Source organism: Rahnella sp. CJA17(1/100), assembly GCF_963881615.1.
Lineage (GTDB): Bacteria > Pseudomonadota > Gammaproteobacteria > Enterobacterales > Enterobacteriaceae > Rahnella > Rahnella aceris.
In genome coordinates this window covers 459663-503010 of record NZ_CAWOJA010000022.1, presented here as the reverse complement: position 1 = coordinate 503010, position 43348 = coordinate 459663, and the positions used below count along the sequence as shown (strand labels likewise).

General features: G+C 52.6%; 34 protein-coding genes (1 of these 34 running past the window's edge). 23 read left to right on the top strand and 11 right to left on the bottom strand.

All coding sequences use genetic code 11. The annotated features are described in order from the left end of the window. The first annotated feature begins 365 nt into the window (after positions 1 to 365). A complete protein-coding gene (locus AACU55_RS13685) occupies positions 366 to 1835 on the top strand; it encodes a mannitol dehydrogenase family protein (protein ID WP_134705621.1) in 1470 nt (489 codons plus the stop codon). Between the two features lie 60 nt (positions 1836 to 1895). Here AACU55_RS13685 and AACU55_RS13680 read toward each other — a convergent pair whose 3' ends face one another. Beyond that, positions 1896 to 2627 (bottom strand): FCD domain-containing protein, encoded by a 732-nt coding sequence (locus AACU55_RS13680; protein WP_013574656.1) that lies wholly within the window; start codon positions 2625 to 2627, stop codon positions 1896 to 1898. Positions 2628 to 2876: 249 nt separating this feature from the next. Next, positions 2877 to 3188 carry a hypothetical protein gene (locus tag AACU55_RS13675; RefSeq protein WP_134705620.1) on the bottom strand — a complete coding sequence of 104 codons (312 nt, stop codon included), beginning with the start codon at positions 3186 to 3188 and terminating at the stop codon, positions 2877 to 2879. Between the two features lie 214 nt (positions 3189 to 3402). Here AACU55_RS13675 and AACU55_RS13670 point away from each other — a divergent pair, with 214 nt between their 5' ends. The 8 genes from AACU55_RS13670 to yejF all read left to right on the top strand — a co-directional run bounded on the left by AACU55_RS13670 (position 3403) and on the right by yejF (position 13675). Continuing rightward, positions 3403 to 4377, top strand: a complete 975-nt coding sequence (locus AACU55_RS13670; protein WP_037036145.1) for a CobW family GTP-binding protein — start codon at positions 3403 to 3405, stop codon at positions 4375 to 4377. Positions 4378 to 4437: 60 nt separating this feature from the next. Next, positions 4438 to 5151 carry a phosphatase PAP2 family protein gene (locus AACU55_RS13665; protein WP_013574653.1) on the top strand — a complete coding sequence of 238 codons (714 nt, stop codon included), beginning with the start codon at positions 4438 to 4440 and terminating at the stop codon, positions 5149 to 5151. A 427-nt stretch (positions 5152 to 5578) separates the two neighbouring features. Beyond that, entirely contained in the window at positions 5579 to 6154 is a 576-nt protein-coding gene (mepS, locus tag AACU55_RS13660; RefSeq protein ID WP_013574652.1) for a bifunctional murein DD-endopeptidase/murein LD-carboxypeptidase, read from the top strand. 165 nt (positions 6155 to 6319) lie between these two features. Next, the gene (locus tag AACU55_RS13655; protein ID WP_240785634.1) at positions 6320 to 7903 is read left to right on the top strand and encodes a cyclic di-GMP phosphodiesterase; all 1584 of its coding nucleotides are present in this window, start codon (positions 6320 to 6322) and stop codon (positions 7901 to 7903) included. Between the two features lie 194 nt (positions 7904 to 8097). Then, positions 8098 to 9903 carry an extracellular solute-binding protein gene (locus AACU55_RS13650; protein ID WP_037036150.1) on the top strand — a complete coding sequence of 602 codons (1806 nt, stop codon included), beginning with the start codon at positions 8098 to 8100 and terminating at the stop codon, positions 9901 to 9903. Positions 9904 to 9913: 10 nt separating this feature from the next. Beyond that, positions 9914 to 11008, top strand: a complete 1095-nt coding sequence (yejB, locus tag AACU55_RS13645) for a microcin C ABC transporter permease YejB (protein WP_013574649.1) — start codon at positions 9914 to 9916, stop codon at positions 11006 to 11008. Next, positions 11008 to 12051 (top strand): ABC transporter permease, encoded by a 1044-nt coding sequence (locus tag AACU55_RS13640; RefSeq protein ID WP_134705618.1) that lies wholly within the window; start codon positions 11008 to 11010, stop codon positions 12049 to 12051. The genes yejB and AACU55_RS13640 overlap by 1 nt, the downstream gene beginning before the upstream one ends. A gap of 1 nt (position 12052) precedes the next feature. Next, complete coding sequence (gene yejF / locus AACU55_RS13635) at positions 12053 to 13675, top strand: microcin C ABC transporter ATP-binding protein YejF (RefSeq protein ID WP_037036151.1); 1623 nt, start codon at positions 12053 to 12055, stop codon at positions 13673 to 13675. 43 nt (positions 13676 to 13718) lie between these two features. Here the strand turns inward: yejF and AACU55_RS13630 are convergent, their stop codons facing one another. Then, a complete protein-coding gene (locus AACU55_RS13630; protein WP_015689537.1) occupies positions 13719 to 14063 on the bottom strand; it encodes a YejG family protein in 345 nt (114 codons plus the stop codon). 676 nt (positions 14064 to 14739) lie between these two features. Here AACU55_RS13630 and AACU55_RS13625 point away from each other — a divergent pair. Genes AACU55_RS13625 through AACU55_RS13615 form a run of 3 tightly spaced genes read left to right on the top strand, consistent with a single transcriptional unit; the run spans position 14740 to position 18412 of the window. Continuing rightward, positions 14740 to 15357 carry a sorbitol dehydrogenase family protein gene (locus AACU55_RS13625; RefSeq protein WP_134705617.1) on the top strand — a complete coding sequence of 206 codons (618 nt, stop codon included), beginning with the start codon at positions 14740 to 14742 and terminating at the stop codon, positions 15355 to 15357. Then, positions 15357 to 17012, top strand: a complete 1656-nt coding sequence (locus tag AACU55_RS13620) for a GMC family oxidoreductase (protein ID WP_112151188.1) — start codon at positions 15357 to 15359, stop codon at positions 17010 to 17012. Before AACU55_RS13625 ends, AACU55_RS13620 begins: the two co-directional genes overlap by 1 nt. After that, on the top strand, positions 17009 to 18412 hold the full coding sequence (locus AACU55_RS13615; protein ID WP_134705616.1) for a cytochrome c: 1404 nt from the start codon (positions 17009 to 17011) through the stop codon (positions 18410 to 18412). The genes AACU55_RS13620 and AACU55_RS13615 overlap by 4 nt, the downstream gene beginning before the upstream one ends. Positions 18413 to 18473: 61 nt before the next feature. Here AACU55_RS13615 and AACU55_RS13610 read toward each other — a convergent pair whose 3' ends face one another. Further along, the gene (locus tag AACU55_RS13610) at positions 18474 to 19217 is read right to left on the bottom strand and encodes an SDR family oxidoreductase (protein WP_134705615.1); all 744 of its coding nucleotides are present in this window, start codon (positions 19215 to 19217) and stop codon (positions 18474 to 18476) included. An 8-nt stretch (positions 19218 to 19225) separates the two neighbouring features. Next, complete coding sequence (idnO, locus tag AACU55_RS13605) at positions 19226 to 19990, bottom strand: gluconate 5-dehydrogenase (protein ID WP_134705614.1); 765 nt, start codon at positions 19988 to 19990, stop codon at positions 19226 to 19228. 205 nt (positions 19991 to 20195) lie between these two features. Here idnO and AACU55_RS13600 point away from each other — a divergent pair, with 205 nt between their 5' ends. Together AACU55_RS13600 and AACU55_RS13595 are read left to right on the top strand one after the other, a co-directional pair. Continuing rightward, positions 20196 to 21179 (top strand): LacI family DNA-binding transcriptional regulator, encoded by a 984-nt coding sequence (locus tag AACU55_RS13600; protein WP_013574640.1) that lies wholly within the window; start codon positions 20196 to 20198, stop codon positions 21177 to 21179. A gap of 175 nt (positions 21180 to 21354) precedes the next feature. Further along, complete coding sequence (locus AACU55_RS13595; protein ID WP_037036162.1) at positions 21355 to 22707, top strand: MFS transporter; 1353 nt, start codon at positions 21355 to 21357, stop codon at positions 22705 to 22707. A gap of 243 nt (positions 22708 to 22950) precedes the next feature. Here the strand turns inward: AACU55_RS13595 and AACU55_RS13590 are convergent, their stop codons facing one another. Both AACU55_RS13590 and rsuA read right to left on the bottom strand, forming a co-directional pair. Beyond that, positions 22951 to 24156 (bottom strand): Bcr/CflA family multidrug efflux MFS transporter, encoded by a 1206-nt coding sequence (locus AACU55_RS13590; protein ID WP_013574638.1) that lies wholly within the window; start codon positions 24154 to 24156, stop codon positions 22951 to 22953. Positions 24157 to 24183: 27 nt separating this feature from the next. Next, positions 24184 to 24891, bottom strand: a complete 708-nt coding sequence (rsuA, locus tag AACU55_RS13585) for a 16S rRNA pseudouridine(516) synthase RsuA (RefSeq protein ID WP_013574637.1) — start codon at positions 24889 to 24891, stop codon at positions 24184 to 24186. Positions 24892 to 25223: 332 nt separating this feature from the next. Between rsuA and AACU55_RS13580 the strand changes: the two genes are divergently transcribed. Together AACU55_RS13580 and rplY are read left to right on the top strand one after the other, a co-directional pair. Continuing rightward, positions 25224 to 26987, top strand: a complete 1764-nt coding sequence (locus tag AACU55_RS13580) for a DEAD/DEAH box helicase (RefSeq protein ID WP_134705613.1) — start codon at positions 25224 to 25226, stop codon at positions 26985 to 26987. 160 nt (positions 26988 to 27147) lie between these two features. After that, the gene (rplY, locus tag AACU55_RS13575; RefSeq protein WP_013574635.1) at positions 27148 to 27438 is read left to right on the top strand and encodes a 50S ribosomal protein L25; all 291 of its coding nucleotides are present in this window, start codon (positions 27148 to 27150) and stop codon (positions 27436 to 27438) included. Between the two features lie 227 nt (positions 27439 to 27665). Here the strand turns inward: rplY and yejK are convergent, their stop codons facing one another. Further along, a complete protein-coding gene (yejK, locus tag AACU55_RS13570) occupies positions 27666 to 28670 on the bottom strand; it encodes a nucleoid-associated protein YejK (RefSeq protein WP_013574634.1) in 1005 nt (334 codons plus the stop codon). 322 nt (positions 28671 to 28992) lie between these two features. Between yejK and AACU55_RS13565 the strand changes: the two genes are divergently transcribed. The 6 genes from AACU55_RS13565 (at position 28993) to AACU55_RS13540 (ending at position 35411) form a co-directional block, all read left to right on the top strand. Next, positions 28993 to 29220 carry a YejL family protein gene (locus tag AACU55_RS13565; protein WP_015696497.1) on the top strand — a complete coding sequence of 76 codons (228 nt, stop codon included), beginning with the start codon at positions 28993 to 28995 and terminating at the stop codon, positions 29218 to 29220. Positions 29221 to 29244: 24 nt separating this feature from the next. After that, a complete protein-coding gene (gene yejM / locus AACU55_RS13560) occupies positions 29245 to 31026 on the top strand; it encodes an LPS biosynthesis-modulating metalloenzyme YejM (RefSeq protein ID WP_013574632.1) in 1782 nt (593 codons plus the stop codon). Positions 31027 to 31220: 194 nt separating this feature from the next. Then, on the top strand, positions 31221 to 32186 hold the full coding sequence (locus AACU55_RS13555) for a glutathione S-transferase family protein (protein ID WP_134705612.1): 966 nt from the start codon (positions 31221 to 31223) through the stop codon (positions 32184 to 32186). A gap of 74 nt (positions 32187 to 32260) precedes the next feature. Continuing rightward, entirely contained in the window at positions 32261 to 32503 is a 243-nt protein-coding gene (locus AACU55_RS13550; RefSeq protein WP_013574630.1) for a DinI family protein, read from the top strand. Between the two features lie 219 nt (positions 32504 to 32722). Further along, a complete protein-coding gene (locus AACU55_RS13545) occupies positions 32723 to 34495 on the top strand; it encodes a penicillin-binding transpeptidase domain-containing protein (RefSeq protein WP_013574629.1) in 1773 nt (590 codons plus the stop codon). A 529-nt stretch (positions 34496 to 35024) separates the two neighbouring features. Then, a complete protein-coding gene (locus AACU55_RS13540) occupies positions 35025 to 35411 on the top strand; it encodes a helix-turn-helix domain-containing protein (RefSeq protein WP_013574628.1) in 387 nt (128 codons plus the stop codon). Between the two features lie 101 nt (positions 35412 to 35512). Here AACU55_RS13540 and ompC read toward each other — a convergent pair whose 3' ends face one another. After that, a complete protein-coding gene (gene ompC, locus AACU55_RS13535; RefSeq protein ID WP_013574627.1) occupies positions 35513 to 36640 on the bottom strand; it encodes a porin OmpC in 1128 nt (375 codons plus the stop codon). A 775-nt stretch (positions 36641 to 37415) separates the two neighbouring features. On the opposite strand from ompC, the gene AACU55_RS13530 reads away from it, so the two are divergent. Continuing rightward, positions 37416 to 39404, top strand: a complete 1989-nt coding sequence (locus AACU55_RS13530; protein WP_134705611.1) for a DUF4034 domain-containing protein — start codon at positions 37416 to 37418, stop codon at positions 39402 to 39404. Positions 39405 to 40042: 638 nt separating this feature from the next. On the opposite strand, the gene AACU55_RS13525 is transcribed toward AACU55_RS13530, so the two are convergent. Together AACU55_RS13525 and AACU55_RS13520 are read right to left on the bottom strand one after the other, a co-directional pair. After that, positions 40043 to 41212 carry an HlyD family efflux transporter periplasmic adaptor subunit gene (locus AACU55_RS13525; protein ID WP_013574625.1) on the bottom strand — a complete coding sequence of 390 codons (1170 nt, stop codon included), beginning with the start codon at positions 41210 to 41212 and terminating at the stop codon, positions 40043 to 40045. Positions 41213 to 41229: 17 nt separating this feature from the next. Then, positions 41230 to 43348, bottom strand: partial view of a type I secretion system permease/ATPase gene (locus tag AACU55_RS13520; protein WP_134705610.1) — the 3' portion only. 59 nt of this gene lie beyond the right edge of the window; only the last 2119 of its 2178 coding nucleotides appear in the window; its start codon lies off the right edge, out of view; the stop codon is at positions 41230 to 41232.

The following is a 43348-nucleotide window of genomic DNA, read 5'->3' as shown; positions in this document are numbered from 1 at the left end:
GCAGTAAGATTGATAATACCGAGAGCTTGTGAAAGTTCCATTTAAAAAGGGTCCATGATGAGCATGAACCCTTTTTACACGAGCCACAGGATCGGTCAACTGATCCTTAAACGATCGGCATTACGCTGCGGCGTTCCTTTTTTATTGTCTGCATTTTGCGATTAATCCTTCAGACAGTGGATCTGCATCACAAAATGAGTGGCTATCTGGACTTACCAATTCCCCTTTCTATCATATGACTTTACACTCTAAGCCCTGATTTCGGCTTAAATCGTCGCTTTATCCAGCATAAAATTCAACTGACGGGTAAATAGCCCCAATTTGGCCTGACCAATTATTTATTTCTGACTTGCCTGGAGTATTGCATGAAAACTATTGCCACAGCGTCCCTGCCTGCAGCAGTGTCATTGCCTGCTTATGATCGCGATGCGTTAAAAAGCCGTATTGTTCATCTCGGATTTGGTGCCTTCCATCGCGCTCACCAGGCGCTACTGACCAACCGCGTGCTGAACCTCCAGGGGGGCGACTGGGGCATTTGCGAAATTAGCCTGTTCGGCAATGAAACGCTGATCCAGAGTTTGCGTCAGCAAAATCATCTGTTTACCGTGCTGGAAAAAGGCGCGGACGGCAATCAGGCGATTATCATCGGCTCTGCACATGAATCTGTGCACGGCGGGATTGACGGACTGGAAGCAGTACTTGAAAAACTCACTGAGCCACAGATCGCGATTGTTTCCCTGACCATCACTGAAAAAGGTTATTGCATTGAGCCGGGCACCGGCGAACTGGATCTGCAAAATCCAAAAATTCAGCAGGATCTGGCGGGCGGTCAGGCGCCGGGTACCGCTCCGGGCGTTTTAGTCGAAGCCCTGCGTTTACGTCATGAGCGCGGCTTACCTGGCTTCACCGTTTTATGCTGCGATAACATTCCTGAAAACGGTCTGGTGGTAAAAAATGCCGTACTGGGCATGGCGAAAGCACGTTCAGCAGAACTGGCGGAATGGATCGCCGGAAACGTCTCTTTCCCAAGCACCATGGTTGACCGTATTGTTCCTGCCGCGACGGAAAATACGCTGGAAGAAATCACCGAAGCCCTCGGAGGTGTGACCGATCCTTGCGGTATCGCCTGTGAACCCTTCATTCAGTGGGTCGTGGAAGACCATTTCGTGGCGGGCCGTCCGGACTGGGAAAAAGCTGGCGCACAGATGGTTGCCGACGTTTTACCTTTCGAACAGATGAAGCTGCGCATGCTGAACGGCAGCCACTCTTTCCTCGCCTATCTCGGCTATCTGGCCGGTTATCAGCACATCAACGATTGTATGGAAGATGCCAACTATAAGGCCGCTGCCCATCATCTGATGCTGCATGAACAAGCTCCGACGCTGAGCGTCGAGGGTGTCGATCTCGGTGCGTATGCTGACAGCCTGATTGCACGTTACAGCAACCCGGCGCTGAAACACCGAACCTGGCAAATCGCGATGGACGGCACCCAGAAACTGCCACAACGTATGCTCGATTCCATCCGCTGGCATGTTAAAAATGGTGGTTCCTATGAATTACTGGCGCTGGGCGTGGCAGGCTGGATGCGTTATGTCGGTGGTACTGATGATGCCGGGCAGCCCATTGAGATTAAAGATCCGATGGCTGAAACCGTCGCTAAAATTGTGGCATCAACCGAAGATGGCGAACCGCGGGTGAAAGCCCTGCTGGCCCTGACGGGCGTATTCGGTGAGCAATTGCCTCATGAAGAGAAAGTCGTAGCGGCCATAGTGAGCGCGTATGCCGATCTGCAAAGAATTGGCGCGAAGAAAACCGTGGCAAAATACGTAGGTTAAGCCCGGCAACTGAAGCTAAGAACGGCTGCTGCGGCAGCCGTTCTTATTTGTGCGGCGGTATCAGTCGTTCAGTTCTGAGGGGACTGAGGAAAAAAGGAATCCGTCAAAAGACGGATCATCGGCATCCGAAACCTGTAACAGCATATCTTTGACATTTTCCAGATGCTGCCACATCGCCTGCTTGGCGGCTTTCGGATCCCTGCGAAGTACTGCCTGCAAGATTGTCTGATGGTCCTGCAACCAAATCTGACTGTAGTTTTTATCGCCGACATGCTGATGGATCCCCTGCCACATGGAGCTGCGCTGGCGGATCAGCCACAGATCATCCACCAGTTTAACCAGCACACTGTTCTGGGAAGCCTGCGCCAGCAAGGCATGAAACCGCTGATCTTCAGCATCATCGGAGACACCACGTGCAATGCATTCTCGCTGTGCATCAATGGCATCGCGCATTTGCAGAATATCTGTCTTAGTGGCCTGCATCGCCGCAAAAGCTGCGACTTCGCTTTCCAGCAATTGCCGCGCCTGTAATAACTCGAACGGGCCATATCCGCTGTCAGCGCTTTCCGGCTGGCTATCTTCCGGTTGATGCAATACATAGACGCCGGAACCTTTACGCACTTCGACCACTTTTTCCAGCTCCAGCATGATCAGCGCTTCACGCACTACACTTCGGCTGACGGAATAAGACTCCGCAATGTCACGCTCCGGAGGGAGGCGATCGCCAGGGGCATATTTTCCGGCATGGATATCGCGACGTAAATGACCGCCTATCTCCTGATAAAGTCGCATGTTTTTGCCCCTTTCACTGACACAAGCTCAATTGGTCTGACATCTGATTAATCGTTCTGATGCCTGAAATAAGAGAGAAAATTATAACATGTCAGCAAAAAGGGAAAGGACAGGAATAGAAAACTGACGGCCCGATCAAGATTGGGCCAGCCAGTTCATAAAGTTGTCCGGCCACATAACGATACATTGCATTATCGCGCTCAATGACCGAAGCGAAACATATTAACGATACTAACTATTTACGGCTGCTTAGTTATAACTCACCGTCATCACCGCAAGGCGAGGATCATTATTAATATGCCGCGTGGTGACCTGCCCGAGAGACAAAGGCAAGGCGAAAGAAGAAGGATTTTGCGCATTCAGCGTATGAACTTGCCTCACCTGTTTTCCGCCACGATCACAGTCGCTGATCACCGCATTACGTGCGGCACTGAAGTGACATCCTCCGTCAACAATTGACCCGGTAATATGAATAATTCCGCCTGTTGCAGCGGCACTGGCAAACTGAATCGTCCCTGAGGCCATGACTCCCAAAAACAGTACACAGGTAATTCTGTTCATGGTGACACCTCATCATAACTATTAATTTTAAAGTTCCCGTAACCACAATTTAACATTAATATATCTAATTGAATTTACACGTCTGGAGGAAAAATAAATCTTGCTTGCCTGCCGGCAAAAATAAGCAATCCATGTCTTACATCGGCGCAACGCTGGATTTTCTTAAGGCGTCGCTGCACATTGGCGGGGAATTTTTCAAAAAGGATGTGCAACCATGACCAAAACCAACCTGATCACCGGCTTTCTGGGAAGCGGAAAAACCACCACGCTGCGCCACCTTCTGGCTCAGAAGCCTGAAGGTGAAAAATGGGCCGTGCTGGTGAATGAATTCGGCGAAGTCGGCATTGATGGTGCATTACTGGCTGACAGTGGTGCGGTTCTGAAGGAAATCCCCGGTGGTTGCATGTGCTGTGTGAACGGATTGCCAATGCAGGTCGGCCTGAATATGTTATTGCAGCAGGCTAAACCTGACCGCTTGCTGATAGAACCCACCGGGCTGGGGCATCCGAAACAGATTCTTTCTTTACTGACGTCTGACGTTTACAGCAACTGGCTGACACTCAATGCCACGCTTTGCCTGCTGGATCCGCGTCAGTTAAGCGATCAGCGGGTGACTGATAATGAAAACTTTCGCGATCAGTTAGCCGCAGCAGACATTATCGTGGCAAATAAGTCTGATGTGACGCAGGCGCAGGACACGCAGAAGCTGGACGAATGGTATCAGCAGAATGGTCACGAGCGACTTCTGGTGACGGCTTCGCAAGGTGAGATCGACCTGACATTACTTGATTTTCCGCGCCAGAATCTGGTTGAGTTACCGCAAGGTAAACATCATCACGCTCACGCCGCTAAACAAGGACTGGCTGCACTGAGCCTGCCGGGAAAACAGCGCTGGCGTCGCGCGCTGAATCAGGCTGACGGTTATACCAGTTGCGGGTGGATATTTGATGGCGAAACGCAGTTTGAGACCGCGGGCATTCTCGACTGGGCGCGCGCGGTGCCGGTTGATCGCGTCAAAGGGGTTATACGCATTAAAGAAGGCACATTACTGATTAACCGTCAGGGCAATGACTTACACATTGAAACGAAACCGGTGGCGCCGTTAGACAGCAGAATTGAGCTTATTACGCAAAATGAAGTGCAGTGGAATGCAATACAATCCTCCTTGTTGAAGATTCGTTTAAGTTGATCAGATTAAGTTAACGCTAACTAAGTTATTCCTTACTTTGCTAAGAATAGGTCTTCCTTTATGTGGCGCCGCAATATTCCCGCAATCCTGATACTCAATGTATTAGGTGTTGCCTTATTTTTATCTTTCTATTTGCCAGCAAACCATGGTTTCTGGTTCCCGATTGATAAATCGATTTTCTTCTTTTTTAATCAACATCTGGCCACTGATGCGTGGTTTCTGCACCTGGTCGCCGTGACCAATAATCGTGCCTTTGATCTGATTTCATTGCTGGCGATGGGAATCCTGTATCTGAGCTATTTCCTGAAGCAGGATAGCGACGGGCGTCGCCGGTACATCATTATTGGTGTCGTGATGTTGCTGACTGCCGTTGTGCTCAACCAGCTCGGACATTTATTGCCTGTCAGCCATAAAAGCCCGTCACTCAGCTTCCCGGGCGTAAACCGCGTGAGCGAACTGACCGGCATTCCCACCAAAGATGCTTCCAGCGACAGCTTCCCCGGCGACCATGGCATGATGCTGATTATTTTTTCATGTTTTATGCTGCGCTACCTGAGTAAGTCAGCATTCGCTGTCGCCTTGATCATCACCCTCATCTTCTCACTCCCACGCGTGATGATTGGTGCGCACTGGTTTACTGATATCGCGGTCGGCTCAATGTCCGTCGTGCTGGTCGGTGCCAGCTGGTGGCTGATGACACCAGCCAGCGATACGCTGATTAACTGGCTTGATCAAAAATTACCCGGTAAAAAAAATCCTAAGACACACGCATAATTTTGGATGCATACATAATATTTATGGCCCGGCAGATCTTTATGATTTGCCGGGCCTTTTTAAAGGATGTTTCTCAACGCCTCTGCGCTGTATTATGTCCCCTGAACGCGCTATTGATGCGGTTTTAACCCAAATTCGCGTAAAGATCACACAGCATTTTTAACATGTTTACTTACATCACCTTACATCACAATTTCTTATAAAAAATCTCATAATACCTCTCGCAATCACCTGTTCATTACGGTAATCTCCAATTCGCCTGTATAGAATTGTGTTAAAAACACCCCGGTTCAGGAAAAAAACGTGCTCCGACGCACATTTCCTCCCCCTGGTATTTGTCCCACAGATATATGGCAGGTAATCTCGCTTCGTTTGGCAATTTTAATAACGATTTCATCGTTAAGGACAGCAAGGGATAACAACAATAATGGTCAAGTCTCAACCGTTTCTGAGATATATCACGCGGATAATTCCCGCGATTGGTGCAGCAATTATTCTTTCTGCATGTAGTGGTACACATTCTTCGAACACAGAAAACGCGCAAACTGATATGCGTGCAGTAAATGGCAATGATGGCCTTCTACTGCAAGCCTCTCAGGATGAATTCGAAGCAATGGTTCGCAACGTCAACGTTAAATCCAAAATTATGGATCAGTACGCTGGCTGGAAAGGCGTTCGTTATCGGTTGGGCGGTGACAGCAAGCGTGGTATCGATTGCTCAGCGTTCGTTCAGGTAACATTCCGCGAACAATTTGGTATGGATTTACCTCGTTCAACCTATGAACAGGAAGAGAAAGGCAAGAAAATCCAGCGCACGAAACTGCGTCCGGGTGATCTGGTTCTGTTCCGTGCGGGTTCAACAGGCCGTCACGTCGGCATTTATTTAGGTAACGATCAGTTTGTACATGCGTCCACCAGCAACGGTGTGATGATTTCAAATCTGAAAGAGTCCTACTGGAATGCACGTTATCGTGAAGCAAGACGAGTTTTAGCTAACGGCTGATCCCGTTACCTTATGATTTAGTTCTTGTTGTCCTATGCCAAGCGAATAAAAAAACGTCATCTTTGGATGGCGTTTTTTTATGCCTGTAATAAAGTGTATGAAGTGTCTGTTGATTTTTTGACGACGTTATTCTTTTATTTCCTCTGCGCGAAAAGGGCAAAACATATGGGTTTAAAAACGGCGTTAACACACACCGTATTGCCCAAACATCTGTATTTAAAGAGAAGCCTGCTTTTTTCAGCCCTGTTTTTCATTTTATTTATCGCAGTTACCCTCACCGTTATTAAAACCAACAATCTCCGCGAACAAAATGAAATCGCGCAACGAACGGCACAATTTACTGCTGATTATCTGCGCCAGTTAACCGACACGATGCACAGAATCGGACTGCTCACGACAGAACCCTGCCATTCCATTGCCGGGGAATTAAACCGTGACGTCGCATTCAGCATTGGTGTTCGTGATTTTCAGCTGGTGCGTAATGGCATCGTTTTTTGTTCCTCGGCTTCCGGTAATCAGCACATTCCTGTAAACAGTACCCTGCATGACCTCGAATTTGATAACAACATGAGTATCGGCCTGCAGATGGGCACCCCTGCCGTCCCGAACCGCGCGGTGATCCTAATATGGCAGCGTAACCCCGGTGCAACGGACGATGGCGTGATAGCAACGCTGGAACTGACGTTGTCGCCGTATATGCTTTTTGCGCAGCCAGGTTCCGGCTACCGGGGTTTTGCACTGCTGGTGGGAGAGAGCGCACTGATTTCTTCTCAGGCCGGTCTGATCAAGGTCAGTGATTTGCCCCGCAGCCATTTTACTCAAGTCAAAATAGATAATTATCCTTTCAGCATTCGTCTCTACTCTCCTTCCCTGACCCGCGATAACATACTCTTTACGTTCTCAGGCGGCCTGCTGCTTAGCATGCTGGTTTGCGCGCTGATTTACCACAGCCTGCTGAACCGCCATAACGTTGAGCGTGAGGTTCTGCGCGGGCTGAAAAATAAAGAATTCTTTGTTGAATATCAGCCGGTTATCGACTCAAAAAGCCTGAAGGTAACTGGCGTTGAAGCCCTGCTGCGCTGGCAGCACCCCATTGAGGGGCCCATTCCGCCCGATGTTTTTATCAGCTATGCTGAAAATCAGGGGCTTATCGTCGACCTGACTCAACATATGATGGCTCTGGTGGCGGCGGACGCCCATACCTTGCAGCACGCTTTTCCCGGTCCGGGCAAACTCAGTATCAACATTTCCCCTCACCATATGAACAAAATCAGCTTTCATGACGATGTGATGAATTTTATTGAAGCGTTACCTGAGAATGCTTTCCAGGTGGTATTCGAAATTACAGAACGTGGAATGATTGATACACAAGGCGCATTACGGGAATTTAACTGGCTGCGCCGCCATAAGATTGAAATAGCCATTGACGATTTTGGCACCGGCCATAGCGCGCTGATCTATCTTGAGAAGTTCACGCTGGATTATCTGAAAATTGACCGCGGCTTTGTCATGTCGATTGATCAGAACACCCTGATCGCCCCGGTGCTGGATACCGTCCTTAAACTCACGGAAGAACTGAAGATCAAAACCGTAGCCGAAGGCGTCGAAACCCAGATGCAGGCGGAGTATCTGCGCAATCACGGCGTGACCTATTTACAGGGATATCTGTACAGCAAATCGCTCGGTGTTCCTGAGCTGCTGGACTTTATACGTGATTTCAATGAGAAAGAAGCCACCTGGCAGATTTGACCTGCATCAGTCCCGCATCTTTTGTTCCGTTTTTCTTTTAGGCGTCTGCATCCGGTTGTGATAAAAAGGCCAAAATCAGGGACAAAACCGAAGAGTCGTGCGTGACAAAATCTTTGCTTTCAATTGATTAATATCGAAATAGCCCGCGGCAATGCCGCATTATGCTGTCGTCATCACAGGAGTGCAGATTCAGGATGTTTTCTCGCGTTTTTGCCGGTGTGCTGTGCCTGCTGAGTCTCAGCGCACAAGCTGAAGTCATACAGGACAGTTACGCGTTCGCCATATTAGGCGAGCCCAAGTATGTCTCAAACTTCACCAGTTTTGACTACGTCAATCCTGCCGCCCCGAAAGGCGGTCAGATCACACTGGCGGCCATTGGTACTTACGACAACTTCAACCGCTTCGCGTCTCGCGGCAATCCGGCTGCGCGCAGCGGCTCGCTTTACGACAGCCTGTTTACCACCTCCAGCGATGAGACTGGCAGTTATTATCCGCTGATCGCCGACTCTGCCCGTTATGACAGCCAGTACCGTTGGGTCGAAGTGGATATCAATCCGCGCGCCCGTTTCAACGACAATACCCCGATTACCGCCAGTGATGTGGCCTTCAGCTTCCGAAAATTCATGACCGAAGGCGTACCGCAATTTCGCGTGGTGTATAAAGGTGTGGAAGTAAAAGCCATTTCGCGCCTGACAGTACGCATGGTGTTGCCGAAAGCGGATAAAGACATGATGCTCGGCCTGCTCGGTTTGCCGATTTTGCCGCAGACATTCTGGGAAAAGCATAAATTCAATGAACCGCTGAGTACACCGCCGCCGGGCAGCGGGCCTTACCGCATCAGCGATTACAAACTCGGTCAGTACATCACCTATTCCCGCGTGCCGGATTACTGGGCGGCCAATTTGCCCGTCAACCGGGGCCGCTATAATTTTGACACCATCCGCTACGACTATTACCTCGACGACAATGTGGCGCTGGAGGCGTTTAAGTCCGGCGCGTTTGATTTCCGCATGGAAACCTCGCCGAAACATTGGGCGACGCAATATCAGGGCGGTAATTTCAGCAAAAACTTTATCGTTAAAGCTGATGTGGAAAATCAGGCAGCGCAGGATACCCGCTGGCTGGCATTCAATATCCATCGCCCGCAATTCGCCGACCGCAAGGTACGCGAAGCCATCACTTTGGCTTTTGATTTTGACTGGATGAACAAGGCGCTGTATTTCGGGGCGTATCAGCGGGTGAACAGTTACTTCCAGAATACCGACTACGCGGCAAAAGATTATCCGAACTCCGCAGAACTGGCGTGGCTGGGGCCGCTGAAAGGCCAAGTGCCGCCTGAAGTCTTTAGCGCACTGTATCAGCCACCCGGCTCTGACGGCACCGGTAATGACCGCGCAAATCTGCTGAAAGCCACCGCATTACTGAAAGAAGCGGGCTGGGAAGTGAAAAATCAGGTGCTGGTGAATGGCAAAACCGGTAAGCCGTTTACCTTCGAGCTGCTGTTACCTGGCGGCGGGAATTCACAGTACGTCTTGCCGTTCCAGCATAATTTACAGCGACTGGGCATTAAGATGTCGATCCGTGAAGTGGATAATTCGCAGTTCGTGCGCCGTATGCGCCAGCGAGATTACGATATGCTGCCGACGGTTTATCCCGCCACGTCGTATCCGAGCAGCGATTTGCAGATTTACTGGAACAGTAAATATCTCGATTCCACCTATAACAAATCAGGTGTCAGCGATCCGGCCATTGACAAGCTGACCGACGAAATCGCCGCCAATCAGGGCAAACCTGATGCCCTGTTGTCGCTGGGGCATGCGCTCGACCGTGTGCTGACCTGGAATATGCTGATGATCCCAATGTGGTACACCCATCACGAGCGCTACGCTTACTGGGATAAATTCTCGATGCCAGCCGTCACCCCATCCAACGGAATGGAACTGGACACATGGTGGTACGACGTTAACCGCGCAGCCCGTTTACCTGCGCAACGCCGCTGAGGAGCATACTGTGGCCGCCTATCTTTTAAGACGACTGCTTCTGGTGATCCCCACGTTGTGGGCGATCATCACCATTAACTTTTTTATTGTGCAGATTGCTCCCGGCGGTCCTGTTGATCAGGCGATTGCCGCTATTGAAATGGGGCAGTCAGGCGGTTTACCGGGTGCCAGCGCGGGCAGCGGAAATGGCAAAGCGTCGCCGGGTTTAGCGCAGTTTGGTGAAGGTCAGTATCGCGGCGCACGGGGCCTGGATCCGGAAGTCATTGCCGAAATCACCCACCGCTTCGGCTTCGACAAACCGCTGCATGTGCGTTATTTCGAGATGTTATCCAACTATGTTCGCTTTAATTTTGGCGACAGTCTGTTCCGCGGCTCATCCGTTATGGGACTGGTGAAAAGCGCGCTGCCGGTTTCCGTTACCATTGGCCTGTGGAGCACGCTGATTATCTATCTGGTGTCGATCCCGCTCGGGATCCGCAAAGCGGTGCGCAACGGCACGAAATTCGATACCTGGAGCAGCTCCGTCATCATTGTCGGTTATGCCGTTCCCTCTTTCCTGTTTGCCATCTTATTGATTGTGCTATTCACCGGCGGCAGTTATCTCGACTGGTTCCCGCTGCGCGGCCTGACGTCGCCGAATTTCGATACCCTGCCGTGGTACGGCAAAGTAACTGATTACCTCTGGCATATTACGTTGCCGGTGCTGGCGACGGTGATTGGCGGGTTTGCGACCCTGACGATGCTGACCAAAAACTCGTTCATGGATGAAGTCGGTAAACAATATGTGGTGACTGCGCGCGCGAAAGGGCTGAACGAAAAACAAATTTTGTACCGGCACGTTTTTCGCAACGCGATGCTGCTGGTGATCGCCGGTTTCCCGGCCACTTTTATCAGCATGTTTTTCACCGGCTCGTTGCTGATTGAAGTGATGTTCTCCTTACAGGGGCTGGGATTGCTGGGCTACGACGCTATCGTACAGCGCGATTTCCCGGTGATTTTCGGCACGCTGTATGTTTTCACGCTGATTGGATTGCTGCTCAATATCGTCAGCGACATCACTTACACGCTGGTTGACCCGCGTATTGATTTTGAGGGCCGCCAGTAATGAGCCTTTTTAAACTGAACTCCGTCAGTCAGGCGCGCTGGGCGCGTTTTTGCCAGAACCGGCGCGGCTTCTGGTCACTGTGGATTTTCATGGTGATGCTGATCCTGGTGCTGTTATCCAACGTCCTCGCCAACGACAAACCGCTGCTGGCACGCTATCAGGGGCATCTCTACGTGCCGTTTCTGGTCAATTACAGCGAAACGACGTTTGGTGGTGAGCTGGAAACACCGGCCGATTATCAGGATCCGTTTGTCCTGCGCCAGATTGAAGATCACGGCTGGGCGATTTGGGCACCGATCCGCAGCAGTTATAACTCCATTAACTTTTCTACCGCGCAGCCCTTCCCTTCACCGCCTTCTTCTCAAAACTGGCTGGGCACCGACAGTAACGGGCATGATGTGCTGGCGCAAATCCTTTACGGGTTGCGGATTTCGCTGTTCTTCGGCGTTCTGCTGACGGCGATGACCTCCGTGATTGGCATGATTGTCGGTGCCACGCAGGGCTATTACGGCGGATTAATCGATTTGCTCGGGCAGCGCTTTATCGAAGTGTGGTCGAGCATTCCGACGCTGTTCCTGATTATTATTCTGGCCAGCGTGGTGCAACCCAACTTCTGGTGGCTGCTGTTGATCACCGTGCTTTCCGGCTGGATGATGCTGGTCAGTGTGGTGCGTGCGGAATTCCTGCGCACCCGCAACTTTGATTACATCCGTGCCGCACAGGCGATGGGCGTCAGCGACCGCGCTATCATGTGGCGTCATATGCTGCCCAATGCGATGGTCGCCACGCTGACCTATCTGCCGTTTATTCTTTGCGGCTCGATCACCACACTGACGTCACTGGATTTTCTCGGTTTCGGCCTGCCGCTGGGCTCGCCATCGCTGGGTACACTGCTGATGGAAGGGAAGAATAATTTGCAGGCGCCGTGGCTTGGGATCAGCGCTTTCGTGGTGCTGGCCGCGCTGCTGTCATTATTGATTTTCATTGGTGAAGCCGTTCGCGATGCCTTCAATCCGTCCGCACACCATAATGAGGTGCTCTGAAATGACAGACGCTGCGTTATCCGCCCCGTTACTGCAAATCAAAAATCTCAGCGTCGCATTCCGTCAGGGAAAACAGCAACGTGAAGTGGTCAGCAATGTGTCGCTCGATATCCGTGCCGGTGAAACGCTGGCGCTGGTGGGTGAATCCGGCTCCGGCAAAAGCGTCACGGCGCTGTCAGTGTTGCGCCTGCTGCCCTCTTCCGTGGTCTATCCGCAAGGCGACATTCTGTTTGCCGGACAATCCTTACTGAACGCAGATGCCAGCACATTGCGCCAGATCCGCGGCAACCAGATTTCGATGATATTTCAGGAACCGATGGTGTCGCTAAATCCGCTGCATACCATCGAAAAACAGCTGACTGAAGTGCTGACGCTGCACCGTAATCTTCACGGTGATGCGGCACGCACTGAAATTCTGCGCTGTCTGGATCGCGTGGGTATTCGTCAGGCCGCCTCGCGCCTGCGGGATTTTCCGCACCAGCTTTCCGGCGGTGAACGCCAGCGCGTGATGATTGCCATGGCGGTGCTAACCAGGCCAAAGCTGCTGATTGCCGATGAACCGACCACCGCGCTGGACGTCTCCGTGCAGGCACAGATTTTATCGCTGCTCGACGAGCTCAAGCAGGAAATGGGGATGGCGATGCTGTTTATCACCCATAACCTGCGCATAGTGCGCCGTCTGGCAGACACCGTAGCAGTCATGCAACACGGGCGCGTCGTGGAGCAGCAATCACGTACCGCACTTTTCAGCCAGCCTCAGCACCCTTATACCCGCCAGCTGTTACAAGCCGAACCACAGGGTCGCCCGCAGCCGCTGACCGGCAAACCGCCTGTTCTGCTGGATGTGAAAAATCTGGATGTCGGTTTTCCCGTCAAACGCGGCCTGCTGCGTCGCACGGTCGGCATCAAACACGCGGTGAACCAGGTCAGTTTCCAGCTTCGCCGGGGAGAAAGTCTCGGTGTGGTGGGCGAGTCCGGTTCAGGCAAAAGCACCACCGGGCTGGCATTGCTGCGTTTGCTCAAATCTCAAGGGGAAATCTGGTTTGACGGCCAGCCACTGCATGCTTTCTCGCGTAAGAAAATGCTGCCGTTCCGCAGCCGGATTCAGGTGGTGTTTCAGGATCCTTTCTCTGCGTTAAATCCGCGCTTTACCGTCGGGCAAATCATCGCTGAAGGTCTGCTGGTGCATCGCAACGTCAGTGAACAGGCGCGCGATAAAGCAGTGATCCGCGCAATGCAGGAAGTGGGGTTGGATCCGCAATCCCGCCACCGCTACCCGACGGAGTTTTCTGGCGGCCAGCGCCAGCGTATCGCGATCGCCCGTGCGTTAATTTTACAACCGGAAATGCTGATCCTGGATGAACCTACGTCGTCGCTGGATAAATCGGTTCAGGCGCAGATTCTGACCATTTTAAGTGAGTTACAGCAACGTCACGGCCTGACATATCTGTTTATCAGTCACGATTTACACGTGGTGCGGGCTTTGTGCCATCAGCTGATGGTGTTGCGAAACGGAGAAGTGGTCGAACAGGGAGAGTGTGAGCAGATTTTTACTGCACCGCAGCAGGCTTATACCCGCGAATTACTGGCCGCGTCAGAGGCTTTCGACACCCACCAGCGCTGAGACGCAGGCAAAACACGCCGGAATGCCTCGGGATTGCGGCGTGTCAGAAAGGATAAAGTGCGGTTACAGATTCCGCGATCGCTGCGCCGATATTTTTCAGGCAGCAGAGCGTGGCACTTTCATCTTCACGATGAACGAATAAACACGGCTCGCCGTCGATTTCAACAATCGCCGCTTTTACCTGAATATCTTCTAATGCATCAGTGAGCTGATGCATCACCTGCCAGGCGAATTCGCCCTCATGGCTGAGCAGTTTCAGGCCGATCAGATTGTTATCTTCATCATTACCAGGCAGCGGAATCGGTTCAACTTTGATACCCGCAAAACCTGACAACCAGCGATAACTTTGCGGCAAACGATGTACTACCGAAAGTTGGATATTATTCACGTCGTTCCCCAGACAATGATACATGCAAATTATTTACACGCTGTTTTTACAAAATAGCTACAACCACACTGCTTAAGTTATAGCCGACAGGCTGCTCTTTGCCTACTCTTCGTTCAAATTATTAACATTGAATTAACGTAATAGGATACAAATTGACAGACTGTTGCTAATTTTATGTCTGCTCCCGACCATATTGAGAGGCAGATCTCATTTTGGCTTATTTGTAACCTTTTACGCCTTTATTAACAACCACTTTAATCAATTGTCGCTACCTTTCGTCCCTTATTTTTTTACATTTAATATACAAATCAAACTACGTAAACATGACCAATTACGCACTAAAATGATTAATATCAACAGGATAGTTAAGTCAGAGGAGTTAAGAATGATGCGGTATCGGTTAATTTCATTTTGAAATGAACCTGTTGGTTACATTTTTTATCGTCGCGCATCATACGTTAAAATCTGGATCTAATGTTAATAAATCCGCACAATTTGTTTGCACAAATCCCTCTTCTCTGGCTTATCATCCGCATCGTTATAAGTGGTATACCCTATCGGGACAGACATCGGCAAAACTAACCCGCTGATAAATCTCGTATTACGCAAATTATAATAAGAATCAGACAGCGAACTCCCTGCCTTTTGGCAAAAACCCATTCCCAGAGAGAAAGAGATGGAAAACGATCCTTCAATCATTGGAAGCAACACACCCGAAAATGGAACCGGTTTCAGTCGTCGTGAACTCCTCAAAGGCCTGACGTCTGCGATGGTGGCAACTACCCTGCTCGGTTTCCCGTTCCTGAGCCAGGCGGAGAAAGAAACCGCCACGCAGGATCCGGTTATCTTCGGCCAGTTCTACCTGGTATCGCAGGCTATCACTGAACATAAAAATATCAGCGAAGGCTCTTCCGCACAGATTTTCAACGCATTCTATCGCTCACAACCCGACTTCCCTGCGCAGGTCAGCAAACTACACGCGCTGGTGAAACCCGGTCAGGCAGCGAAGGATTTGCAGGAAGTGGCAAAGCAAAACGGTTTGGGTGAACTGGTGACCCGCATCGTCACCGCCTGGTATACTGGCACGGTTGGACATGGAACCGATTCCATTTTAATTGCATACAAAGATGCGCTGATGTATCGCCCGGTCAGTGACGGCCTGATTGTGCCCACTTACTGCGGAAACGGTCCGCTGTACTTCACCGCCGCACCTCCCGCCGCTGCGATGCCTGAATCCATGGATGCTGATCGTTTTACTAATCCTTCTGAAACACATGTTGTGAGCAAAGCCTGATGAAAAAACCAGAATTTACGGCAGACGGTGATGCGTCTGCTGATGTGATTGTTGTCGGTTCCGGTATCGTGGGCGGCATGATTGCCGATCAGCTGGTCAGCCAGGGATATTCCGTTCTGGTGCTGGAAGCTGGTTTGCGCATTGAGCGCGCGCAGGCCGTTGAAAACTGGCGCAACATGCCTTTCGAAAACCGCGCTGGCTCTGACTTCCAGGGGCTTTATCCGCAGTCTGAAAAAGCCCCCGCACCGCTGTACTTCCCGGAAAATAACTACGTCCATCTGACCGGGCCGAGTGCCAGCAGCTTCAAACAAGGTTATCTGCGCACCGTCGGCGGCACCACCTGGCACTGGGCAGCATCCTGCTGGCGTCACGTTCCCAACGATTTCAAAATGAAAACGTTGTACGGCGTGGGCCGCGACTGGCCAATTTCCTATGATGAACTCGAACCTTATTACTGCCGTGCTGAAGAAGAAATCGGCGTAGCCGGTCCGAATGACCCTGAGTTGCAGTCGCCTTCTGAGCGCAGCAAACCCTATCCGATGGAACAGGTGCCTTACGGTTACGGCGACACCCGTTTTGCTGAAATCGTTAACCCGCACGGTTACCGTTCCGTGCCAATTCCGCAGGGTCGCAGTACCCGTCCGTGGAATGGCCGCCCGACCTGTTGTGGCAACAACAACTGCCAGCCAATCTGCCCGATTGGTGCGATGTATAACGGAATTGCGCACGTCGAACGCGCTGAGAACAAAGGTGCCGTGGTACTGGCTGAAGCGGTGGTCTACAAAATTGACACGGATGAAAACAACAATGTGACCGCCGTTCACTGGCTGGATAATCAGAAGAAATCGCATAAAGCGACCGGTAAAGTGTTCGCGCTGGCCTGTAACGGCATCGAGACGCCACGCCTGTTGCTGATGGCCGCTAACGAAAAAAATCCAAACGGTATCGCCAATTCGTCTGATCATGTTGGTCGTAACATGATGGATCACTCCGGTTTCCACTGCACGTTTATCGCCAAAGAGCCGCTGTGGATCGGTCGTGGTCCCGCGCAGAGCAGTTGTCTGGTCGGCCCGCGCGATGGCGATTTCCGCAAAGACTATTCTGCCAACAAAATGATCCTCAACAACATCAGCCGCGTGATCCCTGCGACCTCTAAAGCGTTGCAGATGGGGCTGGTGGGCAAAGAGCTGGATGAAGAAATCCGCCGCCGTTCCATCTTTGGCGTGGATTTGTCCATCAGCCTGGAACCGCTGCCGGATCCAAATAACCGCCTGACACTCAGTACCACCCGTAAAGATCCACACGGTCTGCCATGCCCGGATATTCACTACGATGTCGGGGATTACGTGCGCAAAGGCGCAGAAGCGGCTCACAAGCAGCTTGAGCATATCGGTTCCCTGTTCATGGCAGAAGAATTCAATATCACCACCAGCCTGAACGCCAATAACCACATCATGGGCGGCACCATCATGGGCAGTGATCCGAAAGATTCTGTAGTCAACGGCGAATGCCGCGCACACGACCACGCTAACCTGTGGTTGCCGGGCGGCGGCGCGATCCCGTCCTCCAGCGTGGTGAACAGTACGCTGACCATGGCCGCACTCGGCCTGAAAGCCGCCGATGATATGGCGAAAAAACTGGCAGGTGCCGCATGAAGAAACTTCTCACCGCCTGCCTGCTGGGCACATCGCTAAGCGGATTCGCCTTCGCTGCGGACAATCAGGCTGAAGTGATCCGTCAGGGGCAAGAAGTGGCGACAGCCGCCGACTGTCAGGCCTGTCATACTGCCCCGGAAGGCGGTAAAGCGTTTGCCGGTGGTTATGAAATCCATTCACCGATGGGCACGATTTACACCACCAACATCACACCGTCGAAACAGTTCGGTATCGGTAATTACACCGAGGCACAGTTCACCCGCGCGGTGCGGGATGGTGTTCGCCCTGACGGTGCCAATCTGTATCCGGCCATGCCTTACACTTCCTACAGTCATATGAGCGATGCCGACATGCATGCGCTGTATGTCTATTTCAAAGAGGGTGTGAAGCCGGTCGAACAACCGAATGTTGAAACTGCCCTGCCGTTCCCGTTCAACATGCGTATTGCGATGGCGGGCTGGAACATGATGTATCTCGACAGCACGCCGTTTAAGCCGGATCCGTCGAAAAGTGAACAATGGAACCGCGGTGCGTATCTGGTCAACGGTGCCGGCCACTGTGATACCTGTCATACGCCACGTAACCTGATGATGGGTTCTGTGACCGATAAACCGCTGGCAGGCGGCATGGTCGGCCCGTGGTATGCCCCGAATATCAGCTCGGATCCGGTCAGTGGTATTGGTAACTGGTCGCAACCTCAGCTGGTGGAATACCTGAAAACGGGCCGCACCGCCGGGAAAAACCAGGCAGCGGGCGGTATGGCGGAAGCGGTTCAAAACAGTCTGCAATATATGTCTGACACCGATCTGAACGCGATTGCCTTCTACCTGAAAAACAGCACGCCGGTGCGTGACCCGCGTGATACGCAGGCGGCGGACACCTTCGGTAAACCGGTGAACGTGGAAGAAGGTTTACGCGGCGCGCACCCGTTTAATGCGAACAAAACCATCGACAACGGTGCGGCACTGTTCAGCGGTTATTGCGCCAGTTGCCACCAGCCGGACGGTTCTGGCAGCGAAAATCAGGCATATCCGTCGCTGTTCAACAATACCGCCACCGGCATGGGTAATGCGTCTAATCTGATTTCCGCCATTCTTTACGGCGTGGAACGACAGGTCGGCGACCATCACGTACTGATGCCGAAATTTGGCGTGGGCTCGTATGTCGGTCAGTTAGATGATCAGCAGATTGCTGACATCTCCAACTACGTGCTGAAAAACTACGGCAATGCGGCCATTCAGGTCAGCGCACATGATGTCGCGGTGTTACGCGCAGGCGGTCCGGTGACATTACTGGCGAAACTGCAACCGTTTATGGCTCCTGCAATGGTGGCTGGCGTGATTGTTCTGCTGGTGCTGATTTTCTGGCTTGGCCGGAAACGCAAAACCAAAGCAGCGTAATCCGTACACTGAAATGCAAAACGGCCCTGTTTGGGCCGTTTTTTATATGCGGATCTGAAAACTAACCGCGCCCGACCAGCGGCATGGCGCTCGCCATTACGGTCATGGTCAGCACGTTAGTGTCGAGCGGTAAACCGGCCATAAACGCCACCGCCTCACCGACGCGCTCCACCGGGATTACCGGTTCCTCAGCGATATGTCCGTCCGCCTGCATTCTGCCTGCCAGCGCTTTATTGCCCATATCCGTCGCCGCATTGCCGACATCAATTTGCCCGCAGGCAATGTTGAACGCGCGACCATCGAGCGCGGTGGATTTGGTCAGTCCGGTAATCGCGTGCTTGCTGGCGGTGTACGGCGCAGAATTCGGGCGCGGCGACTGCGCCGAAATCGAACCGTTGTTGATGATACGTCCGCCTTGCGGCGTTTGTTGTTTCATCAGTTTTACCGCTGCCTGCGTACACAAAAAAGCACCGGTCAGGTTGGTATTGATCACCGACAACCAGTCTTCCACCGGCAGTTGTTCGATCGGCACATCCTTCACGTTATTACCGGCGTTATTGAACAGCAAATCCAGCCGCCCGTAGGTTTCCTTAATATCCTGAAACAGCGCGGCCACCGATTGCGGGCTGGTCACATCCAGCTGACGTGCCGCCGCCTGCCCCGGTGTAAACAACGCGACCGCCTGGTCGAGTTTTGCCTTATTACGCCCGGCCAGAATCACTTTAAATCCGATCGCTTCCAGCGCTTTCGCGGCGCTCAGGCCGATACCGCTGCCCCCGCCAGTGATTAATGCGATTTTGTTCATTGGGCCTCCTATACCGCAGCTAACATGCCGCCATCGATGAATAAAAGATGACCATTCACAAAATCTGACGCCTTTGAAGATAAGTACACTGCACCGCCCACCAGTTCTTCAGGATTGCCCCAGCGTGCAGCCGGCGTGCGTTTACACAGCCATTCGGAGAACTCTTTGTTATCGACCAGCGCCTGGGTCATGTCAGTTTTGAAATAGCCCGGCGCGATGCCGTTCACCTGAATATTGTAGCGTGCCAGTTCAACGCACATGCCACGGGTCAGCATTTTTACTGCACCCTTTGAGGCGGCATACGGCGTGATGGTGTCGCGGCCCAGCTCGCTTTGCATGGAACCGATATTGATAATTTTGCCGCGCTCGCGCTGGATCATGTAACGCGCCACCGCCTGCGATACCAGGAACACAGATTTCTGGTTTACGGCAATCACATCGTCCCAGTCTTTTTCCGGAAACTCGGTGAATTTATGACGGCGCTGGATACCGGCGTTATTCACCAGCACATCAATCGGCCCGATGGTGCTTTCGATATGGTCAATCGCCTGATTCACCGCCTGACTGCAGGTGACATCAAACGGCACGGCATGGGCGATAAAGCCTTCAGCACGCAGGGCTTCGGCTGCTTTTTGCGTGGATTCCTGTTGTGTACCGTTAACGATAATTTCCGCGCCATGCTGCGCCAGCCCTTTCGCCAGCAGGAAACCCAGACCGCGCGTCGAGCCGGTAATCAGAATCTTTTTATTGTCCAGTGAGAAGAGATTTGTCATGACGTTGGCCTTATTGAACGCTGATTTAAAAAGTTAGCTTCACTACACCGGTTTACCCCGCGCTAAACTGTGATGCAGGTCACCTGACGGGATGTTAAAAAACCCTGTTACTCCGGGTGTGATCATCATCATTTTGATAACAATCTCCGGCGCTTTCTGTTTCAATAACAAGGTATATTTGCAGGCCCAATCAGGAAAACTCCGCATGAGAAACCAGCGCGTGACACTACAGGACATCGCCCAACTGGCGGATGTCACGAAGATGACGGTGAGCCGTTTTCTGCGCACGCCGGAAAAGGTGTCTCCTGAAACCCGCGAACGCATCACGAAGGTGATGGAAGAAGTGGGATATCCGCTGGAAGAAGCCCGCGGACCGGCCAAAGCGCCGCGTATCGGCATTTTAGTGCCGTCATTTAACAACCAGATTTTCTCCGACTTACTGGCGGGCATTGAGTCGGTCACTTCCGCGCAGGGCTTTCAGACACTGGTAGTCAATTACGATTACAGCAAAGAGCGCGAGGAAGAACACATCATTAATCTGCTCGGTTACCAGCTTGCCGGGCTGATCCTCACGGATTCCGTGCATACCCTGAAAGCCGATAAGTATCTGAATGCCGCAGAAATTCCTGTTGCGCAGGTGATGGATCTCGACGATCCGCACGGGCGTATTGCCGTCGGTTTTGATAACCAGCAGGCCGGTTACGATATGGCGAATACGTTGCTCGCCAGCGGCAAAGAACATGTGGTGTATTTCGGTTCGATGTCAGATGCCCGCGACCAGAAGCGTTATCAGGGTTACAGCCGCGCAATGGATGAACGCGGGCTGACGCCGGTGCATATCACGCCTAATAAAGTGTCGTCGGTATCTATCGGTGCGGGCATGCTGGCCATGGCGCGTCAGTTATATCCGCAGACCAACGCTATTTTGTGTACCAATGACGATATTGCCGTCGGCGTGTTACAAGAATGTATCAAACAGGGGATCCGCGTCCCGCAGGATATGGCAATTTCCGGTTTCCACGGGCTGGATATCGGCCTCGCCACCACACCATTATTAGCCAGCGTGATCACTCCGCGCTTTGAGATGGGGAAAGTGGTGGCAGAGATATTGCTCAAAAAAATCAGGAACCTGCCGACGATCGAAAGGGTGGATTTGCATTACCGTATTTCCCTCGGCGGCACCATTTAATCCTCCTTTCCCGTCCATTTCTCCCCCTTCGTCCTGCACGCCAACTCCGGTGCAGGATCACGTAAGTGGTAACACCTTTTCTTAACATAATTCAACGTGACTCCTGTCACGAAATACTTTCCTCAAAATGCTTTTATTAAGCCATCACCGGTTACAGGCACACAGAGGAAAGAATATGGATAATAAGATTCCTAAGGCTCGCTGGCTTCGAGTAATAACGCCAATCCTTATCGCTTGCATTATTTCCTTCATGGACAGGGTCAATATTAGTTTCGCCATGCCCGGCGGGATGGACGCGGAATTAGGGATTACCGCTTCAATGGCCGGTCTGGCCGCCGGTATCTTCTTTATCGGCTATTTATTCCTGCAGGTGCCGGGCGGCAGCCTGGCGGTACACGGCAGCGGACGGAAATTCATTGCCTGCTCATTGATTGCCTGGGCGGTGATCTCCATCCTGACCGGCTTTATCACCAATCAGTATCAGCTGTTGTTCCTGCGCTTTGCACTGGGTGTGGCAGAAGGCGGGATGCTGCCGGTAGTGCTGACGATGGTCAGCAACTGGTTCCCTGATAAAGAACGTGGCCGCGCCAATGCTTACGTGCTGATGTTCGCGCCGCTCGGCGGGATGATCACCGCGCCGTTGTCCGGTTTGATTCTTGATACGCTCGACTGGCGCTGGTTGTTCATCATCGAAGGGGCATTATCTTTCGTGGTGATGATTTTCTGGTGGTTCACCATCAGCGACCGTCCGGAAGAAGCGAAATGGCTGTCAGAGCGTGAACGCGACTATCTGGTGACGGAACTGAACCGCGAACGCGAAGCCCTGAAAGCCCTGGCACCGGTGAATAACGCGCCGCTGAAAGAGGTGTTCCGTAACAAGTCTATCGTCAAACTGATCATCATAAACTTCTTCTATCAGACCGGGATTTACGGCTATACCTTGTGGCTGCCGACCATCCTGAAAAACCTGACCGGCGGTGACATGAGTTCAGTGGGTATGCTGGCGATTATCCCTTACGTCGGCACCATGCTGGGGATCCTGGCGATGTCGGTGCTGTCGGATAAAACCGGTAAGCGTCGTATGTTCATTGCCCTGCCGCTGTGTGGTTTCGCAGCTTGTCTGGCGGCCTCTGTCGCATTTGGCCATAACATCATGGCGGCCTACGGTTTCCTGGTCGGTGCCGGTTTCTTCCTGCAAGCCGCCACCAGCGCCTTCTGGACCATTCCGGGTAAAGTCACCACGCCGGAAGTGGCAGGCAGCGCACGGGGTGTGATCAACGGTCTGGGGAATCTGGGCGGTTTCTGCGGTCCGTATCTGGTCGGCGTGCTGGTCAGTCTCTACGGCCAGAGCACCGCGATTTATGCCCTGGTGGCCTCATTACTGATTGCCGCGGCAGTCACCACGTTGCTGCCAAAAGAGTGCGATATGGCGCTGGTACCGGGGGCGAAGGCCAAAGCCATGGCCGACGAATATGCCCGTGCCAAAGCGGCGCGCCGGGTTCAGGGAGTGAAAGCAGAAGTGATTTAATGATCCAGCACGAAGCAGAGAAAACGGTGCTGGTTTTGCTCCTTCCCCTGCGAAGGGGGAGGTTGGGAGGGGGTTTTAAGGGCTAACATCTTGTCAAAGCACACTTTACCTTTTTGATTTTGACCTTAATACCCCACCCCAGCCCTCCCCTTCGCAGGGGAGGGAGCAGACCGAACCCTGCTTCTACGTCTGTAAAACCAGCAGATCAATCGGACTTTGCACCTCCCCCGCCAGGGAGACAAGTTATGCCGTTTCCGCAGACACTTTCACCGGACGGCTGGCGTAGAGATACAAAAGCGTCGCCGCCAGTATGCAAAACGCCATTGAACCGACCATCGGCCAGGCGCTTTTCGCCGTAAACAGTGACAGCACAGAACCAATCGCCGCACCGGTTCCGAAACGAATCGTCCCCGCCAGTGAAGCGGCTGTACCGGCCATGTGCGGGAAGTCATCCATAATGACGGCCATGGCGTTAGACGTCACCATCGCAATCACACCGACATACCCCGCCACACCGATCACCATCGCCCAGAATGGCAATCCGAAGGTACAAACGATCACCAGCCACATCCCCATCGTCAGTTGCACAAACAACCCGAAGCGGAACATTTTCACCGCGCCCGTACGGCGCACGTTACGGCTGTTGATGAGTGTCAGAATGACCAGTGCGACGATGTTCAGCGCAAAGTAAAAGCCGAAGTTCTGCGGCGAAACGCCATTAAGTTCGATGTAAACAAACGGACCGGCGCTGAGGAAAGAGAACATCCCGGCAAATGAGAAACCACTCGCCAGCATATAACTGAGCACACGTTTGTGACGGAACAGGGACGCAAAGTTACCGACGCTGGTACGCAGATGAAATTTCTGCCGTCGTTCCTTGGGCAGTGTCTCTTTGATATAGACGCCCACCAGCGTCGCGGCAATCAGCGCGGCGATGGCCATTGCCCAGAAAATCGCGTGCCAGCTGAATATGGCCATCAGCAAACCACCGAGCATCGGTGCCAGCAGCGGCGCAACCGTCATCACCAGCACCACAAAAGACATCATTCGCGAGAATTCATCTTTGGTGAACATATCGCGCATCAGCGCGTTGATGACCACACTTGCGGCAGCGGCTGCCAGACCGTGCAGGAAACGCATCCAGACCAGTTGCTCGACCGACTGCGCCAGCGCACAGGCACCGGCCGCGACGGCAAAGATCATCACGCCCCAGAAGATAACCGGCTTACGCCCGAGGCTGTCCGCCATCGGTCCGTAAAACAGCTGCCCTATTGCAAAACCCAGCACGTAAGCGCTGAGCGTCATTTGCACGCTGCCCGCCGGAACGCCATATTCCTGTGCGATCACGGGCATACTTGGCAGATACATATCGATGGCCAGAGGCATCAGCATCGATATCAATCCCAGGATGAAAATCAGTCCGACGTGGGAGACCGGTTTTTCTTGCACTTTCAGCTGCTCCAGTTATCGAAAAAACTATCGCGAAGGAACGCCAACGCTGGCCACTTCCTGCTCAGTTAACGGACGGTACTGACCCGGTTCTAAATCTTCATCCATCACAATCTCGCCGATACGTTCACGGTGCAACGCAACCACACGGTTACCGACGGCGGCAAACATGCGTTTTACCTGATGGTAACGGCCTTCGCTGAGGGTGAGACGCACCAGACAGTCTTCGATTTTTTCGAGCTGTGCCGGTTTGGTCAGGGAATCTTCGTTATGCAACTGCACACCGGCCTCAAACTGCGCGGCGGTGTCATCAGCCAGCGGATGTTCGAGCGTCACCAGATAGGTTTTTTCGCAGTGATGACGCGGCGAGGTGATGCGGTGTGACCACTGACCGTCGTCGGTCATCAGCACCAGACCGGTGGTGTCGATATCCAGACGCCCCGCGGCATGCAGTTTGTAGGCAACGGGTTCTTCGAGGAAATACAGCACGGTCGGGTGATCCGGATCATCGGTAGAACACACGTATCCCTGCGGTTTGTTGAGCATGAAATAACGCGGGCCGGTGATTTGATCCAGCACATTGCCATCAAACTCGACGCGTTGTTCAGGGCTGATTTTCATTGAGCCGGTTTTGACGATTTCACCGTCTACGGTGACACGTTTGTTACGCAGTTCGCGCAAAACCAGCGCGCGGCTTACGCCTAATTGCTGAGAGAGAAACTTGTCCAGACGCATTGGATCGACTTGCCTTCATGGCGATCTGAGTGATCGCGTTACTGATAAAACACAAGACCCCGCCGTCGCAATACAGCAACTGACAGGGTTCAGGGTTGTTCGGTTCGTAATAATTGCAAAGAGTTATTATTACTTCGGGGGGGCAGAAATACTGCCGCATTGAGCGCATTAGTATAGCCGTGCATCCTGCAAGGAAGAAGGAAAATAAGCAGGCTAAACATTCACAGCGGGCGATTTCTTTGCTCATCGCCATCAGCCGGATTTCTTGGCATACTGCATTACTGTTTTTATAAACAGGTAAGTTAACTCAATAACGAACAGGTGATCATCGCGTGACTGTTTTTACCCTCCGCCCTTACCAGCAAGATGCCGTGGATGCCACGCTGCGTCATTTTCGCCAGCACGACGAACCGGCTGTGATTGTGCTGCCGACCGGCGCGGGAAAAAGTCTGGTGATTGCCGAACTGGCGCGCGTTGCCCGCGGGCGTGTGCTGGTGCTCGCCCACGTCAAAGAACTGGTGGCGCAAAACCACAGCAAATACCTTTCTTACGGGCTGGAAGCCGATATCTTCGCCGCAGGCCTGAATCTCAAGCAAAGCAGCGGCAAAGTGATATTTGGCAGCGTGCAGTCCGTCGCGCCTAACCTGGCGGAGTTCAGCGGTGAGTTTTCCCTGCTGATTGTCGATGAATGCCACCGTATCTCCGACGATGACAACAGTCAGTATCAGCAAATCATCGGCCATCTCAAAGCACAAAACCCGCGCCTGCGGCTGCTCGGCCTGACCGCCACGCCCTACCGTTTGGGCAAGGGCTGGATTTATCAGTATCACCATCAGGGCATTGTACGCGGCGATGCCAACAGCCTGTTCCGCGACTGCATCTATGAACTGCCATTGCGTTACATGATTAAAAACGGCTTTCTGGTACCGCCGGAACGGCTCGATATGCCGGTAGTCAGTTACGATTTCAGCCGCCTGCAGGCCAGCAGTAATGGTCTGTTCAGTGAAGCCGATCTGAATGACGAATTACGCCAGCAAAAGCGCATCACGCCGCACATCATCAGCCAGATTATTGAGTTCGCGCAGGATCGCAAAGGGGTGATGATTTTTGCCTCGACGGTGGAACACGCCGGTGAAATTTTCGGTCTGCTGCCGAAAGGCGAAGCGGCGCTGATCAGCGCACAAACACACGCGGTGGAACGGGACAGGCTGATTACCGCGTTTAAAGCGCAGCAGTTACGCTATCTGGTGAATGTATCGGTGCTGACCACCGGCTTTGACGCACCGCATGTGGATCTTATCGCCATCCTGCGCCCGACCGAATCCGTCAGTCTGTATCAGCAAATTGTCGGACGCGGGCTGCGGCTCGCACCAGGCAAAACGGATTGCCTGATCCTCGATTACGCCGGAAACCCGCATGACCTGTTTACGCCGGAAGTCGGCAGCCATAAACCGGCAGGTGATAACAAACCGGTGCAGGTGTTCTGCCCGGCCTGCGGTTTCGCCAATATTTTCTGGGGAAAAACCACCGAAGACGGCACAGTCATCGAGCATTTTGGCCGTCGCTGTCAGGGCGTGCTGGAAGACGATGAAGGCAACCGCGAGCAATGTGATTTCCGCTTTCGCTTTAAAAGCTGTCCGCACTGTGGCGCCGAGAACGATATCGCCGCACGGCGTTGTCATCAGTGTCAGGAAATTCTGGTCGATCCCGATGATATGCTGAAAGCCGCGCTGCGCCTGAAAGATGCACTGGTGCTGCGCTGTGGTGGTATGAATCTGCAAAACGGGCACGACGACAAAGGCGAATGGCTGAAGATTACTTATTACGATGAAGACGGTGCTGACGTTTCCGAGCGCTTTCGCCTGACGACGCCTGCCCAGCGCATGGCGTTTCTGCATAACTTCCTGCGCCCGCACCAGCGCGCGCCGGGCGTACCGCTGGAATGGAATACCGCCGCGGATATCGTCGCGCAGCAGATTTTATTGCGTCATCCGGATTTTGTGGTGGCGCGCATGAAAGGCCAGTTCTGGCAGGTGCGGGAAAAAATGTTTGATTATGAAGGCCGCTACCGGCGCGCTAATGAACTGCGCGGGTAACTGGGATGACCAAATCGGTAATTATTCGTTGTTGCTGCGCGCCGACTCCGGTATCATACCGCCCGCTTTCGCCTTGTGTGAAAGCCGCAGTACTCAACTCGTCACTCGGTCGCAGGTGGCGGGGCACATTTTAGAAGTAGTTCTAATCGAGAAACATACAATGATCACTATCAATGTAGAAGTACGTCCACAGGACGAGCAGGGCAAAGGTGCGAGCCGCCGCCTGCGTACAGCAAACAAATTCCCAGCTATCGTTTACGGTGGCTCAGCTGCTCCGGTTTCTATCAAACTGGACCACGATTCTGTCAAGAATCTGGAAGTTAAAGCGGAGTTCTACTCTGAAGCAATTACTCTGGTTATCGACGGTAAAGAAACCAAAGTTAAAGTTCAGGCTGTACAGCGTCACCCGTTCAAGCCAAAACTGGCTCACATCGACTTCGTTCGCGTTTAATCGCTGACTGAGTTGTTGCGCATCGGGACGCCGTGCGAGAACAAATAAAAAACGCCGCTTATGCGGCGTTTTTTATTGGGCGCTATTCTGATTTGCTCCTCCCCCTGCGAAGGGGGAGGTTGGGTGGGGGTTTTAAGGGCTAATACCCTTTTCTAAAGCACACTTCAACATCTTGATTTTGCTTTAATACCCCACCCCAACCCTCCCCTTCGCAGGGGAGGGTGCGATTATTTATTACCCGCTTTGCGCTGTAACTGATCCCGCAAATTCGGCGGTGTGCCTTTGATGGTCAGGGTATCCGTGGCCGGATCCCAGAAAATGCGTTCGCCCATCAGCATGGCATCGAAGTTGATGCTCAGACCGCCGCCGCTGCCGGCGAATTTGGTCAGCTGACGCAAGGTGCTGCGGTCGGCCGGGAAGGTTTCTTCCAGCTGATAGCCCTGCTCCTGGGTAAATTCTTTAAATTTCTTGTCATTCCACGGCGGCAGTTCTTCGGACAGATCATCCAGCGCGATCTCCTCGCCCGCCTGCAGTTGCTCGTTGCAGTAGGTATAAACCTGCTGACGGTAATTCTGACGCTCGTTTTTATCGAGCTGCGCTTCGGTACAGAAATCATCAACCGCCTGCAGCAGGCCACGGTTCTGCGCCTTGGTATCCAGACCTTCGGATGCGCCGAGGAAATCCATAAAGAAGTCAGAGACTTTGCGCCCTACCCGGCCTTTCAGGAAGGTGAGGTAACGGGTCGATTCCGGATTGGTTTCCCATTCCGTCAAATCAATACGCGCCACAATATCCGCATGATTGATGTCGAGATAATGAATGCTGCTGACATCCAGCTGTTCATTGACGCGCATACTGCTGCGGCTGTTCAGCACGGCAACCAGTAAATATTCGACTGCCAGGAAGCGGTAATGACAGAAAAGCACCACGCCGCCTTCGGCAAACGGGTATTTCGCCAGTTCGTCACGCAGACGGCCAGTGGCAGCGCGGCTGAATGACAGGAAATCGTCGTCCCCTTTGCGGCAACTGCGTAATGCGACTGCCAGCTCGCTGTCTTCATTGAACAGACCGTACGCTTTGCTTTTTGCACTGTAGACGCGGTGCAGTTCTGCCATCATTTCATCAACGGCAGCATTGGGCGTCAGAAGCGTATCACGCAGCACAACATCCAGCGTTTGCTCATCACGTTTGTTCAACTGGTGCAGAGCGATCTGCTCGAGATCCAGACTCATGGGGATTTTCTCCTGTAAGAATTGCAGCCGTGTAAGAAGGGTTTGTCTGCGGGGCGTATTCAAACACCGAAGCGTCAAAGCCGCAACCGCTCATGCCTTAGAAATAAGAGTTTGATGCGAGAAAAAACCCAAAATAATTCGTGTTGCAGGAAGGCGGCAAACGAAGAAATCCCGATGAGCTTACGCCGGTAAGTGATTCGGGTGACTGAGTGCAGTCAACGCATCTGCAACCCGAAGTGTGAAGGGGTTATAAAAATGCGGAAAACAGAGGCGTGATACGCTAAGATATTGGACTTTGTCGGATCAAGAAGCACAATACTCTATGGCACAATCATCCCGTTACAGTGACGAACACGTTGAACAGCTCCTTTCCGAGCTGGCGACAGTTCTGGAAAAACACCGCGCCCCGACAGACCTGTCTCTGATGGTTCTGGGCAATATGGTGACAAACCTTATTAATACCAGCGTCGCTCCTGCACAGCGCAAAGCCTTGTCGCAGTCCTTTGCGAAAGCGTTGCAAGCGTCGATAAGAGAAGATAAAGCCCATTAATTCACAACTTGCCCAAACCCTCTCATGGTGACAAATCGTCAGCGCTATCGCGAAAAAGTATCCCAGATGATCAGCTGGGGCCACTGGTTCGCCCTGTTTAATATCCTGCTCATTCTTGGGATCGGCAGCCGCTACCTGTTTGTTTCTGACTGGCCTTCTTCATTGCAGGGGCGCATTTACGCGCTGGTCAGCTGGCTTGGGCATTTCAGTTTTATCGGTTTCTCGGCATATTTACTGATCATCTTCCCGCTCACCTTCGTGGTGATGTCGCAACGCCTGCTGCGGTTCTTATCCGCTATTCTGGCTACCGCCGGGCTGACCCTGCTCCTGGTCGATACCGAAGTCTTTACCCGTTTCCACTTGCATATTAATCCGGTTGTGTGGGAACTGGTGGTCAATCCCGTTCAGGGCGAGATGGCACGCGACTGGCAGCTGATGTTTATTGCTGTGCCGGTGATATTCCTGCTCGAAATGCTGTTTGGTACCTGGGCGTGGCAAAAGCTGCGCAGCCTGAACCGCCGTAATTTCGCCAAGCCGATTGTCGTGCTGTTCATTGCCAGTTTCTTTGCTTCGCATCTGATGTATATCTGGGCGGATGCCAACTTCTATCGTCCGATCACCATGCAGCGCGCGAATCTGCCACTGTCGTATCCGATGACGGCGCGCAAATTCCTTGAAAAACACGGCTTGCTGAATGCCGGTGAATACCAGAAACGGCTGATCGAACAAGGCAACCCTGAAGCGCTGGCCGTGGAATATCCGCTGAATACCCTCAGCTTCGCGAAAACCGGATCGAAGTATAATTTGCTGATGGTGGTACTCGACGGTGTCCATACCGCCACGCTGGATAAAGACATGCCAGCACTGAGTGATTTTGCCAAACATAACATTCGTTTTGATCAGCATTTCAGTTCCGGAAACCGTAATGACACCGGGCAGTTCGGCCTGTTCTACGGGATTTCGCCAAGCTATATGCAGGGCATTCTGGCAGCGCGTAAACCTTCTGCGCTGGTGACATCGCTGGAGCAACAAGGTTACGAATTTGGTTTATTTGCCTCAGACGGTTTTAACAGCCCGCTGTACCGCCAGGCGTTACTGACCGATTTCACCTTGCCGCCGCCAGTCAAACAGACTGACCAGCAAACCGTTTATCAATGGCAACAATGGCTGAATGGCCTTGGCAACGGACCGTGGTTCTCCTACGTGAACCTCAACGGCATCAGCAGTGCATTGCGTCAGGACGGGGCCAGTGTGCCAACCGGTAACACCTTTATTCGTCGCTATCAGAACGGTGCACTGGGCGTGGATGATCAAATCAAGGCCATCCTGCAATCGTTAAAAGACCGCGGAGAGCTGGAGAAAACCGTGGTAGTCATTACCGCCTCACACGGTATTGAATTCAACGAGAATGGCACCTGGGGGTCAGGTAACTCGATGAACCGCCGCCAGTTGCAGGTTCCGCTGATCATTCACTGGCCGGGCACACCGGCGCAGAATATCGATAAGCTGACGGATCATGCCGATGTGATGACCACGCTGATGCAGCGCCTGTTGCACGTCACTACGGCCCCGGCGGATTACTCGCAGGGCGAAGATTTGTTCGCTGCGAAGCGTCGCCATAACTGGGTCACGACCAGCGACGACGGTACGCTGGTGATCACCACCCCGGACCAGACGCTGGAACTGGAAAATAACGGGGATTACCGCGCTTTTGACATTAACGGCAAGCGGATTAAAGATCAGAAACCCGAGCTTGGCTTGCTGCTTCAGGTGCTGACAGATGAAAAACGCTTCCTGGCAAACTGACATTTGCCGTTAAGCGCAAAAATGAAAGCCAACCCTGACCGGTTGGCTTTTTTATTGGGGCCACGCCCATTTTCCCCTATCAAATTATTTGACCTTCTTCTTGAAAATAATGTCGTTTATAGCGCAGCCTGAAACCGTTACGGTGGACCCTATATTCTGATAACTTTCTAAAAAATGAGCGGAGTGCAACCATCGTGGCGGGACTGGTCAACGGAAAATGGGTAAGCGGCGACGTCGCGAAAGAAGAAATAAAAAACGGGGCATTTCATCGTGAGGAAACTGCCTTTCGCCAGACACATCTTGAGCCGGAAGCCGGACGGTATCAGCTTTTCGTCTCTTATTTGTGTCCGTGGGCCTCGCGCACGTTAATTTTCCGCCATCTGAAAGGGCTGGAAAAATTCATTCAGGTATCCGTTGCTCTGCCGGTGATTGGTGAAAATGGCTGGACGTTCGACACGCCGCAGGATGCAGGCGAAAAGATTGAGCAGGTGCGTTACATCCATCAGCTCTATACCGCCAGCGATGCACACTATACCGGCAAAGTATCCGTGCCTGTGCTGTGGGACCGTCGCGAAGGGCGTATCATCAATAATGAATCGGCTGATATTATCCGCATTCTTAACCATACGTTTGATGCACTGACCGGAAATCGGGATAACTTTTACCCTGCTGCCCTGCGCGAAGACATCGACCGCTGGAATGAAGTGATTTATCACGACGTCAACAACGGTGTGTACAAGACGGGCTTTGCGAAGACTCAGGCAAGCTATAACGCCGCCGTGACCCAACTGTTCGGCACGCTCGATACCCTTGAGGCGCATTTAAACACCCACCGGTACATGGCCGGTGAATATATTACCGAAGCCGACTGGCGTCTGTTCGTCACTCTGGTGCGTTTCGACAGCGCGTATCACGGTGCCTTCAAATGTAATATTCGCCGTATTGAAGACTATCGAAATCTTTCAAATTATTTGCGTGAACTCTATCAGTGGCCGGGGGTCAGCGACACGGTAAACCTGGCGCATATCAAACAAGGTTACTACGGTATTTTATGGCTGAATCCGACAGGTATCGTTCCGGCAGGTCCGCAGCTTGATCTGCGCCGCCCTCACGATCGTCAGCGTCTCATCGGGCGCGGCGTTATGCAGAGAACAGACTAAAAATCACTTGGACCCGCACAAATAAGACTGTATATTTCAACAGTTATTTCTCCCTGTCTTTTATGAGGAAAGTTATGCGGGTCGAACTGATTTTTGACAAACGGAATGTCTCCGGCATCCCCAATGCCAGTGAAAAGATTGAAGCGGAACTGGTTAAACGGGTACACCGTCTGTTTCCTGACGCGGAAGTAAAAGTAAAACCGATGCAGGCTAACGGGCTGAATACCCACGGTGCCAGCAAGCAGGAACGTTCGCAGTTAAATCAAATGTTAGAGGAAATGTTCGAAGAAGCCGACGAGTGGCTCGCTGTGGAGTAAAAATCCACCTTGCCGTTGCACTTACTTACAAAGAGCAATTGAAATAAACAATCCATCGCTATGGCTTAATATAAGATGTGCGGGTTATACGAAATTCATTATCAATCAGAGCGATGAGTTGCACATAATGAGGTACAGAACTGGGTGATTTCATCCGGTACATTGTCCCCGCACCTTCGCTTTTCGCTTCACACGCGCCAATGACTTTGCGAAACAGCCATGCCACCGAGCCTAAAAAAATCCAGCGCCCAACCTAATTTCTACACCAAGCGCTTTGCGCTGATTTGTCTCGGTATTGTCTGTTGCCTGGCGCTTCTGCTCGGCCGGGTGGGCTACCTGCAATTGCTCAACCAGCCAATGCTGGAAAAAGAAGCCGACTCCCGCTCGTTGCGTTCCACTGTCATCCCTGCCGGGCGCGGCACTATTGTTGATCGTAACGGCCATCCGCTGGCGCTGAGCGTCGCCTCAAAAGACATTATCGCCGATCCGTTCCGTGTGCTGGAATTGCACAGCGACCTGAACAGTCCGAAGTGGCAATATCTGGCTTCCGCGCTGAATATGCCACTTTCGCAGCTCCAGCAAACCATCACCAGTGATCCTCAACGCCGCTTCGTCTATCTCGGCCGCAAAATAGAAGAAGGCATCGCCGCAGATATCAGCCAGCTGCACCTCGGCGGCATCAGCAGTCAGCTCGATGACAGCCGTTATTACCCGATGAGTGAAGCCGCAGCAAATCTGGTCGGCGTCGTCGGGACAGATAATGAAGGTCTGACAGGCGTTGAAAAAGGCTTTAATGCTCTGCTGCAGGGCAAACCGGGCATGCGCGAATACCGTCAGGATCGCCATGGCAATGTGATCGGCATCCTGAAAGAAGTCGCGCCACAACAGCCGCCAACCATCAACCTGAGTATCGACAGTTTTATGCAGTACGTTTTGTACTCGCGGCTGCGCGATGGCGTTACGCTTAACCAGGCTGAATCCGGTGCTGCTGTTCTGGTGGATGTGAATACCGGTGAGATTTTAGGGATGGCGTCCTATCCGTCCTATAATCCCAATAACTATGCCGGTGTTCAGGCAAAAGACATGCGAAATGTGGCGATCAGCGACAGTTTCGAACCGGGTTCGACGGTCAAACCGCTGGTGGTGATGGCGGGTCTGAACCGCCATATGATCCGTCCGGATTCCGTTCTCGATACCCATCCGTATACCGTTAACGGCCACCTGATCCGCGACGTTGGTCATTGGCCAGCGCTGACCATCACCGGTATCCTGCAAAAATCCAGTGACATTGCGGTGTCGCACATTGCGCTGGCGATGCCTGCCAGTGTACTGGTTCAGCTTTATCAGTCCTTTGGGTTGGGCAAACCGACAGATCTGGGTATCGGTGGCGAAAGCAGTGGTTATTTCCCGCTCCACCGTGACCGCTGGGCTGATATCGAGCGCGCTACCTTCTCCTTTGGCTACGGCCTGCGCGTCACGCCACTGCAAATCGCCCGTGAATACGCCACGATTGGTGCCGAAGGTATTTACCGACCGCTGTCGATAACCAAAGTCACGCCGCCGGTGCTTGGCACCCGTGTGATGTCGGCTGACGTGGTCAGAACCGTGATTCATATGATGGAAAGTGACGCCCTGCCCGGCGGCTCCGGCCTCAGCGCTGCGGTGCCGGGATACCGTCTGGCGATTAAAACCGGTACGGCGGAAAAAATGGGAGCCAGTGGCAAATACGACGGCGGTTACATCAACTACACCGCCGGTGTTGCGCCTGCCAGTAATCCCCGTGTTGCACTGGTGGTGATGGTCAATAATCCGCAAGCGGGCAAGCACTTCGGTGGTTCGGTTGCAGGCCCGATTTTCGGGCAGATTATGGGCGAAATCCTTAACCACATGAACATTGCGCCGGATGCGCTGGTGCCGGAAACGCCACCAACGACGGTGATTAATGGCGGGCAGAAAACCGATCTGGTACGTCGCCCGGCCACAGACGGTTAATCAAACGCGAGCAAAAAGATTAAAAATTTCTGACAGACTGGATCTCACAGAAATAAGCGGTTAACGTTCGCAGTGTTTGTGGCTAAAGAAATTGCTGGCTGACTCACTGTGGAGGAAGAGCGCAAGCTCTGTAAAAAAAAGAATGAAACGGCTTCTTATCGTATTTTTGATCTTTGTTGCGGTTTGTCTGGGTGTGATTGCACTGAATATGCAGGGCAGCAGCCCCTGGTAACTGAGTTCCGTTCCCTGAAAAGGGATAAAGGGAGACATCATTTTGCCAACCGGTAAGAACTTTGTGGTTTTGATTGTTCTTATTCTCGTCGGGATAGTCGTGGTGGACGATGGCATCGCCCGTTTGATCCACTGGATCCTGTTGCGTTAAAACATGGCCCGCGCGGCTGTCATTACAGTCCTGCCCACCGGGCCATTATTGTCTGCCCACCCCCTGAACATCTCTGAGCAACAGCTGCCACGCCAACCTGGCGAACTCGTGTATAATAGCGGTATTCAACCTTAATACAGACTGGTTATGGCTCAAGACATTCATATCGCTATCGTCTGCGCACTCAGCAAATGGATTGAAGGCCATCTTGGTCGTGTGATCCATCTTGAAGAACTGGCTGAGTATTCAGGCTATTCGCTCTGGCACATGCAAAAACTGTTCAAAGAATCGACAGGCATTTCTCTGGGGAAGTACATCAGGGAACGCCGTCTGGCGAGTGCTGTTTATCAGCTGAGCAGCAGTGAAACCCCGATTTTTGACATTGCTATGGATTTCGGTTTTGGTTCGCAATCGCATTTCACCTACATGTTCCGCAAGCGTTTCAACATAACGCCACATGAATTCCGCCAGAACCCTGACATCAAGCTTGATGTCTCTCCCCCGCTGCATCTCATCCATCAGAAATCTGCCTGAAGCTGTCAGAAATCCACAAAAAACGCGGCCATCAGAGGCCGCGTTCTTTTACTGCTTATTCTTTACTGCTAAGCGCTATTCTGTGTCTGAGAAAGGCACGCTTAGAACTGATACACCAGACCTACCGCCGTCACGTCATCGGTATTGATGCCAGCGTTGTCGGTGAAGGTGCTGCTGTCGATCAGGTTAATTTTATAGTCAACGTAGGCTGACATGTTTTTGTTGAAGTAGTAAGTCGCACCGAGGTCAACAAATTTAACCAGATCCTGATCCTGGTAGTTATTACCCAGACGGTCTGAACCTAAATCTTTACCGCGGGTTTGGTTATAAGCTACGAACGGACGCAGACCGAAATCGAACTGATAACTTGCATAGGCTTCAAATGCCTGGGATTCGTTAGCATAACCGTAAGCTTCTGAATCGGTGGAACCGAAGCGGGAAGCGTTGTAAGCCTGGGTAAACATCGCAGCCAGATAGACGTTATTCGCGTCATATTTCAGCCCCCCGGTGTAGCCTTCGGCTTTTTTACCGTCGCCCATGATACCCGGTGCAGAGTTCTGCTCGTCAGTACGGTCAGAGTTGAAGAATGCACCCGCTACGCTGACGCCCGCGCCAATATCGTAGCTCAGCGACATACCGTAACCGTCGCCGTTCTGTGTCAGCACATCGCGGGTACCTGGTTCGCCGCCGCCGCTGTCGTTTTTACCCTGATATTGCAGGGCAAAGTGCAGGCCATCGACCAGACCAAAGAAGTTGTCGTTGCGGTAAGTTGCCACGCCGTTGGTACGCTGATAAAGGAACTGGTCAGCACCATAAGTGGAACCATCGAACTCAGGCTGCATGTCGGTCCAGGCGGCAACGTCATACATCACGCCGTTGTTACGACCGTAGTCGAATGAACCCATGTCGCCAAATTTCAGACCTGCAAAACCATAACGGGTAAATGCGCGGTCACCGTCATCAGAGCTTTCAGCCTGATTAGCCTGAACCTGATATTCCCATTGGCCGTAACCCGTCAGTTGATCAGTAATCTGGGTTTCGCCTTTGAAACCAAGGCGGATGTAGCTCTGATCGCCATCAGAACCTTTGTCGTTAGAGAAGTAGTGCAAGCCATCCACTAAACCGTACAGGTCCAGTTTATTACCATCTTTATTATAAACTTCTGCCGCACTTGCTGATCCCGCCACCACTAAAGCAGGGATCATGAGTGAAAGAACACGGATTTTCATTTTTTTGTCCTCGATAGGTGTCGGACCGTGCCACTAAATGTAAAGTACAGTTTTTTTTTACCGCTTTAAATCTGCATAACGTTTTTTGTATCTGTATAAATGTTGGCCCGACATGGCAGTTCCATTCTCATGATATAGATTCTTTTAATCCAGAAAGAAAATGATACGAAATTAGTGAAGACATTACTTATATATTAGAATATGTAACAATATATTAATATTGCGTAAATTTACGTCTGTTTATTTTTGTTAAAATAAAGCACGCAAAGCTAATTTAATAAAAAAATGATACATATCAATTAATTAATTAAACCCGTTACCGCACTAAGTGATAAATCATACATTCAGCAATAATATATACTCTCTCTCGCTATCATCATTATTTGTTATTCAATTACCCTCATTCCCCGTTTTGTGGAAACAACAGCCGGCCCTTTGTGGCCGGTTTTTTTTGATTTACAAAGATATAATATCACTCTGTGACATTCATCATTGATTATATCGCGCCCGTTGACTGTATTTCTCCATAATTACTTCACATTATCTCCATCTTTTGAATTTCGATTTTCTTAATATTCGATATCTAATCCATTAAATTAATAAGGTATTTTCGGAAAATTATTAATCGATATTGTGGAGAGGCTTTGTTGGTCAGCGACACTTCAGATCCGTTACTATAGCCAAAGTCAGACCAATCCCGCTGATCACCGCCGGGAAGACCGATAAACTGCGGTGCCACGCAACAGCTTCTTTATTCAACCGTTCAGGGAACCTCATGCCACAACAGGATCAGCTCGACAACATATCCAAAGCCAGAATGCTTCTGGCAACCCGCCGTTTTCTAAAACTCGACGAGTGGCTGTTGTCACTGATGCGTGGCTGGCAGAATCAGGGCGAAGGCCAAAGCGATTACGGCCTGCTGATGCATCCGGCTACTCTGTTTACCGGTACGGAATCGCCTGCACTTAATCCGCTGGAAGTTCTCAGTGACTGGGCGCAGCAATGCCCGCAGAGCTACCACGCTCACGTATTGCTGGGCATGGTCTGGCATGAAAATGCCTGGTTGATCCGCCAGTCTCAGGGCGAAAATGAAATTGAAGATCACCAGTGGCTCGGTGCCCAGTTGTGTTGCGATTACGCCGTGCTGGCGTTTTTACGCGCCATCGAATTACACCCGCGCCCGACTCATGCGTTCCGCCATCTGATGAATCTCAGCGGGGGTTTCGGTGAGCCTTACTGGCTGAAATCTCTTTTCGCTGGCGAAATCCCCAAGCCCCTGCATGAGAAGTTTTCGATTCAGGACAGTGAAATCTGGCAAGCCGGGGTGGCGCATATCCACGCCCTCGGGTTCGAACCTGCCACACACTGGCCGCAAATGTTACCTGCCGCGTTACAGCAAACCCGAAAAACCGGTGAAGAAGCGCTGGATTACTGGTTGCGCATGGCGATGTCCGTGCGTCACGCCGACGTCGGCACGATGGAATCCTACCTGTTATTCCATTCCGCGTTCTGGGGCGGCAGCGACGAGCAACAGATGCTGATTATCGACAGCCCGCTGTGTGCGGAATTTAGCGATGAAGAACGTAACCAGTTTCGTGCGAACGCGCTGTGCGATGCGCTATCCGGCGATATTGCAGAACGGGAATCACCGCGGGCGCAGGAACTCCAGCAGCGTTTGGCGACTTTACTGGCTCAGCCCATCACGCCTGAAACCCGCATCCGCCTGCTGGATCTCGCCGGGATTTGTACCGCTTACTGGCAGGATGATGATCAGGCTGGCCTGACCGTTTATGACGCATTGTTCGCCGTTTCACCGCAGGCGATGCCGGGCCATTCTGCCCGCATGTTTATTTCCCGCGCCGTGCTGGCAAACGGTCATGAAGAAGGTTTGCCGGTACTCACTCAGTTACTGACCCGCGGCCTGAGCCAGGCCAATGATCCGGTGCTGGTCGCGTTTGCCGCGACGGCGCTGCAATTCGGATTGTACGGACTGCCAGCCCGGCCGGAGTTAAGTGAAGGGCTGATGGAACACGCGTGGTCGCTTATCCAGCAATCGGGGGATGAACAACCGGTCAGCGATCTGGTCACGCTGGCGCATGATATGGCAATCAATGACGACATCGATGCCGCTCATTTTCTGATGACCGGCATGGCGCGCCACGGCAGTGCCATTCACTGCTACGAGCTGTATTTCTTCTACCGCAACGGCTGGCACCATGATGTGCCTGAGCATTATCACAATGACAGTAATGCGATGGATTGCGTGCTCAGCGCCGCCCGCTCTGGCATGGTTCCGGCTATGTTTACCTGCGCTAACGCGCTGCGCGACGGGCTGAGCGGCGAACCGGATTATGAACAGGCGATGCAGTGGTATCAGCGCGCGATAGACGCCGGGCACCTGTCCGCCGCCTACTATCGCGCCAGTTGCGCGCTGGATAATGGCTCCGATGCCGAGAAACGTCAGGCAGCAGAAGTGTGGCTGCCGGAAATTCTGCATAACGCCGCGCACCCGGATCGCGCCGAAGCCGCTTATACCCTTGGCATGGCCTGGCTGACCGGTACCGGCGTGAAGAAAAACCGTTATATCGCGGATAAATTTATGGAATTCGTGCTCGAGCTGAACCCGGAATCCGAGGCGGCGAAGCAGGTTCACGATGAACTCAGCGGCTCGCTGCGGGCGAGGATGAATCTTTGGCAGGATAAGCGCAAGACTGAGATTGAAGATCCTATCGCCGGGTTTAGATTGCAGGAGCCGCTGCAATAGCGGCTTGAACCCCTTTTATAAAGGTGCAAATTTTGGGTTTTCATGGCCGTGAAGGCTTGAGCGGGAATATTTCGGTTTCTCAATAACTGTTATCGCAGAGCCTTTCGCGCCGAAACCGACCAAGAGGGAAAAGTGCTTTTTACCTCTTGGATCTCCCTTCGCTTTTTCAACAAGCGCTATCGCGTGCTGGCTATGTTTCAGGTACCACAGCGACAGGCTGGAAATCTTGCCGCTGCGCGGTTCCTTCTCTCGGTCTTCGAGCCACAGGTCTCGAAGCCGCTCCGTTCAGCAAGATTTCTGAATCGCCCGCACGATCTTAAATTCAACGACAGAATGTTTTATCTTTCCTCCTCCCCCTGCGAAGGGGGAGGTTGGGAGGGGGTTTTACGGGCTAACACTTAGTCAAAGCTTACTTTAACTCTCTGATTTTTCTTTAATACCCCACCCCAGCCCTCCCCTTCGCAGGGGTGGGAGCTTTATGGCTATCACTGCGGCAGCTGAAACATAGTCAGCGAGCAGAGCGCGCAGTTAAAAAAGCGCCGGAGTCCAGAGGACGCGCGCTTACGCGTCCTCTGGGCCAGTTTGGGCGGCGAGCCCAAGGTGTTGACCTTAAAGCCGCATCAGCAGCGGCCTCCTGCTTACCTCTCCCTCAGGGATTCTTTCACCTTATTCAACGGTTTAATCAGATAATCCAGCACGCTTTTCTGACCGGTTTTGATATCCACATTCGCCACCATCCCCGGCACGATCGGGAACTGGCGCCCGGCTTTGTTGGTCAGGAAAGCTTTATCGGTGCGGACATACACACGGTAATAATACTGGTCGCGCTTCACTTCATCCTGCAACGTATCCGGTGAGACACCTTCAACTTTACCGTCCAGATCGCCATAGATTGATGAATCATATGCAGAGATTTTTACCGTGGCAGGCAGTCCGGGGCGGATATAGGCGATGTCGCGCGGGTTAATGCGGGTTTCGATCAGCAGCTGATCTTCAATCGGCACGATTTCCATCAGCTTGCCGCCCGGTTGCAGAACACCGCCGACAGTGGAAACCTGAATGTCTTTAACAATGCCGTGAACCGGCGAATACAGTTCAGAGCGCGTCACCTGATCTTCTTTACCGGCCAACACCTGCAATTCAGCGTCCAGATCGGCGTTATTTTTCACCTGCTCCTCACGCGCACGTACCGCGTACTGGTTAGTGGCATCGTCGATTTTTCCGCGCAGTTCGCTGGCCTGACGTTTGAGACGAATGACTTCGACCTGCCCCGCCGCGCCTTTGGCCACCAGGGGTTGCGTCATGTTGATTTCATCGTTCACCAGTCTGAGCGACTGTTGCAGGTTAGTCACCGTTTCATCACGGTTCTGCTTACGTGATAAATATAACTGGCGTTCACGCGCCACCAGTTCCGGTGATTTCATGGTTTCGGGGCTGAATTTCAGCGGTGCGCCGGTCAGTTCGGCGCTCAGACGTTCAGAAGAAGCACGTAATGTCCGCACACGGGAGGCGGCCTCGCCGTAGTTTGACTGAGAACGTGTCGGGTCAAGCTGCGCCAGAAGCTGTCCGCGATTCACCACTGATCCTTCCTGCACCATCAGTTTTAAAATTACGCCACCATCGAGCGAGTCAATTTGCTGTGCTTTGCTCGATGGCGTCACTTTGCCGGTACCGACCGTTACTTCGTCCAGCACAGCAAAACGTGCCCAGACAAAAAACACCAGCAAACTGGCCAGCGTGCCCCAGATAATCCACGAGACTTTGCGGCTTTCGGCTTCCAGTTCATCATGCAATGTCAGATGTGCCATGCGGTGTCCTTAGCAGCTCAGGCTGCGCCTTGTTTTTTATCGTCCATGACCGCCGCTGCCGGAGCGGGCGTGGTACTGGCTACTTTGGCGAGGATCTGATCCCGCGGTCCGTCAGCCACCACGCGCCCGTTATCCATCACGACGATCCTGTCCACCAGCCTGAGCAGCGCCGGACGGTGCGTCACCACAATCAGCGTCCGCCCCACCAGCCAGCTATGTAACTGACGGATGACGTATTCTTCCAGTTGTTCATCCATCGACGCGGTCGGTTCGTCCATCAGCACCACCTGCGGGTTACGCAGGATCATGCGGCTCAGCATCACCATCTGCCGCTGACCGCCGGACAACCCGCGCCCGCCTTCGTTAATGATTTTATCCAGGCTCGACGCGTCGGCCTGCACCATCGACAACGCGCCACTGATACGTAACGCCTGCAGCATTTCCTGGTCAGTCGCGTGCGGATAACCCAGCATCAGGTTCTGACGCAAGGTGCCGAAAAACAGCCGCGAATCCTGCGACAGATAACCGAGCTGGCGGCGGATATCCGCCGGTTCAACTTTAGTCATGTCGACGCCGTCGATGAGAATTTTCCCCTGCGACGGACTGGCCTGCCCCGCCAGCAGTTTGAGCAATGTGGATTTACCCGCACCGACTTTCCCGAGGATTGCCACGCGTTCGCCCGGCTTGATCTCCAGTTGCCCGATACCGAGCACATTCGGCGCATTTTCTTTGTCGTAGGTGTATTGCAGATTACGCACATTGAAATGACCGCTGAGCGTCGGGCAATGTGACAACTGCGCATCCGCTGGCCGGTCAACAGGTTTTTTCAGCAGTTCATCCAGCCCGCGCATGGCGCTTTTCGCATGCTGCCAGCGGGAAAACACCATCGTCAGTTGCATCAGCGGTGCGATGGTGCGCGATGACAACATGCTGCTGGCGACCAGCGTACCGGTGGTGATGTCGCCGCTGAGCACCAGATACACGCCGAAAACCAGCATGCCGCCGTAAGTCAGTTGCTGCACGGTGGAGGCCCAGCCTGTCAGGCGAGCGCCCCACACGCGTTGCTTCATGCCCACCGCCGCGCTCACTTCGTGCGTCTGTTCCCACTGACGCTGGAAATAGGCTTCCGCCTGCAAGGCTTTGATGTCTTCGATGCCTTCGATGGTTTCCACCAGCACGGCGTTGCGCAGTGCACTTTCGCGCATACCTTCTTTCGCCAGTTTGGCCATCGGCCACTGGATCAGAATGCCGGGAATGACAATCAGCGGGATCGCCAGCAGCGGGATAATCACCAGCGGGCCGCCGATGAAAAACATGATGCCAAGGAACAGCAACACGAAAGGCATATCCGCCGCCGCGCTGATGGTGGTCGAGGTCAGCAGTTCGCGCACCTGATCGATTTCACGCAACTGAGAGATAAAGGAACCGGTGGATTTCGGCCGGTCGTCGTTTTTGATATTCATCGCCCGCACGAAAAACAGCGAGGAGACTTTCAAATCGACTTTCTTGCCCATCAGATCCGACACCAGCGTACGCATCAGGCGGATGACATATTCCATCCCCGCCGCCAGCACCACGCCGAAAAACAGCACCCACAAGGTCGGGTAAGATTGTGCCGGGATCACACGGTCATACACCTGCATTGAGAACAAAATTCCCGCCAGCGCCAGCACGTTACCGAGAATAGAGGCCAGCGAGATTTCCGCGATTTTGCGCCCGGAACCCCGGAAGTTATCCCAGAACCAGTGTTTTTTATGCGGCTGAACGAACGGGTCGATACGCTGATCGCGCCCGCGCGGTGCCACGCCAACCAGAAAGACCGGGCCGGTGCTTTGCTCAAGCAACACCACCAGTTCAGCCGAACGCACTAAGTTGCCGCCGTCGCTCAGCCAGTAGTCCACCATGCCGTCGTCGTGCAGATTTTCCAGTACCGCAATGCCACCCTGTTGCAGCGTAATGACGGCAGGTAACACTTCCTGACGCCAGCGCACCTGATTCCAGCTGACCATACCCACCTGAAGCCCCATCAGACCGCTGAGCCGGTCGAGCTGACGCCGCAACGGCTGATGTTCGAACCAGCGCATTTGCTGGCGAAGATAAAGCGGATCTGCTGGTTTACCGAATGTTTCGGCCACG

Excerpts from the sequence above, each read along its gene's own strand:
- AACU55_RS13685 (WP_134705621.1), top strand. The coding sequence starts at position 366 with ATGAAAACTATTGCCACAGCGTCCCTGCCTGCAGCAGTGTCATTGCCT.
- AACU55_RS13680 (WP_013574656.1), bottom strand. The coding sequence starts at position 2,627 with ATGCGACTTTATCAGGAGATAGGCGGTCATTTACGTCGCGATATCCAT.
- AACU55_RS13675 (WP_134705620.1), bottom strand. The coding sequence starts at position 3,188 with ATGAACAGAATTACCTGTGTACTGTTTTTGGGAGTCATGGCCTCAGGG.
- AACU55_RS13670 (WP_037036145.1), top strand. The coding sequence starts at position 3,403 with ATGACCAAAACCAACCTGATCACCGGCTTTCTGGGAAGCGGAAAAACC.
- AACU55_RS13665 (WP_013574653.1), top strand. The coding sequence starts at position 4,438 with ATGTGGCGCCGCAATATTCCCGCAATCCTGATACTCAATGTATTAGGT.
- mepS (WP_013574652.1), top strand. The coding sequence starts at position 5,579 with ATGGTCAAGTCTCAACCGTTTCTGAGATATATCACGCGGATAATTCCC.
- AACU55_RS13655 (WP_240785634.1), top strand. The coding sequence starts at position 6,320 with ATGGGTTTAAAAACGGCGTTAACACACACCGTATTGCCCAAACATCTG.
- AACU55_RS13650 (WP_037036150.1), top strand. The coding sequence starts at position 8,098 with ATGTTTTCTCGCGTTTTTGCCGGTGTGCTGTGCCTGCTGAGTCTCAGC.
- AACU55_RS13640 (WP_134705618.1), top strand. The coding sequence starts at position 11,008 with ATGAGCCTTTTTAAACTGAACTCCGTCAGTCAGGCGCGCTGGGCGCGT.
- yejF (WP_037036151.1), top strand. The coding sequence starts at position 12,053 with ATGACAGACGCTGCGTTATCCGCCCCGTTACTGCAAATCAAAAATCTC.
- AACU55_RS13625 (WP_134705617.1), top strand. The coding sequence starts at position 14,740 with ATGGAAAACGATCCTTCAATCATTGGAAGCAACACACCCGAAAATGGA.
- AACU55_RS13620 (WP_112151188.1), top strand. The coding sequence starts at position 15,357 with ATGAAAAAACCAGAATTTACGGCAGACGGTGATGCGTCTGCTGATGTG.
- AACU55_RS13615 (WP_134705616.1), top strand. The coding sequence starts at position 17,009 with ATGAAGAAACTTCTCACCGCCTGCCTGCTGGGCACATCGCTAAGCGGA.
- AACU55_RS13610 (WP_134705615.1), bottom strand. The coding sequence starts at position 19,217 with ATGAACAAAATCGCATTAATCACTGGCGGGGGCAGCGGTATCGGCCTG.
- idnO (WP_134705614.1), bottom strand. The coding sequence starts at position 19,990 with ATGACAAATCTCTTCTCACTGGACAATAAAAAGATTCTGATTACCGGC.
- AACU55_RS13600 (WP_013574640.1), top strand. The coding sequence starts at position 20,196 with ATGAGAAACCAGCGCGTGACACTACAGGACATCGCCCAACTGGCGGAT.
- AACU55_RS13595 (WP_037036162.1), top strand. The coding sequence starts at position 21,355 with ATGGATAATAAGATTCCTAAGGCTCGCTGGCTTCGAGTAATAACGCCA.
- rsuA (WP_013574637.1), bottom strand. The coding sequence starts at position 24,891 with ATGCGTCTGGACAAGTTTCTCTCTCAGCAATTAGGCGTAAGCCGCGCG.
- rplY (WP_013574635.1), top strand. The coding sequence starts at position 27,148 with ATGATCACTATCAATGTAGAAGTACGTCCACAGGACGAGCAGGGCAAA.
- yejK (WP_013574634.1), bottom strand. The coding sequence starts at position 28,670 with ATGAGTCTGGATCTCGAGCAGATCGCTCTGCACCAGTTGAACAAACGT.
- AACU55_RS13565 (WP_015696497.1), top strand. The coding sequence starts at position 28,993 with ATGGCACAATCATCCCGTTACAGTGACGAACACGTTGAACAGCTCCTT.
- yejM (WP_013574632.1), top strand. The coding sequence starts at position 29,245 with ATGGTGACAAATCGTCAGCGCTATCGCGAAAAAGTATCCCAGATGATC.
- AACU55_RS13550 (WP_013574630.1), top strand. The coding sequence starts at position 32,261 with ATGCGGGTCGAACTGATTTTTGACAAACGGAATGTCTCCGGCATCCCC.
- AACU55_RS13545 (WP_013574629.1), top strand. The coding sequence starts at position 32,723 with ATGCCACCGAGCCTAAAAAAATCCAGCGCCCAACCTAATTTCTACACC.
- AACU55_RS13540 (WP_013574628.1), top strand. The coding sequence starts at position 35,025 with ATGGCTCAAGACATTCATATCGCTATCGTCTGCGCACTCAGCAAATGG.
- ompC (WP_013574627.1), bottom strand. The coding sequence starts at position 36,640 with ATGAAAATCCGTGTTCTTTCACTCATGATCCCTGCTTTAGTGGTGGCG.
- AACU55_RS13530 (WP_134705611.1), top strand. The coding sequence starts at position 37,416 with ATGCCACAACAGGATCAGCTCGACAACATATCCAAAGCCAGAATGCTT.
- AACU55_RS13525 (WP_013574625.1), bottom strand. The coding sequence starts at position 41,212 with ATGGCACATCTGACATTGCATGATGAACTGGAAGCCGAAAGCCGCAAA.